The 50,663-nt window shown below is 70.5% G+C and carries 49 protein-coding genes (2 of these 49 only partly in view); 35 read left to right on the forward strand and 14 right to left on the reverse strand.

All coding sequences use genetic code 11. The features are described 5' to 3' along the window. Positions 1–11, forward strand: the final stretch of a protein-coding gene (locus ACYVIP_RS22870; protein WP_460399561.1) for a TerC family protein. 1,159 nt of this gene lie to the left of the window's left edge; 11 of the gene's 1,170 nt are visible here — the last part of the coding sequence; the start codon falls outside the window, past its left edge; its stop codon occupies positions 9–11. Here ACYVIP_RS22870 and ACYVIP_RS22875 read toward each other — a convergent pair. Beyond that, positions 1–649, reverse strand: partial view of an RES family NAD+ phosphorylase gene (locus ACYVIP_RS22875; RefSeq protein ID WP_460399563.1) — the 5' portion only. It extends 5 nt beyond the left edge of the window; 649 of the gene's 654 nt are visible here — the first part of the coding sequence; its start codon is at positions 647–649; its stop codon lies off the left edge, out of view. The two genes, ACYVIP_RS22870 and ACYVIP_RS22875, sit on opposite strands and share 16 nt — an antisense overlap. Before the next feature lie 100 nt (positions 650–749). After that, the gene (locus tag ACYVIP_RS22880) at positions 750–1,334 is read right to left on the reverse strand and encodes a DNA-binding protein (protein WP_460399565.1); all 585 of its coding nucleotides are present in this window, start codon (positions 1,332–1,334) and stop codon (positions 750–752) included. Between the two features lie 122 nt (positions 1,335–1,456). On the opposite strand from ACYVIP_RS22880, the gene ACYVIP_RS22885 reads away from it, so the two are divergent. From ACYVIP_RS22885 to ACYVIP_RS22895, 3 genes are read left to right on the forward strand one after another with little or no spacing between them, the layout of a single operon-like run. Continuing rightward, the gene (locus ACYVIP_RS22885; RefSeq protein WP_460399567.1) at positions 1,457–3,022 is read left to right on the forward strand and encodes a sugar ABC transporter ATP-binding protein; all 1,566 of its coding nucleotides are present in this window, start codon (positions 1,457–1,459) and stop codon (positions 3,020–3,022) included. Between the two features lie 2 nt (positions 3,023–3,024). Beyond that, positions 3,025–4,053, forward strand: coding sequence for an ABC transporter permease (locus ACYVIP_RS22890; protein WP_460399686.1), 1,029 nt, complete (start codon positions 3,025–3,027; stop codon positions 4,051–4,053). A 31-nt stretch (positions 4,054–4,084) separates the two neighbouring features. Next, complete coding sequence (locus ACYVIP_RS22895; RefSeq protein WP_460399569.1) at positions 4,085–5,092, forward strand: substrate-binding domain-containing protein; 1,008 nt, start codon at positions 4,085–4,087, stop codon at positions 5,090–5,092. 209 nt (positions 5,093–5,301) lie between these two features. On the opposite strand, the gene ACYVIP_RS22900 is transcribed toward ACYVIP_RS22895, so the two are convergent. Further along, the gene (locus ACYVIP_RS22900; protein WP_460399572.1) at positions 5,302–5,565 is read right to left on the reverse strand and encodes a type II toxin-antitoxin system Phd/YefM family antitoxin; all 264 of its coding nucleotides are present in this window, start codon (positions 5,563–5,565) and stop codon (positions 5,302–5,304) included. 176 nt (positions 5,566–5,741) lie between these two features. Then, on the reverse strand, positions 5,742–6,737 hold the full coding sequence (locus ACYVIP_RS22905; protein ID WP_460399574.1) for a LacI family DNA-binding transcriptional regulator: 996 nt from the start codon (positions 6,735–6,737) through the stop codon (positions 5,742–5,744). A 113-nt stretch (positions 6,738–6,850) separates the two neighbouring features. On the opposite strand from ACYVIP_RS22905, the gene ACYVIP_RS22910 reads away from it, so the two are divergent. The 3 genes from ACYVIP_RS22910 to ACYVIP_RS22920 are packed head-to-tail and all read left to right on the forward strand — an operon-like array spanning position 6,851 to position 10,121. Further along, positions 6,851–8,263, forward strand: coding sequence for an L-fucose/L-arabinose isomerase family protein (locus ACYVIP_RS22910; protein ID WP_460399576.1), 1,413 nt, complete (start codon positions 6,851–6,853; stop codon positions 8,261–8,263). Next, positions 8,256–9,743 (forward strand): FGGY-family carbohydrate kinase, encoded by a 1,488-nt coding sequence (locus ACYVIP_RS22915; protein WP_460399578.1) that lies wholly within the window; start codon positions 8,256–8,258, stop codon positions 9,741–9,743. Before ACYVIP_RS22910 ends, ACYVIP_RS22915 begins: the two co-directional genes overlap by 8 nt. Before the next feature lie 42 nt (positions 9,744–9,785). Beyond that, positions 9,786–10,121, forward strand: coding sequence for a DUF4342 domain-containing protein (locus tag ACYVIP_RS22920; RefSeq protein WP_460399580.1), 336 nt, complete (start codon positions 9,786–9,788; stop codon positions 10,119–10,121). On the opposite strand, the gene ACYVIP_RS22925 is transcribed toward ACYVIP_RS22920, so the two are convergent. Then, positions 10,118–10,714 (reverse strand): nucleoside/nucleotide kinase family protein, encoded by a 597-nt coding sequence (locus ACYVIP_RS22925; protein ID WP_460399582.1) that lies wholly within the window; start codon positions 10,712–10,714, stop codon positions 10,118–10,120. The two genes, ACYVIP_RS22920 and ACYVIP_RS22925, sit on opposite strands and share 4 nt — an antisense overlap. 88 nt (positions 10,715–10,802) lie before the next feature. Between ACYVIP_RS22925 and ACYVIP_RS22930 the strand changes: the two genes are divergently transcribed. The 3 genes from ACYVIP_RS22930 to ACYVIP_RS22940 all read left to right on the forward strand — a co-directional run bounded on the left by ACYVIP_RS22930 (position 10,803) and on the right by ACYVIP_RS22940 (position 15,155). Further along, positions 10,803–12,845, forward strand: coding sequence for a beta-propeller domain-containing protein (locus tag ACYVIP_RS22930; RefSeq protein WP_460399584.1), 2,043 nt, complete (start codon positions 10,803–10,805; stop codon positions 12,843–12,845). Between the two features lie 82 nt (positions 12,846–12,927). Further along, entirely contained in the window at positions 12,928–14,421 is a 1,494-nt protein-coding gene (locus ACYVIP_RS22935) for an MFS transporter (protein ID WP_460399586.1), read from the forward strand. Positions 14,422–14,612: 191 nt separating this feature from the next. Then, positions 14,613–15,155, forward strand: coding sequence for a hypothetical protein (locus tag ACYVIP_RS22940; protein WP_460399588.1), 543 nt, complete (start codon positions 14,613–14,615; stop codon positions 15,153–15,155). A gap of 58 nt (positions 15,156–15,213) precedes the next feature. On the opposite strand, the gene ACYVIP_RS22945 is transcribed toward ACYVIP_RS22940, so the two are convergent. Continuing rightward, positions 15,214–16,521 (reverse strand): cytochrome P450, encoded by a 1,308-nt coding sequence (locus ACYVIP_RS22945; protein WP_460399590.1) that lies wholly within the window; start codon positions 16,519–16,521, stop codon positions 15,214–15,216. 47 nt (positions 16,522–16,568) lie between these two features. Between ACYVIP_RS22945 and ACYVIP_RS22950 the strand changes: the two genes are divergently transcribed. Beyond that, the gene (locus ACYVIP_RS22950) at positions 16,569–17,333 is read left to right on the forward strand and encodes an alpha/beta fold hydrolase (protein WP_460399592.1); all 765 of its coding nucleotides are present in this window, start codon (positions 16,569–16,571) and stop codon (positions 17,331–17,333) included. A 10-nt stretch (positions 17,334–17,343) separates the two neighbouring features. Here ACYVIP_RS22950 and ACYVIP_RS22955 read toward each other — a convergent pair whose 3' ends face one another. Together ACYVIP_RS22955 and ACYVIP_RS22960 are read right to left on the reverse strand one after the other, a co-directional pair. Next, entirely contained in the window at positions 17,344–17,718 is a 375-nt protein-coding gene (locus ACYVIP_RS22955) for an FKBP-type peptidyl-prolyl cis-trans isomerase (RefSeq protein WP_460399594.1), read from the reverse strand. 74 nt (positions 17,719–17,792) lie between these two features. Further along, complete coding sequence (locus tag ACYVIP_RS22960) at positions 17,793–18,218, reverse strand: hypothetical protein (RefSeq protein WP_460399597.1); 426 nt, start codon at positions 18,216–18,218, stop codon at positions 17,793–17,795. 168 nt (positions 18,219–18,386) lie between these two features. On the opposite strand from ACYVIP_RS22960, the gene ACYVIP_RS22965 reads away from it, so the two are divergent. Next, positions 18,387–19,550, forward strand: a complete 1,164-nt coding sequence (locus tag ACYVIP_RS22965; protein ID WP_460399599.1) for an aminotransferase-like domain-containing protein — start codon at positions 18,387–18,389, stop codon at positions 19,548–19,550. Between the two features lie 35 nt (positions 19,551–19,585). Beyond that, positions 19,586–20,332 carry a Uma2 family endonuclease gene (locus tag ACYVIP_RS22970; RefSeq protein WP_460399601.1) on the forward strand — a complete coding sequence of 249 codons (747 nt, stop codon included), beginning with the start codon at positions 19,586–19,588 and terminating at the stop codon, positions 20,330–20,332. Between the two features lie 255 nt (positions 20,333–20,587). Here ACYVIP_RS22970 and ACYVIP_RS22975 read toward each other — a convergent pair whose 3' ends face one another. Both ACYVIP_RS22975 and ACYVIP_RS22980 read right to left on the reverse strand, forming a co-directional pair. Next, positions 20,588–21,652, reverse strand: coding sequence for a beta family protein (locus ACYVIP_RS22975; protein ID WP_460399603.1), 1,065 nt, complete (start codon positions 21,650–21,652; stop codon positions 20,588–20,590). Between the two features lie 146 nt (positions 21,653–21,798). Continuing rightward, a complete protein-coding gene (locus tag ACYVIP_RS22980; RefSeq protein WP_460399605.1) occupies positions 21,799–22,476 on the reverse strand; it encodes an MBL fold metallo-hydrolase in 678 nt (225 codons plus the stop codon). A 47-nt stretch (positions 22,477–22,523) separates the two neighbouring features. Between ACYVIP_RS22980 and ACYVIP_RS22985 the strand changes: the two genes are divergently transcribed. Then, positions 22,524–23,072, forward strand: coding sequence for a DUF1349 domain-containing protein (locus tag ACYVIP_RS22985; protein ID WP_460399607.1), 549 nt, complete (start codon positions 22,524–22,526; stop codon positions 23,070–23,072). 10 nt (positions 23,073–23,082) lie between these two features. Here ACYVIP_RS22985 and ACYVIP_RS22990 read toward each other — a convergent pair whose 3' ends face one another. Next, on the reverse strand, positions 23,083–23,883 hold the full coding sequence (locus ACYVIP_RS22990; protein WP_460399609.1) for a maleylpyruvate isomerase family mycothiol-dependent enzyme: 801 nt from the start codon (positions 23,881–23,883) through the stop codon (positions 23,083–23,085). 211 nt (positions 23,884–24,094) lie between these two features. Between ACYVIP_RS22990 and uvrA the strand changes: the two genes are divergently transcribed. Further along, complete coding sequence (uvrA, locus tag ACYVIP_RS22995) at positions 24,095–26,950, forward strand: excinuclease ABC subunit UvrA (protein WP_460399611.1); 2,856 nt, start codon at positions 24,095–24,097, stop codon at positions 26,948–26,950. Between the two features lie 3 nt (positions 26,951–26,953). Here uvrA and ACYVIP_RS23000 read toward each other — a convergent pair whose 3' ends face one another. Both ACYVIP_RS23000 and ACYVIP_RS23005 read right to left on the reverse strand, forming a co-directional pair. Beyond that, entirely contained in the window at positions 26,954–27,826 is an 873-nt protein-coding gene (locus tag ACYVIP_RS23000; RefSeq protein ID WP_460399613.1) for an oxidoreductase, read from the reverse strand. A 155-nt stretch (positions 27,827–27,981) separates the two neighbouring features. Beyond that, positions 27,982–28,608 (reverse strand): TetR/AcrR family transcriptional regulator, encoded by a 627-nt coding sequence (locus tag ACYVIP_RS23005; RefSeq protein ID WP_460399615.1) that lies wholly within the window; start codon positions 28,606–28,608, stop codon positions 27,982–27,984. A 72-nt stretch (positions 28,609–28,680) separates the two neighbouring features. Here ACYVIP_RS23005 and ACYVIP_RS23010 point away from each other — a divergent pair, with 72 nt between their 5' ends. From ACYVIP_RS23010 to pheT, 7 genes are all read left to right on the forward strand, one after another. After that, complete coding sequence (locus ACYVIP_RS23010) at positions 28,681–29,136, forward strand: pyridoxamine 5'-phosphate oxidase family protein (RefSeq protein WP_460399617.1); 456 nt, start codon at positions 28,681–28,683, stop codon at positions 29,134–29,136. Between the two features lie 308 nt (positions 29,137–29,444). Continuing rightward, complete coding sequence (gene infC / locus ACYVIP_RS23015) at positions 29,445–30,023, forward strand: translation initiation factor IF-3 (RefSeq protein ID WP_460399619.1); 579 nt, start codon at positions 29,445–29,447, stop codon at positions 30,021–30,023. Between the two features lie 135 nt (positions 30,024–30,158). Beyond that, a complete protein-coding gene (rpmI, locus tag ACYVIP_RS23020; RefSeq protein WP_460399621.1) occupies positions 30,159–30,353 on the forward strand; it encodes a 50S ribosomal protein L35 in 195 nt (64 codons plus the stop codon). Positions 30,354–30,416: 63 nt separating this feature from the next. After that, positions 30,417–30,791, forward strand: a complete 375-nt coding sequence (gene rplT / locus ACYVIP_RS23025) for a 50S ribosomal protein L20 (protein ID WP_460399623.1) — start codon at positions 30,417–30,419, stop codon at positions 30,789–30,791. A gap of 8 nt (positions 30,792–30,799) precedes the next feature. Further along, positions 30,800–31,630, forward strand: a complete 831-nt coding sequence (locus tag ACYVIP_RS23030) for a TrmH family RNA methyltransferase (protein ID WP_460399625.1) — start codon at positions 30,800–30,802, stop codon at positions 31,628–31,630. A gap of 325 nt (positions 31,631–31,955) precedes the next feature. Further along, the gene (pheS, locus tag ACYVIP_RS23035; protein ID WP_460399628.1) at positions 31,956–33,026 is read left to right on the forward strand and encodes a phenylalanine--tRNA ligase subunit alpha; all 1,071 of its coding nucleotides are present in this window, start codon (positions 31,956–31,958) and stop codon (positions 33,024–33,026) included. Between the two features lie 34 nt (positions 33,027–33,060). Continuing rightward, positions 33,061–35,592 carry a phenylalanine--tRNA ligase subunit beta gene (gene pheT / locus ACYVIP_RS23040; protein WP_460399630.1) on the forward strand — a complete coding sequence of 844 codons (2,532 nt, stop codon included), beginning with the start codon at positions 33,061–33,063 and terminating at the stop codon, positions 35,590–35,592. Between the two features lie 117 nt (positions 35,593–35,709). On the opposite strand, the gene ACYVIP_RS23045 is transcribed toward pheT, so the two are convergent. Beyond that, on the reverse strand, positions 35,710–36,405 hold the full coding sequence (locus ACYVIP_RS23045; protein WP_460399632.1) for a DNA alkylation repair protein: 696 nt from the start codon (positions 36,403–36,405) through the stop codon (positions 35,710–35,712). A 227-nt stretch (positions 36,406–36,632) separates the two neighbouring features. Between ACYVIP_RS23045 and ACYVIP_RS23050 the strand changes: the two genes are divergently transcribed. From ACYVIP_RS23050 to tyrS, 13 genes are all read left to right on the forward strand, one after another. Beyond that, positions 36,633–38,180, forward strand: coding sequence for an alpha/beta hydrolase (locus ACYVIP_RS23050; protein WP_460399688.1), 1,548 nt, complete (start codon positions 36,633–36,635; stop codon positions 38,178–38,180). Between the two features lie 89 nt (positions 38,181–38,269). Next, on the forward strand, positions 38,270–39,298 hold the full coding sequence (gene argC, locus ACYVIP_RS23055; RefSeq protein WP_460399634.1) for an N-acetyl-gamma-glutamyl-phosphate reductase: 1,029 nt from the start codon (positions 38,270–38,272) through the stop codon (positions 39,296–39,298). Then, positions 39,295–40,452, forward strand: a complete 1,158-nt coding sequence (gene argJ, locus ACYVIP_RS23060; protein WP_460399636.1) for a bifunctional glutamate N-acetyltransferase/amino-acid acetyltransferase ArgJ — start codon at positions 39,295–39,297, stop codon at positions 40,450–40,452. The genes argC and argJ overlap by 4 nt, the downstream gene beginning before the upstream one ends. Continuing rightward, positions 40,449–41,345: an acetylglutamate kinase gene (argB, locus tag ACYVIP_RS23065; RefSeq protein WP_460399638.1), complete on the forward strand. Its 897-nt coding sequence runs from the start codon at positions 40,449–40,451 to the stop codon at positions 41,343–41,345. The genes argJ and argB overlap by 4 nt, the downstream gene beginning before the upstream one ends. Further along, the gene (locus ACYVIP_RS23070; protein ID WP_460399640.1) at positions 41,342–42,535 is read left to right on the forward strand and encodes an acetylornithine transaminase; all 1,194 of its coding nucleotides are present in this window, start codon (positions 41,342–41,344) and stop codon (positions 42,533–42,535) included. Before argB ends, ACYVIP_RS23070 begins: the two co-directional genes overlap by 4 nt. Then, entirely contained in the window at positions 42,535–43,458 is a 924-nt protein-coding gene (argF, locus tag ACYVIP_RS23075; protein WP_460399642.1) for an ornithine carbamoyltransferase, read from the forward strand. Before ACYVIP_RS23070 ends, argF begins: the two co-directional genes overlap by 1 nt. Beyond that, positions 43,455–43,982 (forward strand): arginine repressor, encoded by a 528-nt coding sequence (locus tag ACYVIP_RS23080; RefSeq protein ID WP_460399644.1) that lies wholly within the window; start codon positions 43,455–43,457, stop codon positions 43,980–43,982. The genes argF and ACYVIP_RS23080 overlap by 4 nt, the downstream gene beginning before the upstream one ends. Continuing rightward, the gene (locus ACYVIP_RS23085; protein ID WP_460399646.1) at positions 43,975–45,177 is read left to right on the forward strand and encodes an argininosuccinate synthase; all 1,203 of its coding nucleotides are present in this window, start codon (positions 43,975–43,977) and stop codon (positions 45,175–45,177) included. Before ACYVIP_RS23080 ends, ACYVIP_RS23085 begins: the two co-directional genes overlap by 8 nt. Beyond that, on the forward strand, positions 45,170–46,579 hold the full coding sequence (gene argH / locus ACYVIP_RS23090; RefSeq protein WP_460399648.1) for an argininosuccinate lyase: 1,410 nt from the start codon (positions 45,170–45,172) through the stop codon (positions 46,577–46,579). The genes ACYVIP_RS23085 and argH overlap by 8 nt, the downstream gene beginning before the upstream one ends. A gap of 36 nt (positions 46,580–46,615) precedes the next feature. Continuing rightward, a complete protein-coding gene (locus ACYVIP_RS23095; RefSeq protein ID WP_460399650.1) occupies positions 46,616–47,191 on the forward strand; it encodes a winged helix-turn-helix domain-containing protein in 576 nt (191 codons plus the stop codon). Then, entirely contained in the window at positions 47,188–48,429 is a 1,242-nt protein-coding gene (locus tag ACYVIP_RS23100) for an MFS transporter (protein ID WP_460399652.1), read from the forward strand. The genes ACYVIP_RS23095 and ACYVIP_RS23100 overlap by 4 nt, the downstream gene beginning before the upstream one ends. A 10-nt stretch (positions 48,430–48,439) precedes the next feature. Further along, complete coding sequence (locus ACYVIP_RS23105; RefSeq protein WP_460399654.1) at positions 48,440–49,078, forward strand: DNA-3-methyladenine glycosylase; 639 nt, start codon at positions 48,440–48,442, stop codon at positions 49,076–49,078. A gap of 41 nt (positions 49,079–49,119) precedes the next feature. Further along, positions 49,120–50,391 (forward strand): tyrosine--tRNA ligase, encoded by a 1,272-nt coding sequence (gene tyrS / locus ACYVIP_RS23110; protein WP_460399656.1) that lies wholly within the window; start codon positions 49,120–49,122, stop codon positions 50,389–50,391. Positions 50,392–50,663: the final 272 nt, after the last annotated feature.

The raw sequence follows: 50,663 nt of genomic DNA on the forward strand, positions 1-50,663 counted from the left end.
GCAGCGTGTAGTTGAGGGAGTCGCACACCCGCGACAGCGGGAGATCCAGGCCCGGGTAGTCCAACGGGAGCAGGATGTCCGGCTGCGCGGGGAGTGCGTCCGCCGCCGGTGGGTTCCACAGGCAGACCGCCGGTTCCCCGGAGTCCATCGACGAGCGGTACCAGAGGCCGTCCAGGTCCGGGAACGCGACGCGGATCGCGCGGGCCCAGGCCTGGGTGACGTCCTTGGCGCCGCTGCTGATCTCCTGCGACGCGCCCGCCCTGGTTGGCCACAGCCCGGTCAGGTCGAGCAGGTTGAGGGTGCGTTTGGGCTGGAACACGACCAGGTGCGGGCGCCGGGTTGTCCTGTCCACAATGGACGTCTGCTGGAACACCTCGGCCACGCTGGTGCGCACCGACAGCCCGAAGTAGAGCACGCCGTGCGCCGCCGTGGCGGCCCGCTCGCCGTTGGGTCCCGGCGGGTGCGGGTCGAACCGGGCGTGGGCCAGTGGCCCGGAGTGGCGGAAGGTGTTCCAGCGCTGTTGGTGCCGGCCGGCCGCGGAGAACACGCGCACCAGGCGGGTACCGGAATGCACCGCGACGATGTCCTCGTGCGGGCGCAACATGGTCTTCAGCGCAGCGGGGGCCGGCGGCTGGGGAAGCCGTGACATTCGTCGACGTGTCTCCTGGTCGCCGGCAGCGAGGACGAACCAAGGGTAACCACTCGCCCGGTGTTCGGTAGCGGCTTCCCCCACATCCGCTGGTTCGGCGCTATTCGGGCGTGCCCAGGGTGGCGGCCAGGAGGGCGACCCTGGCCGGGTCGCCGGAGGTCAGCAGCCAGTCGCGGGGGGTGGTTGGCGCGTCGGACAACTGGAGGTCGGCCTGGGGGGTGGTCATGAAGGCGGCCACGATCAGCGGGGGCTGGTCCTCGGGGATCGCCGCGAGCACCACGTCCAGGCCGGGCAGCACGTCGGTGTTGGTGAACTGCCACACCGGCAGCCGCCAGCCGCCCCGGTCCTTCCAGCCGGCGAGCCGGTTCTCGGCGAGGCGATGGCGGATGCGGCTGGGGTCGACGTTCACCCGTTCGGCCGCGCCGGCCACCGTCAGCGCGGTGTCGCGCAGGACAGCCTGCGCGGCCACGGCGCGGGCCCGGGAGTCGCGTTCGCCCTGGTGGCGCGCGGACAGGTCGAGGCCGACGTCGGCGAGGACCGATCGCTGGGTGTCGTCGAAGTAGTCGGCCGGGTCGGGATCGGCGGGGGACAGCTGCCGGGCGGCGTCCTCGACCAGTTCGAGGAACTCGTCGGCGTCGACCCGCAGTCCCGCGCGCGCCAGCATGTTGCGAAGCGAGACAGACATGCGCCCAGGTTAGCACGTGCGTGCGGGTTCGTGCGCTCGTCCGGACGCTTGACAGTGTGCAGTGTCACCCCTAGCGTCTGGGTAATCGATTTCTCGCGCCCCCGGCTCGGCAAGAGGGATTCATGGGAGACGGTGTCAACGCGCTGGTCGAGATGATCGGCATCAGCAAGTCCTACGGTGGCGTGCGCGCCTGCCGGGAGGTCGATCTCACGATCCGCGCCGGTGAGGTGCACGCGCTGCTCGGGGAGAACGGCGCCGGCAAGTCGACGCTGATGAAGGTGCTCTCCGGCGACGTCACCGACCACACCGGCGAGATCCTGGTGAGCGGGGTGGCGCGGCGGTTCGGCGCGCCGGTCGAGGCCCAGCGGGCCGGGATCGCGATGATCCACCAGGAGCTGGACCTGGTCCCCGGCCTGTCGGTGGCGGAGAACATCTTCCTCGGCCGGGAGCCGAGGACCCGATTACGGACGGTCGACCGGCGGGCGATGAACACGATTACCCGGGGCCTGCTCGAACGCTGCGGGGTGCGCCTGGACCCCCGGCGCCCGGTGGGGGAGCTGCGTACCGGCGAACAACAGCTGGTCGCCATCGCCAAGGCGCTCTCGCTGGACGCCACGGTGCTGATCATGGACGAGCCGACCTCCGCGCTCTCGCCGGTCGAGGTCGAGCAGATGTTCACCGTCATCACCGAGCTGCGCCGGGCAGGCGCGGGCATCGTGTACATCTCCCACCGCATGGACGAGATCGGCCGGATCGCCGACCGGGCGACCGTGCTGCGCAACGGCGCGGTGGTCGAGGAGTTCGCCGCGCGCGAGCTGACCGCGGCGAAGGCCGCCGAGGCCATGGTCGGCCGGCCGGTGCAGACCCTGTTCCGCACCCGCGCGGTCGAGCCGGGCGCGGAGATCCTGGCGGTGCGCGACCTCGCGATCACGCCCCGGCGGGAGCGGCCGGGCAGGCGCGAGCCGGACGGCATCTCGCTGACCGTGCGCCGGGGCGAGATCGTCGGCGTCGGCGGACTGCTCGGCTCCGGGCGGACCGAGCTGCTCGAGACGCTGTTCGGCGCGGGCTCGCGTGGCACCCTGCACGGCGAGATCCGCCTGCGGGGCACGCCGATCCGGCCGCGCGGGCCACGCAGGGCGCTGGCCATGGGGATGGCGTTCGTGCCGGAGGACCGGCGGGTGGCCGGGCTGGCGATCGACCACTCGGTACTCGCCAACACCGTGCTGTCCATTGTGGACAAGATCGCGACCGCCGGGTTCGTGCCAAGGGCACGGGAGACCGGCGCGGTCCGCCGGATCGTCGGGGACCTCAGGGTGAAGCTCGGCTCGATCAACGACCCGGTCGGCACGCTGTCCGGCGGCAACCAGCAGAAGGTGGTGTTCGGCCGGATGTTGTTGACCGACCCGGTGTTGCTGCTGCTGGACGAGCCGACCAGGGGAGTGGACGTCGGCGCGAAGGCGGAGATCTACGCGCTGCTCGGCCAGGCCGCCGAACAGGGCATCGGGGTACTGCTCGCGTCCTCGGAGCCGGCCGAGCTGGTCGGGGTGTGCGACCGGGTGGTGGTGCTGTCCGGCGGTCGCACGGTGCGTGAGCTGGACACGAGCCACGCGGGCGAGGCCGACCTGCTGGCGGCGTCGATGGGTGCGGGCAGCACGGCGATCGCGGTGGACACGGGAGGTGTCGGGTGACGGTGTCCCAGCAGGACGATGCGCGGCCGGAGGACCGGGCGCGCGACCGCCGCCGGGAGCTGGTGGCCGCGCTGTTCCGGTTCCAGAGCCTGTTCGGGCTGGTCGCGGTGTTCGTCGTGGCGGTGGTGTTCTCGCCCCAGCACGACGGGGACCTGCTGTTCCTCAACAGCGACAACCTGTTCAACGTGGTGCGCGCGGTGTCCGAGATCGGCATCATGGCCGTGGGCATGACGTTCGTGATCCTCGTCGGCGGGATCGACCTGTCGGTCGGCGCGGTGCTCGGCCTGGCCGCCGTCGGGTCGGCCGTGCTGATGGTGGACAGCGACTTCGGGGTCGTCGCCACGGTGCTGATCGTGCTGCTCATCGGGCTCGGGTTCGGCTTCCTGCAAGGGATGGCGTCCGCGGTGTTCGGCATCCAGGCGTTCATCGTGACGCTGGCCGGCATGCAGATCGCCCGCGGGCTGGCCAGGATCTGGTCGGGCGGGCAGGGCGTCGCGATCGCCTACGGGGACGCGCCCGGCGAGGCGCCACTGGCGTTCTCGCTGCTGGGCGAGCGCACGTTCAACGGGCTGGTGCCGATTCCCGCGCTGATCTTCGCGGTGGTCGCGGTGGTCGCGATCGTGTTCCTGCGCACCAGCGCGTTCTCCCGGCACGTCTATGCCATCGGTGGCAACGAGAAGGCGGCCCGGCTGTCCGGTGTGCCGGTCACCAGGGTGAAGGTGATCGTCTTCTGCATCTGCGGCTTCCTCGCCGCACTGGCCGGCATCGTGCATGCCGGGCAGCTCAACCAGGGCAGCCCGAACGACGGCTTCGGCTACGAGCTCGACGCGATCGCCGCGGTGGTGATCGGCGGCACCAGCCTCATGGGTGGTCGCGGCTCGGTCACCGGCACGGTCGCGGGTGCGCTGCTGCTCGGTGTGCTCAACAACTTCCTCGGCCTGCACGGTGTGGACCCGAACGTGCAGCTGCTGGTGAAGGGTCTCGTGATCGTCGTCGCCGCGGGTCTGCAACGGCTTCGACCCGCTGGATAACCGCGCCGTACACAGGAAAGAAGGTAGTGAAATGGCCCGACGTCGTGCCGTGGCGACCGTGTGCACCATGGCCGCCGCGCTCGCGCTGTCCGTCGCATGTGGAACGACCAGCGAGAACAGCGGCCAGAACCAGGAAGCCGGCGGGGCGGGTGAGGAGTGCGCAGGCCAGGACGGCGAGTACACGATCGGCATGAGCCAGGCGAACGTGGCCGAGCCCTATCGCGAGCGGATGGATGACGACATCCGCACGGCCGCCGAGTCGGTGCCGCAGTTCACCGTCGAGTTCGCGGACGCCCAGCAGGACAACGCGAAGCAGGTGTCCGATGTGGAGAACTTCCTGACCAAGCAGATCGACCTGCTGATCATCAGCCCGAACGAGGCGACCCCGCTGACCTCGGTGGTGGCCAAGGCCTACAACAAGGGCATTCCGGTGATCGTGCTCGACCGCAAGGTCGACGGGGACGCCTACACGACCTGGATCGGCGCGGACAACGTGGAGATCGGCCGCACCGCCGGTGAGTACGTCGCCACGGAGCTGCTGCCCGACGGCGGCAAGGTCGGCGAGCTGCGCGGCCTGGCCGGCGCGACCCCGGCCAAGGAGCGTGGCGACGGTTTCCGTGCGGGCATCGAGGGTTCCGGCATCGAGATCATCGCCAGCTCCGACGGCGACTGGCTGCGGGAGAAGGGCCAGTCCCAGGCGGACGCGATGCTCAAGGCGAACCCGGACATCGAGGTGCTCTACGCGCACAACGACCCGATGGCCGAGGGCGCGTACCTGGCGGCGAAGGCGGCCGGCAGGGAGAAGTCGATGAAGTTCATCGGCATCGACGGCCTGCCGATCCCCTCCGGTGGCCTCAAGGCGGTGGAGCAGGGGCGGCTGTCCGCGACGCTGATCTACCCGACGGCCGGCAGGGAGGCGGTGGAGACCGCGAGGAAGCTGCTCGTCGACTGCGCCGAGGTGCCAAAGGAGCAGACGCTGGAGACCGAGCTGATCACCATCGACAACGCGGCCACGGTCTACAACGAGGCCAACGGCTGACGAGTTCGCCTGCGTGTCCGATCCCCGCGCGGACTTCAGGCTTCGTCGATCTCGATGAAGCCTTCGAGAAACGTGAAGTCCTTGATGTTTCGGGTGCAGAGGCGAGCATTGTGGGCGTGTGCTGTTGCCGCGATGAGGAGGTCCATCGCACGAGCCCGTGGTTGCCTTCCGGCACTGACCACCGCGGCGGCGAGTGTCGAGGATTGCCCTCACGCTTCGTCCCAGGGGTCGCGAAGTTTCTGGTCGACCAGCTCCCGGTCCGCTTCCCAGTCCCGATCCGGCGCGCCGATGAAGATGTCGGCGATCTCGGCAAAACTCTGCCAACGCCGTGGGCCGGCGATCGGCACCAGACGTGCGCTGGGGCGACCGGCGACGGTGATGGTGATCTCCTGGCCGGCCTCGACCTGGCGTACGAGGTCGGAAGCGTGCTGCCGCAGTTCACGCAGTCCGACGGTTATCGCGTCTGCCGTCATGGACCGATGGTGGCACAGGTGCTACCTGGGGACGGTGGGTGACCAGCGGCCGCTATGGCAGACGTTTGCGCCGTGTCCAGGTCGGCTTGCAATGTCAGGCCGAGCATTGGCCTGAGTTTCCGGAGCCGATGGACCAGACGACCCAAGCCGGACATGGGAATGCCCAGCAGTCCGGATCAGCCCCGGTGTGAGCTGCCGCGTTCGATCAGCCGGGCGGCCAGGGTGGTGGTCGTCGCGGCTCGGGCGTTGTCGCCGATTCTGGCCAGCAGCAGCTGCGCCGCCACGGTGCCGATCTCGTACGCCGGCTGGGCGACCACGGTCAGTGGCGGGTCGACCAGTTCCGCCCACGGGACGTCGTCGAAGGCCACCACGCCGACGTCCCGCCCCGGCCGCAGCCCGCGCTCACCGAGTGCGGCCAGCACCCCGACGGCCATCGCGCTGTTGGCCACCAGCACCGCGTCCGGCGGCTCCGGCTGGGACAGCAGCTCGTTGGCCGCCTTGTGCGCGCCGGCCGCCTTGAACTCCGTGCGGCGCACCAGCCTCGGGGTGCTCTTCGCCCGCGCGGCCCGCAGCGCGTCCCGGTAGCCGGCGAGGCGGTCGTCGGCCGTGCGGACGCCGGTCGGGCCGGTGACACAGCCGATCCGGCGATACCCCTGCGCCAACAGGTGTTCGGTGGCCTGTCTGGCGGCCAGCCTGGTGTCCACCAGCACCGTGTCGACCATCCGCTCGGACAGTGGGCGGTCCACCGCCACCAGCGGCGTGCCCCGGTTGATCAACAGGTCCACGTTGGCCGCGGTCGGTGTCGGGGACATGATCACGCCAGCCACCCGCTCCTGGATCGCCACGTCCAGGTAGCGGCGTTCCTTCTCCGCGTTCTCGTCAGCGTTGCACAGCACCACCGAGTAGCCGACGGCGTGGGCCACGTCCTCCACGCCGCGCGCGATGGCGGTGAAGAACGGGTTCTCCACGTCGCTGATGATCAGTGCCAGGACCGCGGCCTCCTGCCGGCGCAGGTTCCTCGCCGGGCCGTTGGGCTGGTAGCCAAGCTCCTTGGCCGCCGCGACCACCCGTGCGGCCAGCTCGGGGTCCACTGTGGACTTGCCGTTCAGCGCCCTGGACACGGTCGCCGTCGAGACGCCGGCCATGGCCGCCACGTCGCTGATCGTTGCCACCTGTCCTCGCTTTCCACCACCGCACCACAGACCCTACCGGGGCCTATTGACACCGCCCGACAGTTCAGAATAGTTTCTGAGTAAACGATTACTCCAACGCAGGAGGACCAGCCGTGGCCCGCATCGGCGTGATCAACATCTCGGACGGGCGCGACTACGTCCACGGCGGCATCGCCGAGTTCATCCAGGGCAACGAGGACAAGCTCGTCGCGAGCCTGCGAGCCGCCGGCCACGAGGTGGTCCGGGCGAGCGAGGCGGTCTCGTCCAACACCCTCGCCACCTCGCTGGCCAGGCAGCTCCAGGCGGCGAACGTCGACCTCACCGTGCTGCACTACTGCGTGTGGGCCTTCCCGCACTTCACCATGCTCGCCGCCGGGCAGCTGAGCGGCCCGTTGCTGCTGCTGGCCAACATCGACCCGGTGCAGCCGGGCATGGTCGGCATGCTCGCCGCCGGCGGCGCACTTGACCAGATCGGGCGAACGCACACCCGGTTGTGGGGCGATCCCGAAGACTCCGCGTTGATCGCGCGGATCGGCACGCGGGCGTCGGCGGCCGGCGTGGTGGCCAGGCTGCGCGGCCAGACGTTCGGCCGGATCGGCGGTCGCCCGATGGGCATGAACACCGCCGTGGCCAACACCGACCAGTGGCAACGCCAGTTCGGGGTGGACGTCGAGGAGATCGACCAGTGGGAGATCGTCCGCCGCGCCGAGTCGGCCGACGCCAAGGAGAAGGTCGCGGCGCGCAAGTGGCTCGAGCGGCACGCGGTCGTGCACTACGACGGCAAGAAGCTCACCGAGGAGCTCCTCGAGCGCCAGATCGGCTCCTACCTCGCGATGCGCGAGCTGATCGACGAGTGGCACCTCGACTTCACCGGCATCAAGGGCCAGCCCGAGCTCACCCAGTACTTCGCGACGATGGACATCGCCGAGGCGTTCCTCAACGACCCCTACGACTGGAACGGCCCCAAGGAGCCGCACGTCTGCGCCACCGAGGCGGACATGGACGGCGCGCTGACCATGCAGATCCTCAAACACATCACCAACACCCCGGTGCTGTTCGCCGACGTGCGCCACTACCACGGCGACCGCGACATCTGGGACCTGTGCAACTCCGGCCAGCACGCCACCTGGTACGCCGCCCGCAGCGACGACCCGGCGGAGAACCTGGCCAGGGTGCACCTCTACCCGGAGGTGTTCTTCTTCCCCGCGGGCGGCGCGTCCGTGCACCACGTGGCCGCCCCCGGTGAGATGACCCTCGCCCGGCTGACGCGCAACGACGGCCGCTACCGACTGCAACTCATGCTGGGGGAGTTCGAAAACTACGACGCGGCAACGACTGAGACCCTGATGGCGATGTCGACCCCAGAGTGGCCACACGCCTTCGCCCGCCTCGACGCGCCGGCCGAGGTGTTCCTGTCCCGGTTCGGTGCCAACCACATCCACGCCGTCCCCGGCGACCAGCGGGCCGAGCTGCGCGCGGTGTGCGAACAGCTCGACATCACGCTCGACGAGTTCACCCGTGGTTGAGTGCTACCTCGGGATCGACATCGGCACGGCCAGCGCCAAGGGCGTGCTGGTCACCGGTGACGGCATGGTGCTGGCCAGAGCCGGCCGCGAGCACGAGACGTCGACCCCGCATCCCGGCTGGGTCGAGCACGACGCGGACACCGTCTGGTGGGCCGACTTCCTGGCCATCGCCCGAGAGCTGGCCCCGCTCGCGGACGGCCGGCTGGCCGGGCTCGCGGTCAGCGGGATCGGCCCCTGTCTGCTGCCGGCCGACGGCGCCGGCCGCCCACTGCGCCCGGCGATCCTCTACGGCGTGGACACCCGCGCGGGCGCGGAGATCGCCGAGCTGACCGAGGAACTGGGCGCCGAGGAGATCCTGCGCCGCGGCGGCACGCCGCTGTCCAGCCAGGCGGTCGGCCCGAAGATCCGCTGGCTGGCGCGCCACGAGCCGGCCGTGTGGGCCAGGACCGAGCTGCTGTTCATGGCCAGCTCCTACCTGGTGCACCGGCTCACCGGCCGGTACGTGCTCGACCACCACTCGGCGAGCCAGTGCGACCCGATGTACGACCAGCATCGTCTCGACTGGGCAACGGACTGGGCCGCGGCCGTGGCGCCCGGCCTGGCACTGCCGGACCTGGCCTGGCCGACCGAGGTCGTCGGCACGGTCACCGCCGAGGCGGCGGCCGAGACCGGGCTGCCCGCGGGACTCCCGGTCACCGCCGGCACGGTCGACGCGTGGGCCGAGGCCACCAGCGTCGGCGTGCGCGAGCCGGGCGACGTGATGGTCATGTACGGCACCACCATGTTCCTGATCCAGGTGCTCCAGACCCCCAACCCGCACCCGGCACTGTGGACCACCAGCGGCGTGTTCCCCGGCACCCGGTCGCTGGCCGCCGGGATGGCGACCTCCGGCGCGATCACCGACTGGCTGCGCCGCCTCGTCGGCGCCGACTTCACCACGCTGGTGGCCGAGGCGGCGCGGGTGCCGCCGGGCAGCCGGGGCCTGCTGTTGTTGCCCTACTTCGCCGGCGAGCGGACGCCGATCTTCGACCCGTCCGCGCGCGGGGTCATCGCCGGGCTGACGCTGTCGCACGGGCGCGGCGAGCTGTACCGGGCGGCGCTGGAGGGGATCGCCTACGGGGTGGCGCACAACCTGGAGGTGATGCGTGAGGCGGGTGGGCGTGCGCGGCGGCTGGTCGCGGTCGGCGGCGGGACCCAGGGCGGGCTGTGGACCCAGATCGTCTCCGACGTGACCGGCGAGGAGCAGCAGGTGCCGACCGAGACCGTCGGCGCATGCTTCGGCGACGCGTTGCTGGCGGCGGTGGCCACCGGGGCGTCGGTCGACGTCGAGGCGTGGAACCCGACCGCGCGGACGGTTCGGCCGACCGCGGCCGGGCGCTACGCCGAGTTCTACCGGCGGTACCGGGAGCTGTACCCGGCGACCATGGGGGTGGCGCACTTCCTCGCGGCCGAACAGCACGCGGCCGATCGGCTCGCCTGAACGGGGTGTGCCGGGGGAGGTTCAGGGGCTACCGTCGTCACCGTGACGAGCGAAGCTGAGGGGAACGGCGCGCGGGCACTGACGGACACGATCGAGCAACTCATCCGTGAGGGCAACGTCCGCCGCATCGTCGTGCGTAACGACAAGGGCCAGACCGTGCTCAACCTACCGGTCGTGGTCGGGCTGGTCGCCGTACTGATCGCGCCGATGATCGCCATGGCGGGCGCGGCGATCGGTCTGGTCGGCGGCTGGTCGATCGATGTCGAACGGGATGTCGAACGGGATGTCGAACCAGATGCCGACCGAGATGTCGGGGAAGAACCGGACGGGACCGACGCCTCACCGTCCACACAGGACGGTGAGGCGGGCGAACCCTAGCCGATGGCGATGGGTGGGTTCTTCGGTTCCCGGTTGTCGACCACCAAACCGGCGCGCGCACGCGGATCGCACTCGTGCCGGTACAGCCGCTGCCCCTCGAGCATCCCTCCACTCAGGTCAGCGTCGCCGATCGCGTCCAGCCACACCGTGTAGTCCCAGAACCGCACCAACTCGTCCCGGTGCAGGAAAATACCGTCGACGACGAGCACCGTTCCCGGCTCGGCCAGCGCCGGTGGACGGCTGACCTCGCGTTCCCGACGCACGTCGTAGACCTGCTGCACGTAGTTGCCCGACCCATCCGGCCCGAACGGGTCGAGGAGGAGTCGGATGAACCTGCCGTAGTCGAAGGAATCCCGGTAGAAACCCTCCGGCGAGTCGCGCCCACGACGTCGCCTGGTCCGTGCCGGATTGTGGAAACCATCGACCGACGCCCGCACCACGGGGGTGCCGCGCCCGCTGAGCTCCCTGGCGAGCTCGTCCGCGTAGTGAATCATTCCCGCGCCGACCACCCCGTCGACCGCCACCCGGTGGAACCGTGCGGCCGGTAGATCGAGGATGGCATCGGCCACTTCCTCGGTCATGAGTTGACGCATCTACGCAGTCAACTCCTCGACCAGCCAATTTCCAAGCGTTCTCGCTCATCCGGGCAACCGAATCGTTCCACCGGTCCGTCCTGGGGCCATGAGGACGGACTTACCGAGATGGCCGCGGATCGCGGTCGCCGCCGCGGCGGTAGTGGGACTGGGTGTTGGCGTCGCCGGTACGGCGGTGGTCGTCGGACTGGCCGGAGAGGACGGACTGGCCCAGCTCGATCCATCCGAGGTCAGCCCGATCACGCTGGTCTCCTACGACACCTGTGACTCCGCGCTGGCCGAGCTCAAGGCGGCCGCGTTGCCGCACGTCGGACCGTACGGGCTGGCCGGGGAGGGCCCCGGCAGCCTGGTCGACCGCGATGGGGCGGCCGACGAGGGCGCGGCGAGCGCGCCGGACGCGCGGGCCCAGTCCGAGGGTGGCGCGGCGGCGCCCAAGGCCGCCGAGGAGCAGCGCGCGGCCGACGCCCCGGCTGACGACCCGGCCGACGCCGACCAGCGCGAGCACTCCGGTACCAACGTCCACGAGTCCGGTGTGGACGAGCCGGACCTGGTGAAGACCGACGGCCGCCGGGTGGTCACGGTCGCCAACGGCGTGCTCACCGCCGTGGACGTGGCCACCCGCGAGCGGACCGCGCGGGTCCAGGTGCCGGGCGGGGCGGTCAGCCAACTGCTGCTCGACGGTGACCGCGCGCTGGTGATGACCTCCGCCGAGAGCTCGACGATGATCGCCGACGGGCCGACAGCCAGTGAGAAACCCGTCGCGCCGGTCGAGCAGGGCTCGCGGCTCCTGCTGGTCGACCTGTCCGGGGTGGGCGAGATTCTCGGCACACTGGAGGTCGACGGCGCCTACCTCGACGCGCGTCAGGTCGACTCGGTCGCCAGGGTCGTTGTGCGCTCGACGCCGCGGCTGAAGTTCGGCTATCCCATGCGGGACAACGACATCGAGTCGGCGGCGGCGCGCAACCGGGCGGTCGTGGAGAACTCCACCATCGCCGACTGGCTGCCCAAGTACACCCTGGACAACGGGGGCACGCGCAGCGAGGGCCAGCTCGTCGAGTGCGCCGCGGTGAGCCATCCCCACCGCTACACCGGTTCCGCGTTGCTGACCGTGCTCACCGTCGATCTGCGGAAGGAGCTGACCACCGGCGACCCGATCAGCATCGCCGCGGACGGGGACACCGTGTACGGCACCGGTACGAGCCTCTATGTCGCCGACGACCACGTCCAGCACGGGACCACCAACGGGTTCCTCGCCGAGGACCGGCCGACGCCGGTGAACCAGCGGACCGAGGTGTACCAGTTCGACATCTCCGGGCAGGGCTCGCCGGTGCACGTCGCCTCCGGCGGGGTCGAGGGCACGTTGCTCAACCAGTACTCACTGTCCGAACACGACGGTCACCTGCGGATCGCGACGACCGTCGGCCAGTCGTCGACTTCGGACTCCCGGAGCATGGTGACCGTGTTGACCCGCCGGGACAACGAACTCGCGCTCACCGGCCGGGTCGACGGTCTCGGCAAGGGGGAGCGGATCTACTCCGTGCGGTACCAGGGCGACCTCGCGTATGTGGTGACGTTCCGGGAAACCGACCCGCTGTACACAGTGGACCTGTCGGATCCGGCCGCGCCCCGGGTCACCGGCGAGCTGAAGATCACCGGGTACTCGGCCTATCTGCACCCGGTCGGCGAGGACCGGTTGCTCGGCATCGGCCAGGAGGCCACCACCAACGGGGTCGCCACGGGCGTGCAGGTGTCCCTGTTCGACACCTCGACGCCCGCCGCCACCCGAGTCGGCCAGTTCCACCTCCCGCAGAGCTACTCGGAGGTGGAGAACGACCCGCACGCGTTCCTGTACTGGCCGGAGAAGAACATCGTGGTGCTGCCGGTGGTCGGCATGGCCACCGGCGCGGACCCCACCGCCGTCCCGGAGTCGGGCATGCTCGTGCTCCGCCTGTCCGGCGACCGCCTCGACCAGGTCGGCGTCGTCCGCCACGCCGACGACCGGTTCAACGGCATGCCGCCACCCCCACGCCGCGCCCTGGTCATCGGCGAGGAACTGTGGACGGTCAGCGACTTCGACATCGTCGTCTCCACTCTCGACACCCTCACCACCAAAACCAGAATCGCCATCTAACGGCGAGTCCAACCCGCCGGACACTCGCGGGGTGAGCTGGTGTCGGTTGGTAGGGGTTGGCGGATGTGGGTAGACATCAGGGGTGGCTACCCGATCCGCCGACCAGAGCGGCACGACATCCGAGGACTATCCGCCTGGCGCGGATCCGCGTCGCTGGCGGGCACTGGTCGTGACCCTCGCCGGCGGGTTCATGATCCTGCTGGACGTCAGCGTGGTGACGGTCGCGGTGCCCGCGATCCAGGAGAGCCTCGGGACCTCGGCCAGCGGGGTGCAGTGGGTGGTCTCCGGCTACCCGCTGACCCTCGGCCTCGCGCTGGTGGCCGGCGGCCGGCTCGGCGACGCGTTCGGCAGGCGGAGGATGTACCTGGTCGGGCTGTCCGGGTTCGTGCTGACCAGCGTGCTCGCCGGCCTCGCGCCGACGTTGGTGCTGCTGGTGGTCGCGCGCCTGCTCCAGGGTCTGGTTGCCGGCCTGGTCACGCCGCAGAACGGCGGCCTGATCCAGGACCTGTTCCGCGGCCCGGAGCGCGGTCGGGCGTTCGGTCTGCTCGGCGCCACGATCGGGGTGTCGACGGCCATCGGACCGGTCATCGGCGGGCTGATCCTCGACCTGTTCGGTGACCCGGAAGGGTGGCGCTGGGTGTTCCTGGTGAACCTGCCCATCGGGGTGCTGACACTGGTGCTGGCGTTCTTCCTCGTGCCGCCGACCCCAGCGCGGTCGACCAGGCCCGACATCGACGGCACCGGCATGGTGCTGCTCGGGCTGACCGTGCTCGCGCTGATGTTCCCCGTGGTCCAGTCCGACGCCGGCGGGCTGGCGCGGTTCTGGTGGCTGTTCCTGGTCGCGATCCCGATCGGGTACATGTTCCTGCGTTGGGAACGGCGCCGCGTGGCTACCGAGCGCACGCCGCTGCTGGACATGCGGCTGTTCGCCGCGCGCGGCTACCCGGCGGGCGTGACGATCGCGACCGTCTACTTCTGCGGGTTCTCCGGGATCTTCCTGGTGTTCGCGGTGTTCTTCCAAACCGGACTCGGCTTCTCCCCACTGGAGTCCGGCCTCGCGATGACGCCCTTCGCGCTCGGCTCCGCGGTGTCGGCCTGGCTCGCCGGCCGGTTGGTAGCCCGGTGGCGGCAGCGCGTCACGATCTCCGGGCTGGCCATGAGCGCGCTCGGCCTGGTGGTGACCGCGGCGGTCACCCTGGTGGTGGACGAGGACCACCTGCTGGTCGCGCTGCTGGTGCCGCTGCTGGTGGCCGGGCTCGGCGGCGGTGCGGTGATCTCGCCGAACACGACGATCACGCTGACCTGCGTGCCGCCCGACATGTCCGGCGTGGCCAGCGGCGTGCTGCAGACCGGGCAGCGAATGGGCACCGCGGTCGGCACGGCCATGCTGGCCGCGTTGTTCTACGCCACGATCGGCGCCACCGGCGGCGAATATCCCGCCGGCCTCGCGGTCGCGTTGTTCGGCGCGGTCGTGTTGATCCTGGTCGCGCTCGTGCTCGCGATCGTGGAGAACCGTGGTAATGGTGGGAATAAATCGTTGGAAAATTTCCCCGCACAGACTATGACATCTGGTTAGTCGCGGCTACAGTTCGATCGCGGAGGCGTTCTCGCAGGTCACGGGTGGCGGTTTCGAGTTGAAATCGCGGCCGCCGGGGCTTTCGGACCGCTTTCCTGTTGCTCAATTCCTACGAACGGTCGGCGAGTCGGCTCGTCGGCGGCGCTCGCTCGTCGGGGTGCGGTCCGCCATCCGTGGGACGGAGATATCGAATGCGAAGAATGCTAGTCAGGGCGCTCGTCCTCGCGGCGTCGGCGGCGACCGCGCTGGTGGTCAGCACCACGTCCGCGCAGGCGTCGGTGCCCGTCGGCGAACAGGACCCGGTCTTCGACCGGCCGACGGGTCAGGTCGAGGCGCTGGTGACCAAGCTGAGCCACGCCGACGCGACCGCGCGGCTGCGCTCTTCGAACATCACCTGGTCCTCCAGCGGCAACTGCAGCGATCGCAACAACCCGACCTGCACGTCGTTCACCCAGGTCAACCTGGCGACGATCCAGGGAGCGCAGACGTTGAAGTCGGCGAGCGGCTGCGGGCTGAACGTCACCGGCGGCACCGAGACCGGCCACGCCAGCGGCACCTACAGCCACTGGAACGGCTACAAGCTCGACTTCGGCATCACCTCCTGCCTGAGCAACTACATCAGGGGCACCTTCACCGCCATCGGCGGCAACAAGTGGCAGTCCGGTTCGGGAAACGTCTACTTCCTGGAAAGCAACCACTGGGACGTCACGTACTACAACTGCGGCGGCTGCTGAATGCCTCGCGGTGCCCCCGGCCGCTCGGTTGCCGGGGGCACCGCGATCACCAACCTGATCACCACCTGATCGGCAGGTGTTTGACGCCGTTCTGGAAGTTCGACCGCAGCCGCACCGGCTCACCGGCCGGCGCCACCTCACCGAGCACGTCGAACAGCGCGGTGAACAGCGCGCGCATCTGGACCTTGGCCAGATGCGCGCCGATGCAGTAGTGCGGGCCGTGGCCGAAACTGAGGTGGTCGTTGGCGGATCTGGTGATGTCGAACCGATCGGGGTCGGCGAACACCCGCTCGTCCCGGTTGGCCGAGGAGAACCAGACGACCACCTTGTCCCCGGCGCCGATCCGCACCCCGCCCAGTTCGGTGTCCACTGTGGCCGTTCGGCGGAACCGCATGACCGGCGTCCACCAGCGGAGCATCTCGTCGACCGCCGGGCCGAGCAGACCGCGGTCCGCGCGCAGCCGCCGGTACTGGTCCACATTGGACATCAGGGCGAGCAGACCACCGGGTAGCGCGTTGCGCAGGGTCTCGTTGCCCGCGACGACGAACAGCCAGAACAGGTTCTCGAACTCGCCGATACTGACCTTGCCGCCGACGTCGTCGACCTCGCGCATGAGGTTGGACATGATGTCCTCGCCCGGGTTCGCGCGCTTGTACTCGCCCAGATCGTGGGCGTAGGCGTAGAGGTCGGGCATGCCGGCGCGGGTGCGCTGGTTGGGCAGCAACCCGTTGGCGTCCGGCCGTGGCCGCAGGGACAGCGCCCTGCTGGCCAGTGCGGTCGAGTCGGCCGGCTGTGCGCGCGCCGACGTCGCGTACTCGGCGTCCTGGTGGCCGATGACCCGGTTGGCCCAGTCGTACATCAGCCAGCGGTCCTCGGCCGGCACACCGAAGATCTCGGCGAGCGTGCGCAGGGGCAGGTCGGCGGCGATGTCGGCGGCGAAGTCGCACTCCTTCCGGTCGGCCACCCCGGTGACCAGTTCGCGTGCCCAGGCGGTGATCCGGTCCTCCAGCGCGGCGATCGCCCGGGGGGTGAAGGCTCTGGTGAGCAGCTTGCGCAGGCGGGAGTGCGCCGGCGGGTCCTGGTTGAGCATCATCTGCCGGACGTAGGTGAGCGTCCGCTCGTCCGGCGGGTCCAGGATCTGGGTGGCGCGCAGGTGGGAGGAGTAGACGGCGGGGGTGCGCATGACCTCCTTGACCTCCGCGTGCCGCAGCACGGCCCAGAATCCGGTGCCGTTCGGCCAGGAGTCCACCGGCGTCTCGTCCACCCAGACGACCGCGCTCTTGGCGCGCAGCCGCGCCAGGGTCTCGTGGGGCACGCCGGTGCGGTAGGTGTCGGGGTCGACGATCACGTTGGGGTCAACGGACATGCCAGCCATTCTGTACCGTCCGGAGCCGGTGCGGCACGATCATGATCGTGGCTGTCTTCCTCACCCGGCACGGATCCGGGTCTCCAACGCTGCTGTTGCTGCACGGTCTCGGGGCGACCGGGGAGGTGTGGGACGGGCTCGTGCGCGGCCTCGGCGACCGCTGGCCAGGAGAGGTGCTGGTGGCGGACCTGCCGGGGCACGGGCGGTCCGCGCCGCTCGAGCGCTACACCTTCGGCGGGATGGCCGCCGAGATCGCCGGGGCGCTGGCGCCGGGGCGGTCGGTGGCCGTGCTCGGGCACTCGCTCGGCGGCGTGCTCGGGCTGACGCTGGCCAGCGGGTGGTTCGGGGTGCCGGTGCCGGCGGTGTGCGGGCTCGGGGTGAAGGTGCGCTGGTCGCCAGACGAGCTGGCGAAGGCGGCGTCGGTGGCCGCACGCCCGGCGACGGCGTTCGGTACCCGCGAGGACGCCGTCGACCGGGCGATGAAGGTCGCCGGGCTCTACGGGCTGGTGTCCTCGACCGACGCCGGGGTCATCGAGGTCGACGGCGAGTGGCGGCTGACCCTCGACGGGGCGGTGTTCGGCGTGGGCGAGCCGGACGTGGCCGGACTGCTCGCGGCGAGCCGGGGCATGGCGGTGCTGGCGGCGGGGGAGTTGGATCCGATGTCACCGGTCGACCACCTGGCGCCGCTGGCGGATCCGGTGATCCTGCCCGGCCTCGGCCACAACGCCCACGTCGAGCGCCCGGAGGCGTTGTGGCCAGTGCTCGACCGGTTGCGGTCAGCGACCGACCTTAATAACCACTCGAGTGAGTGAGGTCGGTCCGCTACCGAACGCCGAGCAGGTCGACCACGAACACCAGGGTCTCGCCCGGCTTGATGGCGCCGCCGGCGCCGCGGTCGCCGTAGCCGAGGTGTGGGGGGATGACCAGCCTGCGCCGGCCACCGATCTTCATCCCGACCACGCCGCGGTCCCAGCCGGCGATGACCCGGCCGCCGCCGAGGGGGAAGTTGAACGGGGCACCACGGTTCCAGGAGGCGTCGAACTCCTCGCCGGAGGAGTGCGCGACGCCGACGTAGTGCACGCTTACCTCTTGGCCGGGCCGCGCCTCGTCGCCGTCGCCCATGGTGATGTCCTCGACGACCAGGTCTGCCGGTGGGGGACCGTCGATCGGGTCAACCTGGGGCTTTTCCAGAGCCATGATCCTCCTTCATCAGGGTTCGTACCGACCCATCCAACCAGGGCGGTCCCGTGCCAGCCCGCCGGGAGCGGTCGTCAGCTGAGCCTGCGGTAGGTGAGCCGGAAGTCGAAGTCCCAGGTCTCGCCGTCCGTGCTGCGTTCCCACACGCCGTCGATCACGTCGCGGACGGCGTTGAACGTCCCGGTGAACCGGTGGGCGAAGTCGGTGCCCTCGCGCCACAGGCGCCACACGTCGTCCTCGACGGACATCTGGTAGATCCGCCGGGTGCCGCGGTCGTCGGCGTAGCAGACGCTGAACAGGCCGGTCTGGTCGTCGCCGCCGATGATCAGCATGCCGTTCATGAAGCCGGGGTGGTCCACGACCAGGCGCTGCTCCAGATACACCCCGTCCAGCCACTCGAACGTCGTCGCGCCGCGGACGTCGTGGCCGAGGGCGTGGTGGTCGAGGATCACCTCCCACCGGCCGACCAGGATGTTGAGCCGGCGCATCGGGTCGGGCATCGGGTCTCCTCTCCTGGTCACCCTGGATGATATTCGGCGGTACCCCTTCTGGCCTGCGAGTATGCTGGCGGCGGCTCCTCGATCAGTGCAGCCTCGTGCGGCATCGCCCCGCGGCACCACCGCCGGCGCGCGTGCCCGTCGCCCACGTTCGCCAGGTGAGGAGCCGAAATGCACCCGACTGTGTCGCGCCATGCCCAGAGTTCCCCGGTCCGCGATCTGCTCGCGTTGACCACCCATCCGGAGATGATCTCGTTCGCCGGCGGGCTGCCGGCCCCCGAGCTGTTCGACGTGCGGGGTTGGCGCGCGGCCTTCGCCACCGCGCTGGCCGATCCGGTCGCCCGGCGCAACCTGCAGTACGCGCCGACCGAGGGCAACCAGGAGTTACGCGCGCTGCTCGCCGGTCGGCAGACCAGCCGCGGCCTGCCGACCAGCGAGGACGACCTGCTGATCACCACCGGTTCCCAGCAGGCGCTGACACTGGTCGCGGCGGCGGTGCTCCCGCCGGGGGCAGTGGTCGCGGTCGAGGAGCCGACCTACCTGGCCGCGCTGCAGTGCTTCCGGATGGCCGGCGCCCGAGTGGTCCCGGTCGCCGGCGACGAGGACGGCATCGTGCCCGCGGCGTTGGCCGAGGTGATCGAGCGCGAACGCCCCACACTGCTGTATCTGGTGCCCACGTTCGCGAACCCCACCGGCCGCACCCTCACCGCGCAGCGGCGGGTGGCGGTCGCCGAACTGGCTGCCGAGCACGACCTGTGGGTGGTGGAGGACGACCCGTACGGCGAGCTGCGCTACCGGGGTGTGCCGCTGCCGGCGCTGGCCGAGGGCGCGGCCGACCGGGTGATCCACCTGGGCAGCCTGTCCAAGATCTGCGCGCCCGGCCTGCGGCTTGGCTGGCTGCGCGCGCCCGAGGAGCTGCGGTCGACGTTGGTGATCACCAAACAGGCCGCCGACCTGCACACCAGCACCATCGACCAGGCCGCCGCCGCGAGCTACCTGGCGGCGACGGATCTCGACGCCCACGTGGCCACCCTGTGCGCGGCGTACCGGGCCCGCCGCGACACGATGATCGCCCGGTTGCCCGAGGTGCTGCCGCCAGGATCGCGCTGGACCGATCCGGACGGCGGCATGTTCATCTGGGTTCGCCTCCCGGACGGCACGAACACCGAGACGATGCTGCCGGCGGCACTACGCGAACAGGTGGCGTTCGTCCCCGGCGCCCCGTTCTACGCCACCAACCCCGACCCGGCGACCCTACGACTGTCCTTCACCACGAACTCCCCACCCCAGATCACCACCGGCCTACGGCGCCTGTCGGTGGCGCTGACCGCGTAGTCCTCAATGGGTCATGCCGATTCGGCAGGAACGACGTGGCCGCGCTGGTCATGCTGGGCGAAGTGTGCTTTGGCGGTAGAATCGGCATCGTCCGACCTGCACGTCAGGTGAGAGGAGCGCTGCACATGAGTGTCGCGGCAGTTGCGCATTTCATGCTGCCAGACTCGCCCTACGCCATGTGGGTACGTGACGAGTTGGCCGGCTACCTGCACCTGCCGAAAGACGGCACGCGTGCTGAGGTCATCGGAGGAGAGATAGTTGTGTCGCCTGGCCCCTCCGTCGACCACAACGGCATGGTCAGGGACATCGAGCGCGGACTGTTCGCCGCGGAGTTGACCGACCCCACCTTCGCCTGGCGCTCGGTGCAGACCACAGATCTGAACATGTTCGAGATAGGTGACGGCTATATCCCGGACCTGATTGTCCTGGATGCCGAGGTTCTCGCAGAGGCGCGCGCGACAAAAGCAAAGCACTTGCTGCCATATCAGGTCGATCTCGTTGTCGAGGTCACTTCGAGATCGAACGCGGTCGGCGATCGACGGCCAGACAAAAAGCGCAAGGTCGGTACCAAGTGGAGCGGATACGCGCACGCGGGTATTCCTGGTTATCTACTTGTTGATCGTGATCCGAAAGTATCCAACATTACATATTACGCGAATCCGGACACGCGCGCTGGAACTTATGTCGCGCAGGAGACCTGGGGATTCGGTGATACCGTTCGCCTGCCGCACCCCTTCGGCTTCGAGTTTTCTACGGAACAATGGGACCATTGGGATGACTAGGTCGGTCCCGACCGATGTGGTGGAAGCGGGGGAGGTCTACCACGTCACCCGCAACGGCGTTGCGGTCGCTGAGCTGCGCCCGCTGCCTCGCCAGCGACGAATGAGCGGGCAGGAACTGGTGGAACGGCGCCGAAAGCGTTCTCAGGTCGACCATGCGCGGATGCGACAGGAGGCGGACGACCTGTTCGGCGAAGGTCGCGTTGGCGATGACGATCCATGGGCAGAGATGCGAGGGAGCGTGCTCACGCGGCCGGCTCAGAGGTTCGCAGGAGTTCTGCGTGACACGTGTTCGAGGTGATGAGACGTCGCCATGGACACCCATCGAGACACGGATCCAGCAGTATTCCCGCCGCTCGGCCGGCAGAGCGCCAGCTCGCGATCACCCCACGAAAAGTCAGGGCCGGCGAAGTCATCCCGCTCGACGAGTTCCTCGGCGAGGTCAGCGAACCTCTCCGCAGGGACGTCGCCCTTCTCGATCCTTCTGCGCAATACCACCGTTCTCCGCGGCACGGTGTAGCAAAGGTATGGGTAAGGGGGCCGTGGGTTACCTCCTGACCTGGGAATGGGGTGTGTCACGCCGTAGTCGCCGTAGCCGATCATGCCAACGCGTCGGCACACCTCACGCCACAGGAATACCTCGGGACGATCCCGCGTCGTCGTCGCGTAGGTGGTTCGAGCGGCCGGAATCGACCCGGCCAGAAGCGTGACAGAGTCGGGACCGAGCACGTCATGCACAACTGCCGCGGCTTCTGCAACGGCGCCCACCAGTGGTTCGCGCACTTCCTCGACGAATCCGACGTCCAGCACCACGTGCACATGTCCGACCCGCGTGCCGGTCAACCGCATGATGGCTTGGATTCTGTTGGCGAGTTCGCTGGCCGGCAGCGCCCGGCGGAACCGGATCACCAGGTCGCGTTCCCCGTGTTCGACGAGCAACCGAACACGACGCAGTACGTCGTCAGGTGCGCCGCCGGCGATCACGGGTACGAGGCCGGGGAGAGCATCAGCCATGAGCCCGAGTTCTTTCAGCAACGCGGACTCGATCATGTCGTCCAGATACTCGAACACTCCGCCGGGTTGTCCGGCGAGTGGGCTCGCGGCGGTGAGCCAGGTGGTGTCCAGCCACAGCGTCCGCCGCGAGTTCGCGACGTTTACCGCTGCGCGAACGAGAGCGGGGAGAAGCTTCCCGCCGGGTTTCACCGAATCAAGCAATTCGATCATCAACCGCACATGCGCATCGCTCGTGGAGCGGAGATGGCGGAGGCTGTCGAGTTCGCCGAGCTTGCATTTGAGCGTTACCAGTGGACGAGCGGGGTGCATCCGCCTTCCTCCCGATGGACGGCGCGTAGCTCGAAACTCCCAGTGTGGGGCATGTTCGAGCCACGCGGCTGTCCGCCGGACAGGTGGCGACTACTGGCGTGAGCGTGATAGCCGGATCACGGACAGTATCCGAACTCGGCTCCGGTCTACCAGCCGCGTTCGCGCCATTCGGCGATGTGGGGGCGCTGTTCACCAAGGGTCGAGTCGTCGCCGTGGCCCGGGTAGAACCAGGTCTCGTCCGGCAGCACGTCGAACAGGCGGGACGACACGTCGTTGACCAGCGAGGTGAAGTTCTCCGGTGAGGTCGTCTTGCCGACTCCGCCGGGGAACAGTGAGTCGCCGGTGAACAGGTGGGGGACGCCGGTTGGGTCGCGGTACAGCAGGGCGATCGAACCCGGCGTGTGCCCGCGCAGGTGGATGACCTCCAGCGCGCAGTTGCCGACCGGGATGGTGTCGCCCTGGGTGACGTAGCGGTCCGGCGGTACCGGGAGTGGCTCCGCGTCCTCCTGGTGGGCGATCGTGTTCGCGCCGTACGCGCCGGCCACCGCGCCGAGGCCCTGCCAGTGGTCCGGGTGCTGGTGGGTGGTCACGATCGTGCGCAGGGTCGGGCGGTTGTCGTCGTGACCGATCAGGTCCGACAGGCGTTCGGGATCGTTCGCGGCGTCGATCAGCAGCGCTTCCTGGGTGGCCTTGCACACCAGCAGGTACGCGTTGTTGTCCATCGGGCCGACGGAGATCTTCGTGATGGTCAGTGCGTCCAGGTCCCGGCGCGCGGCGGCGCCACCCGGCTCGACATGACCGCTGTAGTCCTCGACAACATCCACAGCGCGACCCTAGCGCGCCGCACCGACCGACTGACAGCATGGCGCCCATGACCACGGGCTGGAGTTGGCTCAACGAACCGGCCACCTGGGCGCTCGCCGGCGACACCCTCACCGTCACGGCCGACGCGGGCAGCGATTTCTGGCGCACCACCCACTACGGCTTCGTCCGGCACAGCGGCCATGTGTTCGGTGGCGAGCTCGTCAGTGACTTCCTGCTCACCGCCACCTTCGCCGGCGACTACCGCGACCAGTACGACCAGGCCGGCGTCATGCTCCACGTCGACGAGACCAACTGGATCAAGAGCGGGATCGAGCTCGTCGACGGGCACCAGCAGGTCTCGGCCGTGGTCACCAGGGAGTTCTCTGACTGGTCGGTGGCGCCGGTGGACGCGCCACAGCGGGTCACGATCGAAATCGCTCGAGTGGGTGACACGGCCACGATCAGGTACGGACTGGACGGTGCCGACCCGACGACCATGCTGCGGCTGGCCTACCTGCCGCCGGACGTCCCGGTGCTGGCCGGGGTGATGGCCGCCGCACCGGACGGCCAAGGCTTCACCACGACCTTCACCGACATCGCCCTGACCCAGCTCTGACCAGGGCGCTTTATCCCCACGCGGGCAGCTGGGGCACCTCGCCGGTCAGCCCGGTGCCGTCCCGCCTGCCGGTCAGCCAGCCGATCACGGCCGCGGGCTCGCCGGACACCTCGTAGCTGGTCTCGCGGTCGCCGACCAGGTCCCAGGTCCGCTCCTCACCGTCAGGGAAAAGCACCCGAAGGTGTACTGATGGCCCTTCTGGACGGTTCAGGTGACGGGAGGCCGCCGAGTCCAGGGCCAGCTCCAGGTTGTCGGCCGGGATGTCCTCGAAGTCGAACCCGACGTTCAGGTCCACCGTGTGCACCCACAGCTCGAACAGGCGCATCACCGGGATCCGCGCCGCCGGGAACGGCGCGGGCAGCCGCGCGACCACGGTGGCCGACCACTGTGAGTCCGACAACCGCTCACTCGCCGCCGCGAACCGGTCGTTGGCCGCCAGCACGTCCTCGACCAGCACCTGCGCCAACCGGCCGGCGCCCTCCTCGATGTCGGCGTCCCGGTCGGCGTTGCTGGCGTACATCGGATGCTCGACCCCGGTCCGCGCCCACGTGAGCAGGTTCACCAAACCGTCCGCGTTGCGCGCGAGATGCGTCACCACGTGCGCGCGGGTCCAGCCGGGCAACCTGCTCGGCTCCCGCATCCGTTTGTCGTCCAACCCGGCGACATACCCGACCAGTCTCTCGGTCTGCGCCCGCACGTCCGCCAGACAGCGCCGCGCCTGGACCGCCGCCGCACGTTCCTTCGCCCGTCGCTGCTCAGGAACGGTGTCGTGCGCAACGGAGGCCTCGTTTGAGATGCTGGAACCAGTCATACCGCCATCCCCGCGAGTGGTAGTTCGGAATTCGCACCAGAACTGGTCACACCAGCCTAGGTGAGTGACGGCTACCCGGGGTAGCCCACGTGACGCCGACAACCGGCGCAAAAACTGTCGGTGCCCCGACCTAGCATGGTCTCGGCCACGTGGAGGCAGTGTCTGACCTGCATCCGGCCGATCACCAGACAGCATCTTCGAAGGGACTGCAGTGGCTGACCGCCTCGTCGTCCGCGGCGCGCGTGAGCACAATCTGCGCGGCGTGGACATCGACCTGCCCCGCAACAGCCTGATCGTGTTCACCGGGCTGTCCGGCTCCGGCAAGTCGAGCCTCGCCTTCGACACGATCTTCGCCGAGGGCCAACGCCGTTACGTCGAGTCGCTGTCGGCGTACGCCAGGCAGTTCCTCGGCCAGATGGACAAGCCGGACGTCGACTTCATCGAAGGTCTGTCGCCCGCGGTGTCCATCGACCAGAAGTCCACCAGCCGCAACCCCCGGTCCACCGTCGGCACCATCACCGAGGTCTACGACTACCTGCGCCTGCTGTTCGCCCGCGCCGGCAAACCACACTGCCCGCAGTGCGGCGAGCCGATCAGCAAACAGACCCCGCAGCAGATCGTCGACCAGGTGCTGGCGATGACCGACGGCATCCGGTTCCAGGTGCTCGCGCCGGTCGTGCGCGGCCGCAAGGGCGAGTACGTCGACCTGTTCTCCCAGCTCCAGTCCCAGGGCTACTCCCGGGCGCGGATCGACGGCGCGGTCTACTCGCTGACCGAGCCGCCGAAATTGAAGAAACAGGAGAAGCACGAGATCGCGGTGGTCATCGACCGGCTCGCGGTCAAGACCTCGGCCAAGCGGCGGCTCACCGACTCGGTCGAGACCGCGCTGCGCCTGGCCGACGGCCTGGTGGAACTGGAGTTCGTCGACCTGCCGGAGAACGACCCGCACCGCATCCGCGGCTTCTCCGAGAACCTGGCCTGCCCCAACGGCCACCCGCTGGCCATCGAGGACCTCGAACCGCGGTCCTTCTCGTTCAACTCGCCCTACGGCGCCTGCCAGGTGTGCACCGGCATCGGCGTGCGCCAGGAGGTCGACCCGGAACTGGTCGTCCCGGACGACGAGCTGAGCCTGGCCGACGGCGCGATCGCGCCCTGGGCGGGCGGGCAGACCGCCGAGTACTTCGCCCGGCTGCTGTCCGCGCTGGCCGAGACGGTCGGCTTCCGCATGGACATCGCCTGGCGCCGGTTGCCGGCCAGGGCGCAGAAGGCGGTGCTGCACGGCGCCAACGAGCAGGTCCACGTCCGGTACCGCAACCGCTACGGCCGCGAGCGCTCGTACTACGCCAACTACGAGGGCGTCATCCCGTTCCTGGAACGCCGCCAGGAGCAGACCGAGTCCGAGTACATGCGGGAGAAGTACGAGGGCTACATGCGGGAGGTGCCCTGCCCGGCCTGCCAGGGCACCCGGCTCAAGCCCGAGATCCTCGCGGTCACCCTCGAACACGGCAAGTACGGCGCCCGGTCCATCGCCGAGGTCTCGGCGCTGTCGATCTCGGAGTGCTCGGACTTCCTCGACGGCCTCACCCTCGGCAAGCGCGAGACCATGATCGCCGGCGCGGTGCTCAAGGAGATCCAGGCCCGGCTGCGGTTCCTGCTCGACGTCGGCCTCGACTACCTGTCCCTCGATCGGGCCTCCGGCACCCTCTCCGGCGGCGAGGCGCAGCGGATCCGGCTGGCGACCCAGATCGGGTCCGGGCTGGTCGGCGTGCTGTACGTGCTCGACGAGCCGTCCATCGGGCTGCACCAGCGGGACAACCACCGGCTGATCGAGACGCTCACCCGGCTGCGCGACCTCGGCAACACGCTGATCGTCGTCGAGCACGACGAGGACACCATCCGGACGTCCGACTGGGTGGTCGACATCGGGCCGGGCGCCGGCGAGCACGGCGGCCACATCGTCCACAGTGGCTCGTTCCAGAAGCTGTTGAAGAACAAGCAGTCCCTCACCGGCGCGTACCTGTCGCGGCGGATGGAGATCCCGACCCCGGCCATCCGCCGGCCGGTCGACCGCAAGCGCCAGCTCACCGTGGTCGGCGCCCGGGAGCACAACCTGCGCGGCATCGACGTCTCGTTCCCGCTCGGCTGCCTGGTGTCGGTCACCGGGGTGTCCGGCTCCGGCAAGTCGACGCTGGTCAACGACATCCTGGCGACGGTGCTGGCGAACAAGCTCAACGGCGCCCGGCAGGTGCCCGGCCGGCACACCAGGATCCGGGGGCTCGACCAGGTCGACAAGCTGGTGCGGGTCGACCAGTCGCCGATCGGCCGGACCCCTCGGTCCAACCCGGCCACCTACACCGGCGTGTTCGACCATGTGCGGAAGCTGTTCGCGGCGACCACCGAGGCGAAGGTGCGTGGCTACCAGCCCGGCCGGTTCTCGTTCAACGTCAAGGGTGGGCGCTGCGAGGCGTGCGCGGGCGACGGCACCATCAAGATCGAGATGAACTTCCTGCCGGACGTCTATGTCCCGTGCGAGGTCTGCAAGGGCGCCCGGTACAACCGGGAGACCCTGGAGGTGCACTACAAGGGCAAGACGATCTCCGAGGTGCTCGACATGCCGATCGAGGAGGCGGAGCAGTTCTTCGAGCCGATCCGCGCGATCCACCGGCACCTGCGGACGCTGGTCGACGTCGGGCTGGGCTACGTGCGGCTCGGCCAGCCGGCGCCGACGCTGTCCGGCGGCGAGGCGCAGCGGGTGAAGCTGGCCTCGGAGCTGCAGAAGCGGTCGACCGGCCAGACGGTCTACGTGCTCGACGAGCCGACCACCGGCCTGCACTTCGAGGACATCCGCAAGCTGATCGGCGTGATCAACGGCCTGGTGGACAAGGGAAACACGGTCATCGTGATCGAGCACAACCTCGACGTGATCAAGACCTCCGACTGGATCGTCGACATGGGGCCGGAGGGCGGCAACGGCGGCGGGCTGGTCATCGCCGAGGGGACGCCGGAGGAGGTTGCCGACGCCGAGGAGAGCTACACCGGACAGTTCCTGCGCAAGGTGCTCGCGTGAGCCTCAGCGCAGCGGCCGCACGCCGGTGAGCGTCGCCGAGCGGTCCCAGAGTTCGGTGGCCACGCGGGGGTTCCTGGCCGCGCGGGTGCTGCCGACGACCTTCGGGTGGCCACGACGTTCGGCGAGCCCGTCGGGGCCGATGTAGCTGCCGCCCGGCAGGCCGGCGACCGTGGCCGCGTAGAGGGTGGGCAGCGCGCCCATCGACGACGACTGGGCGACGATCCGGGAGAGGAGAGTCAGCCCGGCGCTCTGCCACGACTCCGTGTGCGTCTGCAGGTTCGTGCTGGCGAGGCCGGGGTGGGCGGCGTAGGCCAGCACCGGTGAGCCGGCGGCGGTCAACCGGCGGGTCAGCTCGTAGGTGAACAGCAGGTTGGCCAGCTTCGACTGACTGTATGCCGGCCACCGCAGGTACCGGCGGCGTTCCCAGTTGAGATCGTCCAGGCGGATCCGGCCGGTCCGGTGCATCAAGCTCGACAGCGTCACCACCCGGTCGCGGACGCGATCGAGCAGCAGGCCGGTGAGCGCGAAGTGGCCCAGGTGGTTGGTGCCGAACTGCAGCTCGAAGCCGTCGGCCGTGCGCCGGTGGGGGACCGCCATCACGCCCGCGTTGTTGATCAGCACGTCGACCGGCCCGGTGAGGTCCTCGGCGAAGGCCCGGACCGACGCCAGGTCGGCCAGGTCCAGCCGGCGGACCTCGACGTCGCCGGGCGGCGCGACGGCCTCGCCCTTCGCCACGTCCCGGCACGCGAGCACGACGTGCGCGCCGCGCGCCGCGAACGCCCGGGCGGTGGCCAGGCCGAGGCCGCTGTTGGCGCCGGTCACCACGACCGTGCGGCCGGTCTGGTCGGGGATGTCGGCGGCGGTCCACGGGGCCATGCCGAGACTGTACGACGGCATGATCGACCAGGCGGGCCAGGAACGGCCAGTACCCAGCAGTACGACTGCCAGCCGCGATGCCCTGAATGAGGCATTGGGGACGGTCAACGTCCCGAATGGGGCATTCAGGGCAGTTGGCCCGGCGGGGGAGGGCGTCAGGGCCGGATCTGTCCCCTGGAGTGCCAGCGGTCCCGCGCCGCCGGTGCGCGGGTGTGCTGATGCCAGGCGGTGAGCACCGCGAGCAGGTCGGTCCGGAGCCGGTCGGTGAGCCTGCCGACCGGGCGCAACGCCCAGTCCTGCTGGGTGCCCTGGGCCATCGCGTCGATGACGCGGGCGGCGTCGGCCGGCGGCGGGGCGCCGGGCAGCGAGGCCGAGGCGAACAACTCGGCGAGCACCTGTTGGACCCGCTCGCGGATCTCGCGCAGGCCGGCGCGCAGCTCGGGATCGGCCAGGTCGACGCCGAGCTGGGCGAGATGGTGCGTGGTCGTGGCCGGGTCGTCGAGCCCTTCGGCGGTGACCAGGACCGCGGCCGTCACCGCGTCGACCGGATCGTCGACGGCGGCCGCGGCGGTGCGCATCCGGTGCTCGACGCCGGCGATCGTCGAGGTCATCATCGCGCGCAGCAGGCCGTGCTTGGAGCCGAAGCGGCCGGACACCGTGCCGACCGCCACGCCCGCCTCGGCCGCGACCTGCGCCAGGGTGAACCCCGGCCCGTGCCGGCCGATCACCTGGCCGCAGGCGGCGACCAGCTCGTCGTCGGAGATCTTTCTCGGCCGGCCCATCCCGTTATTGAACCACGATTCAGAAACTGGCGTAGTATTCGAACCACGGTTCGGAAACGAGTGGGAGGGTGCATGGCCACCTGGAAGGACGTCGAACAGGATGCCCCGGAGTTCGCCAACCGGGTGCACGCGGTGTTCGCCGCCGGTACGAACAAGACGATCGCGACGCTGCGCGCCGACGGATCGCCGAGGATCAGCGGCACCGAGCTGGAGTTCGCCGCCGGCGAGGTGACCCTCGGGATGATGGCCGACGGCCGCAAGCTGCTCGACGTTCGTCGCGACCCCCGCGTCGCCATCCACAGCCCGACGATCGAGCCCCCGAAGGACGGCGTCTGGCCGGGTGACGCGAAGATCGCCGGTAGGCTGGCGGCCATCGACCCGCCGCCGGACAGCCCGCACGAGGGCGCCGGCTTCTTCGCGGTCGACATCGCCGAGGTGGCCCTGGTCTATCTCGGCGACACGGGTGACCACCTGGTCATCGAGTCCTGGCACGCTGGTCGGGGCCACCGGCGCCGCACCCGTGCCTAGCCTGGACGCTGGGCGGGGGTGCCGTCCGGTCTGCGATCGGTTCTGGTAATCTGTCATGCGCGACCAGCCTCGCCCCAGCGCGAGGCCGCGAAGTGGAGCCCCGCTCCCACCCGAGTCACTTCGGTGTCCGGGTCCGGTCGCCGCCGGTGGCGTCGGCGGGTTTCGATGCCAGTGGCGGTGTCTCGACATTGTCGAGTGCGATCGGTCGGATGCGGGCCCCGTGCACCACAGGTGTGCGGGGTTCGTGCTGTGTGGGGATTCGGGACGCGAGCGTCGTCACGACTAGAGGATGAGCCGGGCACGGCTCTGTGAAATCGGCCCGAGGAGGCCCCATCAGCTCCGAGACACGTATCAATGACCGCATCCGAGTCCCGGAAGTCCGACTTGTCGGACCGAACGGCGAGCAGGTCGGAATCGTGCGCATCGAAGACGCACTCCGGCTGGCTCAGGAGGCGGATCTCGACCTCGTGGAGGTTGCCCCGCAGGCACGCCCGCCGGTTGCCAAGCTCATGGACTTCGGCAAGTTCAAGTACGAGAGCGCGCAGAAGGCGCGGGAGTCTCGTCGGAACCAGCAGCTCACGGTGATCAAGGAGCAGAAGCTCCGCCCGAAGATCGACACGCACGACTACGAGACCAAGAGGGGCCATGTCATCCGGTTCCTCGAGCACGGGAACAAGGTCAAGGTGACGATCATGTTCCGTGGCCGGGAGCAGTCCCGTCCCGAGCTCGGTTTCCGGTTGCTGCAGCGGCTGGCGGACGACGTCGCGGACCTCGGGTTCGTCGAGGCGGCACCGAAGCAGGACGGCCGAAACATGATCATGGTGCTGGCGCCGCACAAGACGCAGAAGACGCGGCCGAAGACTGGCGCGGGCGCCGACACGGTCTGAACCACCGCGAAGACGCGGTCGGCACAGTAAACGGAGCGGGTACCAGACACTCCGGCAACGAAGTGCGCATGGGAGCGCGAGCGTAGGCGCCTAGCCGTATGTGCGAAGCGACCAACTCGAGAAGGAAACTGACGAATGCCCAAGAACAAGACCCACTCCGGTGCGTCCAAGCGGATCCGGGTCACCGGCAAGGGGAAGCTCCGTCGCCAGCAGGCCGGTCTGCGGCACAAGCTGGAGAAGAAGCCGAGCACGCTCACCCGGCGGCTGTCCGGCACCGCCGAGGTCGCCCCGGCCGACGTGCGGCGCGTGAAGAAGCTGCTCGGCCGTTGAGCCGCACCCCCGTTCCCTGACCACCCGGGCCTCACCGCCCCAGAGATCGACAGGATTTGAACCGTGGCACGCGTCAAGCGGGCAGTCAACGCCCACAAGAAGCGCCGCACGACCCTTGAGCTGGCCAGCGGCTACCGCGGCCAGCGCTCGCGGCTGTACCGCAAGGCGAAGGAGCAGATGCTCCACTCGCTCAACTACGCCTACCGGGACCGCCGTGCCCGTAAGGGTGACTTCCGCCAGCTGTGGATCACCCGAATCAACGCCGCGGCCCGCCTGAACGGCATGACCTACAACCGGTTCATCCAGGGCCTCAAGGCCGCCGGGGTGGAGGTCGACCGCAAGATCCTCGCCGAGCTCGCCGTCAACGACGCGGCCGCGTTCGCCGCACTGGTCGCGGTGGCCCGGGAGAACGCCGACCCGCAGGGCAAGGCTTCCTGAACACGCGCGTGACCCGACCCGGGGACGGTCCGTTCACCGAACGGACCCCCCGGGTCGCCGCTGCCAGGGCACTCACCCGCCGCGCCGGGCGTGAGAAGTCGGGCCGGTTCCTCGTCGAGGGCGCCCAGGCGGTGCGGGAGGCGCTGCGCTGGGCGGCCGATGGCCGAGGCCGGGTGCACGAGCTGTTCGCCGCCGACTCGGCAGGCGGGCTCTCCGCCGAGCTGACCGCCCTGGCGGCCGACGCCGGGGTACGGGTGTCGCCGGTGACCGAGCGCGCGGCCGCCGGGCTGTCGGAGACGGTGACCCCGCAGGGCGTCGTGGCCGTCTGCGACCTGCTGGACGTGCCCGTCGCCACCGCGCTGGCCGGCACGCCCCGGCTGGTGGCCGTGCTGGCCGGGGTCGCCGACCCCGGCAACGCCGGCACCGTGATCCGGGTGGCCGACGCGGCGGGCGCCGACGCGGTGCTCCTGGCCGGCGACACCGTCGACCCGCACAACGGCAAATGCGTCCGCGCGTCCACCGGCAGCCTGTTCCACCTGCCGATCGCACGGTCGCGGTCGGTCGCCGAGGTACTGGCCGCCTGCCGCGCGGCGGGGCTGGCGCTGGTGGCCGCCGACGGCCACGCCGCGGCCGACCTCGACTCGGCCGAGTTGACCGGCCGGACGGCCTGGGTGTTCGGCAGCGAGGCCCACGGCCTGCCGGCCGAGGTACTGGCGACTGTCGACAGTTCGTTGCGGGTGCCGATCTACGGCGCGGCGGAGAGCCTGAACCTGGCCACGGCCGCGGCGGTCTGTCTGTATGCCACCGCGTGGCGCCAGCGCCCGCGTTCCGGCGACTGACGACATGATTTCCCGGCATGTTCTTTCGCGAATTTCGGCTTGCTGCGATGCCGATCCGGCGGCCCGGCGGTACATTTACCCGGCATCGAGAAAGCAGGTGGCGGAGACGTTCCTGTCGGGGTCCGCCGCCGTGCGCCGCCCGCAGCTTCGTGCCACTCGCTCATCCGGGTGGCGATCGTTCGGCTTCACTGCTCGGAGGCGGCGTTCGACGGCGCTGCCTGCGGGCCTCGTCATCCGATCACCTAGGATCTCGGGTGCTCGGAGTGTGTCCTCGTGGCTCCGCGCAACCCGCCTGGCCACCGTCTACGGGAGCTGTTCACCGAACATGTCCGCAGCCAACGACTCCTACGATCCCAAGCAGGTCGCGGCGCTCGCGCCGGAGACCCTGCAGGCCGCTGTGGAGCAGGCGCGCAAGGAGTTCCTCGCGGTGGGTGATCTGGACGAGCTGGCCGCGGCCAAGCCCGCTCACCTCGGGGACAAGGCGCCACTCATGGTCGCCAGGCGCGAGATCGGCGCCCTGCCCCCCAAGGCCCGGTCCGAGGCCGGCAAGCGGGTCAACGAGGCACAGAAATCCGTCCGCGACGCCTTCGACCAACGCCGAGGCGAACTGGTCGCCGAGCGTGACGAGCGGGTCCTCCGGGAGGAGGGTGTCGACGTCACACTGCCGTGGAACCGGGTGCCGCGCGGCGCCCGGCACCCGATCAGCACGCTGTCCGAGCGGATCGCCGACGTGTTCGTCGGCATGGGCTACGAGGTGGCCGAAGGGCCGGAGCTCGAGACCGAGTGGTTCAACTTCGACGCGCTGAACTTCAAGAAGGACCATCCGGCGCGGACCATGCAGGACACCTTCTACGTCGCGCCCGCCGACTCCGAGCTGGTGCTGCGCACGCACACCTCGCCGGTGCAGATCCGCGCGCTGCTGGAGCGGGACCTGCCGGTCTACGTGGTCTGCCCGGGCCGGACGTTCCGCACCGACGAGCTGGACTCGACCCACACGCCGGTCTTCCACCAGGTCGAGGGCCTCGCCGTGGACAAGGGCCTGACGATGGCCCACCTCAAGGGCACGCTCGACGCGTTCGCCCGCGCGATGTTCGGTGACAAGGCGAAGATCCGGCTGCGGCCGTCGTACTTCCCGTTCACCGAGCCCTCCGCCGAGCCCGATGTCTGGTTCGAGGAGAAGAAGGGCGGCCCTGGCTGGGTCGAGTGGGGCGGCTGCGGCATGGTCAACCCCAACGTGCTCCGGGCGTGCGGGATCGATCCCGAGGTCTACTCCGGGTTCGCCTTCGGCATGGGCATCGAGCGGACCCTGCAGTTCCGCAACGGAATTCCGGACATGCGGGACATGGTCGAGGGCGATGTGCGGTTCACCATGCCGTTCGGCACCGACGCCCGCTAACTCAGCTTTCCCGTTGTAACCGAAAGGAACACCCGTGCGGGTTCCCGTCAGCTGGCTCACGGAGCACCTGGAGACGGACGAGAAGTACACCGCCGAGCAGCTCGCCGACGCGTTCATCCGCGTCGGGCTCGAGGTCGAGGAGGTCACCCCCCTCGGCCCGGTGACCGGTCCGGTCATCGTCGGCCGGGTGGCCGAGATCGAGGAGCTGACCGGGCATCGCAAGCCGATCCGGTACTGCCGCGTCGAGGTCTACGAGGCCGACGAGTACGCCGACATGGTCGCCGACGGCGCCGATGGCGCGGACGAGCCCCGGGAGCGCGGCATCGTCTGCGGCGCGACGAACTTCGTCGAGGGCGACCTCGTGGTGGTCGCGCTGCCCGGTGCGGTGCTGCCGGGTGGGTTCGCGATCTCCGCGCGCAAGACCTACGGCCGGATCAGCGACGGCATGATCTGCTCGGCCCGCGAGCTCGGCCTCGGCGACGAGCACGCCGGCATCCTCGTGCTGCCCAGCGGCGACATCGCCGCCGGTGACGACGCGATCGAGCTGCTCGGCCTTGACGACTCGGTGATCGAGCTGGCGATCACGCCCGACCGCGGCTACGCGTTCTCGATCCGGGGTCTGGCCAGGGAGCTGGCCTGCGCGTTGGACGTGCCCGGCCGCGACGCCGCCGCGATCGACGTGCCGGAGGCCGAGGGACACGCCTACCCCGTGCGGATCGAGGACCGGGACGGCTGCGAGCGCTTCGTGGCGCGCCGGGTCACCGGGGTCGACCCGACCGCGCCGACCCCGTGGTGGGTGCGGCGGCGGTTGATGCTCGCCGGCATCCGGTCGATCTCGCTGACCGTCGATGTCACGAACTACGTGATGCTCGAGACCGGCCAGCCGATGCACGCCTTCGACACCCCGTCGCTCACCGGCGAGATCATCGTCCGCCGGGCGACCGACGGGGAGAAGCTGACCACGCTGGACGGGGTGGAGCGCACGCTCGACCCCGACGACATCGTGGTGGCCGACGAGTCCGGCGCGGTGTCGCTGGCCGGGGTCATGGGTGGCGCGTCGACCGAGGTGCGGTCCGACAGCACGGACATCCTGCTCGAGGCGGCGGTCTGGGACCCGCCGTCGATCGCGCGGGCGGTGCGCCGGCACAAGCTGCCGAGCGAGGCGGCCAAGCGGTTCGAGCGTTCGGTCGACCCGCAGCTGCCGCCGCACGCGCTGGAGCGGGCCGCCAGGTTGTTGCGCGACCACGCCGACGGCAGCATTCAGCCCGGCCGGACCGACCGGGGCGCCGCGCGCCCGCTGGCCCCGGTGACGATGCCGATCAGCCTGCCCGACCGGGTGGCCGGCGTGGAGTACGACCGGGGCGCGACCGTGCGCAGGCTGACCCAGATCGGCTGTTTCCCGGTCGATGTCGGGTCGACCGACGACGGCAAGCCCAGCGTCACCGTGGTGCCGCCGAGTTGGCGCCCGGATCTGGTGGAGCCCGCGGACCTGGTCGAGGAGGTGTTGCGGCTCGAGGGCTACGACACGATCCCGACCGAGCTGCCCAAGGCGCCCGCCGGCGCCGGGCTGACCGTGGCGCAGCGCCGCCGGCGGACGGTGGCGCGCGCGCTGGCCGAGGCGGGCTACGTCGAGGTGCTGCCGTTCCCGTTCGTGTCGCCAACGGTGTGGGACGCGTTCGGCCTGTCGGCCGACGACTCGCGCCGCCGGACGATCACGGTGCTCAACCCGCTGGAGGCCGACCGGGGCGAACTGGCCACGACGCTGCTGCCGGCGATGCTGGACGTGTTGGTACGCAACGTCTCGCGGGGTACGCGCGACGTCGCGCTGTTCCACATCGGCCAGGTCGTGCTGCCCAAGGCGCAGCAGGTCCCGGTGCCGTCGGTCGGGGTGGCCGACCGCCCGAGCGAGTCCGACCTCGCCAGCCTGCAGGCGGCGTTGCCCCAGCAGCCGACGCACGTCGCCGTCGTGCTGGCCGGCAACCGCCAGCGCGCCGGCTGGTGGGGCCCCGGCGAGCAGGCCAGCTGGGCCGACGCGGTCCGGGCGGCCGAGGTCGTCGCCGAGGCGGCCGGCGTGGAGCTGACTGTGCGCGCGGACGCGCTGGCCCCGTGGCACCCTGGCCGGTGCGCGCAGCTGTTGGCCGGTGACCTGCCGGTCGGCTACGCGGGCGAGCTGCACCCCAAGGTCGTCGACGCGCTCGGGCTGCCGCCGAGGACCTGCGCGATGGAGCTCAAGCTCGACGGCCTGCCGCTGGTGGACCGCCGGCCCGCGCCGTCGCCGTCGCCGTACCCGCCGGTGCTGCTGGACGTGGCGCTGGTCGTGGACGACGAGGTGCCGGTCGCGGAGGTCGCGAGCGCGCTGCGTGGCGGCGGCGGGGACCTGCTGGAGGACCTGAGCCTGTTCGACGTGTTCACCGGTGAGCAGGTGGGTGCCGGCAAGCGGTCGCTCGCCTACGCGCTCCGGTTCCGCGCCCAGGACCGCACGCTGACCGTCGAGGAGGCCACCGCGGCCAGGGACGCGGCGGTCTCCGCGGCCAGCGAACGCCACGGCGCCACCCTGCGCGCCTGACGCACCCGCGCCGGACAACGCCAACACCAACGCCAACACCTACGTCGACGCCTCAGCGTGCCGCGCGTATTCAGTTGTGGGGTCACACCTCCTGTCGTGTCGATCCGCGGTTACGGGTTACAGGTGCTTGGTGGCCTCCCTGCGGGACAACGGGGACAGCCCCGGGTGCGTGTCGACGAAGGCGCGCACCCACACGGGCTCGGTCCTGGCGAACTGACGGAGCGCCCAGCCGATCCCCTTACGGATGAAGAAGTCGCGGTCGTCGAGGTTGGCCTCGATCGACGCGGCGAGCAGGTCGGTGTCGGTGTCCTCCTTGGCGGCGAGCTGGCAGATGATCGACGTGCGGCGTTTCCACAGGTCGGGATCGGTGGCCCACCGCCGCAGGACGGGCGTCATGGCGCGGCGGTCGGCCTGGAGTAACGGGCCGATCCGCCGGCTGGCCAGTTCGTCGACGTAGTCCCACCACGCGCCGGTGACGATCAGCTCCTCGTACAGCGCCACCAGCTCGGGCGTCTGCCAGGCCGCGTAGCGCCGCGCGCCGGTGAGGTCGACGGCCAGGTACCGCTCCTCCCGGAACTCGGCCGCGCGCCACAACGACAACACCGCCGCCCGCCAGGACTGCTCGTCGTCGAGCGGGTAGGCGGCGAACAGCCGGCGGCCGAGCTCGCGCCGCGCGGGCGCCGGCACCCCGCGGAAGGGCAGTTCGGACTTCATGTAGCGCTGCATCTGCGGCGCCCGCGCGCGGTCGGCGAGCTCGGCCAGCCCGGTGCGGACGGCGGTGACCAGGGCGTTGATCTCGGTGGTTCGGGTCATTCCGGCAACATACGTGCGGGCACCGACAGAAATGCGGCGTGGTGCTGACGGCCCGCCACCGCGATCCGGTAAAACGGGATCGGGAGTGTTTCACAACGCGAGCCCTGAGAGCAGGAATGCCGGTCCGCCACCCGTGCGGATCACTGGGCGCAGAGAGGGAGCGGGACGAAGTGAACAGATTTGTTGCCGTGGTCGCGGCGGCGTGTGCGGTGTCGAGTGTGCTGGTCATGGCCCCGTCATCCGGTGCGGCGGCCCCCGCGAAACCGGCGAGCGATTTCCCGGAATTCATCCCCGAAGCCATCCAATGGGGTGAATGCGAGCAGGAGCGTCTCGCCGCGGCGAATGCGGAATGTGGGTTTGTGTCGGTCCCGCTCGACTATCGCAACCCAAACGGGGATAAAATTCGGCTGGCCGTGTCACGGAAAGTACACAAGAGTTCGGACGCTGAGGCGCAGGGGCCGATGCTGGTGAACCCTGGTGGCCCCGGCGGCTCCGGCCTCATCTTCGCGACCTTCGGCGACTTCGTGCCCGACGGCGCTGGCGACGCCTACGACTGGATCGGCTTCGACCCGCGCGGCGTCGGCGCCAGCGAGCCGTCGCTGAGCTGTGTGCCCGACATCGACGGCTACAACCGCCCGTTCTACGTTCCGCTCACCCCGTCACTGGAACGGACCTGGCTGAAGCGGTCCAGCGACTACGCGGACGCCTGCGAGACGAACGGCGGCGCGCTGCTCGACCACATGACCACGGTCGAGGCCGCGCTCGACCTGGAGAGCATCCGCCGCGCGCTGGGCAGCGAGCAGATCAACTACTACGGCTTCTCCTACGGCACCTACCTCGGTCAGGTCTACGCCACGATGTTCCCCGACCGGCTCCGCCGGGTGATCTTCGACGGCAACGTCAACCCGACCCGTGTCTGGTACAAGTCCAACCTCGACCAGGACCTGGCCTTCGACCGCAGCATCAAGGTCTACTTCGACTGGATCGCCGAGCACGACGACCTCTACCACCTCGGCACCACCGGCCACGCGGTCGAGCGCCTGTACTACGCCGAACTCGCGAAGCTGACCCGGCAACCGGCTGGCGGGATCATCGGCCCCGACGAGTGGGCGGACATCGTCCTGCAGGCCGGCTACTACGTCTACGGCTGGGAGGACGTGGCCGAGGCGTTCGCCGGCTGGGTACACGACCGCGCCTGGGAACCGCTGCGCGACCTGTACGGCAGCCCACCGTTCCACGACAACGGGCACGCGGTCTACCTGGCCGTCGTGTGCACCGACGCGCCGTGGACGACCAGCTACCCCCGCTACCGGATCGACAACTGGGTGACCCACTTCCTGGCACCGTTCGCCACCTGGGGCAACGCCTGGTTCAACGGACCGTGTCTGACCTGGCCCGGCAAGTCAAGCCAACCGGTGAACGTCGACGGCCGGGGAGTGGACAGCGCGCTGCTGATCAACGAGACGCTGGACGCCGCCACGCCCTACCAGGGCGCGCTCGAGGTGCGTAAGCGGTTCCCGAACGCCGTGCTCGTCGAGGGCGTCGGCGGCACCACCCACTCCGGCTCGCTCTCGGGCGTGGAGTGCACCGACAGCATCATCGTCGAGTACCTGAGGAGCGGCGCCCTGCCGGCCAGGCAGCCGGGCAACGCCTCGGACGTGCGGTGCGACCCGGTGCCCCAGCCGGTCCCGCAACCGGCTCTGGCCGACCAGCGGGCACTGGCGACGAGCCCGACCGACGCACGGGCGGAGTTCGCCGCGACGATCCCGCGCTGAGTTCCAGGGGCCGGACGTCTCAGGGCGTCCGGCCCCTTCGCGCCACACCCTGTTTGAGTAACCTTGCACCGTCGTGCATAATCATGCGAGTGACGGTACGGATCGCGGTCGGTGGTGCGAGTGGGTACGCGGGCGGAGAGCTCCTGCGGCTGCTCCTGGGCCACCCCGACGTCGAGATCGGCGCCCTGACCGCGGGCGGCAACGCCGGGTCGACGCTTCAGGCACACCACCCGCACCTCGTGCCGCTGGCGGACCGCATGCTCGCGGAGACCACCGCCGACACCCTCGCCGGCCACGACGTCGTCTTCCTCGCCCTGCCCCACGGCCACTCGGCCACGATCGCCGCCGACCTCGGCCAGGACACGCTGGTGATCGACTGCGGCGCCGACCACCGGCTGACCGACCCGGCCGACTGGACCCGCTGGTACGGCGGCGAGCACGCCGGGACCTGGCCCTACGGCCTGCCGGAGCTGCCCGGCGCGCGCGCCGCCCTGGCCGGCGCCACCCGGATCGCCGTCCCCGGGTGCTACCCGACCGGCGCCACCCTCGCGCTCACGCCCGCGCTCGCCGCCGGCCTGGTCGACCCGGACGTCGTCGTCGTGTCGGTCAGCGGCACCTCGGGCGCCGGCAAGTCGCTCAAGCCGCACCTGCTCGGGTCGGAGGTCATGGGATCGGCCAGCGCCTACGGCGTCGGCGGCGCCCACCGGCACACGCCCGAGATCGCCCAGAACCTCGCCGGGGTCGCCGGCGGACCGGTGCGCGTGTCGTTCACCCCGGTACTCGCGCCGATGCCGCGCGGCATCCTGACCACCGCGTCCGCGCCGACCAGGCCGGGCGTGGACGCCGACGCCATCACCGCCGCCTACCGCAAGGCCTACGCCGACGAGCCGTTCGTGCACCTGCTCACCGGCGACGGCTGGCCGGCGACCGCGGCCACGCTCGGCTCGAACGCGGTGCACCTGCGGGCGACCGTGGACCCCGACGCCGGCCGGCTCGTGGCCGTCGCCGCGTTGGACAACCTCACCAAGGGCACGGCCGGCGCCGCCGTCCAGTCGATGAACATCGCACTCGGCCTGCCGGAGACCACCGGCCTGTCAACCGTGGGGGTCGCACCATGAGTGTCGTGACGCCGAAGGGCTTCCGTGCCGCGGGGGTGGTCGCCGGGATCAAGCAGAGCGGTGCCCCCGACCTGACCCTCGTGGTCAACGACGGGCCACTCGACCTCGCCGCCGGCGTGTTCACCAGGAACAAGGTCAAGGCCGCCCCCGTGCTCTGGTCCCAACAGGTCATCGCGACCGGACAGGCCAAGACGGTCGTGCTCAACTCCGGCGGCGCCAACGCCTGCACCGGCCCGGAGGGCTTCCAGGACACTCACGCCACCGCCGAGCACACCGCCACCCTGCTGGGCATCGGCGCCATCGACGTCGCGATCTGCTCGACCGGCCTGATCGGCGAGCGCCTCCCGATGGACCGCGTCCGTGCCGGGATCGCCGCCGCCGCCGAGAAACTGGCCGACACCGCCGAGGCCGGCACCGCCGCGGCCACCGCCGTGATGACCACCGACACCGTCCCCAAACAGGCCGTCGCCGGCGGGCCCGGCTGGACGATCGGCGGCTTCGCCAAGGGTGCTGGCATGTGCGCCCCCAACATGGCGACCATGCTCGCCGTGCTCACCACCGACGCCGTGCTCGACGGCGCCGACCTCGACCCGGCGCTGCGGACCGCCGTCGAGGCCACCTTCAACCGGCTCGACGTCGACGGCGGCACCTCGACCAACGACACCGTGCTGCTGCTGTGCTCCGGCGCCTCGGGCGTGCGGCCGAGCGACGAGGAGTTCGCGGCCGCGCTGCACGCGGTGTGCGCCGACCTCGTCGGCCAACTCCAGGCCGACGCCGAGGGCGTGACCAAGCACGTCGCGATCACCGTGCGCGGCGCCGAGACCGACGCCGACGCGGTGGCCGCGGCCCGCGCGATCGCCACCGACAACCTGTGCAAGACCGCGTTCTTCGGCGCCGACCCGAACTGGGGCCGGATCGCGATGGCCGTCGGCAACGCGCCGGTCGAGTTCGACCAGGCCGACCTGGACATCACCATCAACGGCGTGCTCGTCTGCCAGGCGGGCGCCGGCGCCACCGACCGCACTCAGGCCGACCTGAGCGGGCGGGACATCGCCGTCGAGGTCCACCTGCACGCGGGTGATGGCGCGGCCACCGTGCTGACCACCGACCTGTCCCACGGCTACGTCGAAGAGAACAGCGCGTACTCGACATGACGACCCCGGCCCAGCGGCTCGCCCAGGAGAAGGCGGCCGTGCTCATCGAGGCACTGCCGTGGCTGCAACAGTTCCACGGCGCCACGATCGTGGTGAAGTACGGCGGCAACGCCATGGTCGACGACACGCTCAAGGCCGCGTTCGCGCAGGACATGGTGTTCCTCCGGCTCGCCGGGCTGCACCCGGTCGTCGTGCATGGCGGCGGTCCGCAGATCACCGCGATGCTCGACCGGCTCGGCATCCCCGGCGAGTTCAGGGGCGGCCTGCGGGTCACCACGCCGGAGACCATGGACGTGGTCCGGATGGTGCTCACCGGTCAGGTCAGCCGCGAGCTGGTGGCGTTGATCAACGCCCACGGCCCGTACGCGGTGGCCATCTCCGGTGAGGACGCCAACCTGCTCACCGCGCGCCGCCGGACCACCACCTCGACCGGCGAGCGGGTCGACCTCGGCCTGGTCGGCGACGTGGTCGCGGTCAACCCGGACGCCGTGCTCGACATCGTCCGCGCGGGCAGGATTCCCGTGGTGTCCACAGTGGCCGCCGACCTGGATGGCTTGGCGCACAACGTGAACGCGGACACCGCGGCCGCGGCCATCGCGGTGGCGCTGGACGCGGAGAAGCTCGTCATGCTCACCGACGTCGAAGGCCTCTACGCGGACTGGCCCAACCGGGACACGCTGCTGCACGTCGTGCACACCGACGAGCTGCGGCGCATGTTGCCCGGCCTGGCCAGCGGGATGATCCCCAAGATGGAGGCCTGCCTGGCGGCCGTGGAGGGCGGCGTGCCGCGTGCGCACGTGATCGACGGCCGGCTCGCGCACTCGGTGCTGCTCGAGGTGTTCACCGGCAGTGGCGTCGGCACGATGGTGTTGCCCAAGGAGGGAACTACATGATCGAGTCCAATGTGGACGGTCAGGCTCGGTGGCGGACCTCGTTGATGGACAACTACGGCACCCCGCGGCTGACGCTCGTCCGCGGCGATGGCGCCTACGTGTGGGACGCCGACGGCAACCGCTACCTCGACCTCGTCGGCGGCATCGCGGTCAACGCGCTCGGCCACGCCCACCCCGCGATCGTCGCCGCGGTCACCGCGCAGATCGCCACCCTCGGCCACACCTCGAACCTCTACGTCAACCCGGTCACCGTCGAGCTGGCCGAGACCCTGCTGGACGTCGCCGGCCTCACCGGCCAGGCCAAGGTGCTGTTCTGCAACTCCGGCGCCGAGGCCGTCGAGGCCGCGGTGAAGCTGACCCGGCTCACCGGCCGACGCGGGATCGTCGCCTGCGACGGCGCGTTCCACGGCCGCACGATGGGCGCGCTCACGGTCACCGGCCAGCCGGCCAAGCGCACCCCGTTCGAACCGCTGCTGCCCGACGTCACCCACGTCCCGTTCGGCGACGTCGACGCCCTGCGCGCGGCCGTCGGCCAGGACACCGCGGCGGTGTTCGTCGAGCCGGTGCTCGGCGAGGGCGGCGTCCGCCCGGCCCCGGCGGGCTACCTCCAGGCCGCCAGGGAGCTCACCCAACGGGCGGGCGCGCTGCTCGTGGTCGACGAGGTGCAGACCGGCATCGGCCGGCTTGGCAGCTGGTTCGCCTTCCAACAGGCCGGCATCACCCCGGACGTGCTCACCCTCGCCAAGGGCCTCGGCGGCGGCCTGCCGATCGGCGCCTGTATCGGCGTCGGCCAGGCCGCGGACCTGCTCCAACCCGGCCAGCACGGCACGACCTTCGGCGGCAACCCGGTCGCCGGCGCCGCCGGCCTCGCCGTCCTGCGCACCATCGCCGCCGACAACCTGTGCGCACAGGCCGAGGCGCTCGGCAAGGAGCTCGCCGCCGGCGTCGAGGCACTCGGCCACCCACTGGTGACCGAGGTGCGCGGCGCCGGCCTGCTGCTGGGCATCGGGCTCACCAAACCGGTGTCGGCGGCCGTGGCGAGCGCGGCCGAGCAGGCGGGCTACCTGGTCAACAACGTCGCCCCGGACACCATCCGGCTGGCCCCGCCGCTGATCGTGGACGCCGCGCAGCTGCACGGTTTCCTCGACGCGCTGCCGGGCGCACTCGACGCGGCGAGCAAGGAGTCCTGATGGTCCGCCACTTCCTCCGCGACGACGACCTGACGCCGGCCGAGCAGGCGACGGTGCTCGACCTCGCCGACCGGTTCAAGGCCGACCGGCTCGGCTCCCGCGCGCTCGCCGGCAGGTCGGTCGCGACGATCTTCGAGAAGAACTCCACCAGGACCAGGCTCTCGTTCGAGGTCGGCATCGCCCAGCTCGGCGGCCAGCCGATCGTGATCGACGGCCGCACCATGCAGCTGGGCCGCGAGGAGACCATCGAGGACACCTCGCGGGTGCTGTCGCGCTACGTCGACGTCGTGGTGTGGCGCACCTACGCCCAGGCCAGGATGACCGCGATGGCCTCGGCCGCGTCGGTCCCGGTGGTCAACGCGCTGACCGACGAGTTCCACCCCTGCCAGGTACTGGCCGACCTGCAGACCATCCGCGAACGGCACGGCAGGCTCGCCGGCATCACGCTGGCCTACCTCGGCGACGGCGCGAACAACATGGCCCACTCGCTGCTGCTCGGCGGCGCGACGGCCGGGATGAACATCCGGGTCGCCGGCCCGGCGGGGTTCGTCCCGCACGACGACGTGCTGCTCGACGCCAAGCGCCGCGCGCAGGAGACCGGCGGCGGAGTCACCCTGCTGGTCGACCCGCACGCCGCGGTGGCCGGCGCCGACGTGCTGGTCACCGACGCCTGGACCTCGATGGGCCAGGAGAACGACGGCAAGGACCGGGTGTCGCCGTTTCGCCCGTACCAGGTCAACGCCGACCTGCTGGACAGAGCCGCCCCCGGCGCGATCGTGCTGCACTGCCTGCCGGCCCACCGCGGCTTGGAGATCACCGACGAGGTGCTCGACGGCCCGGCGAGCGCGGTGTGGGACGAGGCGGAGAACCGGCTGCACGTCCAGAAGGCGTTACTGGCCTGGTTGGTGGGGGAGCGGGGATGACCGCCGCCACCAACCCCACCCGCGTCGCCCGCCAGGCCCGGATCGTCCAGCTGGTCAGCTCGATGGCCATCCGCAGCCAGACCGAACTGGCCAAGCTCCTCGTCGGCGAGGGCATCGAGGTCACCCAGGCCACGCTGTCCCGCGACCTCGACGAGCTCGGCGCGGTCAAGCTGCGCGGCGTGGACGGCGGGGCCGCGGTCTACGTCATCCCCGAGGACGGCAGCCCGGTCCGCGGCGTCCAGGGCGGCACCTCGCGTCTTGGCCGGCTGCTCGCCGAGTTACTCATCGCCGCGGACTGTTCGGCGAACCTGACAGTCCTGCGAACCCCGCCCGGTGCCGCGCAGTTCCTGGCCAGCGCGATCGACCGGGCAGCCCTGCACGAGGTGGTCGGCACCATCGCCGGTGACGACACCGTGATGGTCATCGCCAGGGAACCGTTGTCCGGCAAGGACCTCGCCGAGCGCTTCACCGCGCTCGCCGCTCGTACCGACTTTGCAGATGAAGGAGAAAAGCACCATGACTGAACGGATCGTCCTCGCCTACTCGGGCGGTCTGGACACCTCCGTGGCGATCGGCTGGATCGCCGAGGAGACCGGCGCCGAGGTGGTCGCCGTGGCGGTCGACGTCGGCCAGGGTGGCGAGGACCTGGACACCATCCGCAAGCGGGCACTGGACTGCGGCGCGGTGGAGGCCGTGGTCACCGACGCCCGCGAGGAGTTCGCCGACCAGTACTGCCTGCCCGCGCTCCAGGCCAACGCGCTCTACATGGACCGCTACCCGCTGGTGTCCGCGATCTCCCGGCCGGTGATCGTCAAGCACCTGGTCGAGGCGGCCAAATACCACGGCGCCACGACGGTTTCCCACGGTTGCACCGGCAAGGGCAACGACCAGGTCCGCTTCGAGGTCGGCATCGGCGCGCTGGCCCCCGACCTGCGGGTGATCGCCCCGGTCCGGGACTTCGCCTGGACCAGGGAGAAGGCCATCGCGTGGGCGCACGACCGCAGCCTGCCGATCGACCAGACCAAGTCCTCGCCCTACTCGGTTGACCAGAACGTGTGGGGCCGGGCGGTGGAGACCGGCTTCCTCGAGGACATATGGAACGCGCCGATCGAGGACGTCTACTCCTACACCGACAACCCGGCCCAGCCCCGCGACGCCGACGAGGTGATCGTCACCTTCGACAAGGGCGTCCCGGTCGCGATCGACGGTGAGACGGTGAGCGTGCTGCAGGCCATCCAGCAGCTCAACCGGCGGGCCGGTGCGCACGGCATCGGCCGGCTGGACATGGTCGAGGACCGGCTGATCGGCATCAAGAGCCGCGAGGTCTACGAGGCTCCCGGCGCCATCGCGCTGATCACCGCCCACCAGGAGCTGGAGTCGGTCACCCTGGAACGCGACCTGGCCCGGTTCAAGCGCCAGGCCGAGCAGCGCTGGGCGGAGCTGGTCTACGACGGCCTGTGGTTCTCCCCGCTCAAGGACGCGCTGGACACGTTCGTGGCCAAGACCCAGGAGCACGTCACCGGCGAGATCCGGATGACCCTGCACGGCGGTCGCGCGGTGCCCACCGGCCGGCGCAGCGAGCACTCGCTGTACGACTTCAACCTGGCCACCTACGACGAGGGCGACACCTTCGACCAGTCGCTGGCCAAGGGTTTCGTGCAGCTGTGGGGCCTGCCGTCCAAGATCGCCGCCAAGCGCGACCAGCACCACCATGCCTGAGCCGGTACAGCTGTGGGGGGCCCGCTTCGCCTCGGGTCCCGCCGAGGCGATGGCGGCGCTGTCCGCGTCGACCCATTTCGACTGGCGGCTGGCGCCCTATGACGTCGCGGGCTCCAAGGCCCACGCCAGGGTGTTGCACCAGGCCAAGCTGCTGACCGACGACGAGCTGGCCGGCATGCTGGCCGCGTTGGACACGTTGCTCGCCGACGTCGAGTCGGGGGCGTTCACCCCGACGGTCGCCGACGAGGACGTGCACACGGCGTTGGAACGGGGCCTGCTCGAGCGAGCCGGCGCCGACCTGGGCGGCAAGCTCCGCGCTGGCCGGTCGCGCAACGACCAGGTGGCCACCCTGTTCCGGATGTGGCTGCGGGACGCGGCGCGCCGGGTCGCCGGTGGCGTGGTCGGCGTCATCGAGGCGCTGCTGGTCCAGGTGGACGGGCACCCGGGCGCGGTGATGCCGGGGCGTACCCACCTCCAGCACGCCCAGCCGGTGCTGCTCGGCCATCACCTGCTCGCGCACGTCCAGTCGCTGCTGCGCGACGTCGACCGGCTGCGGGACTGGGACCGGCGGGCGGCGGTGTCGGCCTACGGGTCCGGTGCGCTCGCCGGCTCGTCGCTGGGCCTGGACCCGGAGGCGGTGGCCGCCGAGCTGGGCTTCGCGGCCGCGGCGGAGAACTCCATCGACGGCGTCGCCGCCCGCGACTTCGCCGCCGAGCTGGCGTTCTGCCTGGCGATGGTCGGGGTGAACCTGTCCAGGATCGCCGAGGAGGTGATCATCTGGACCACCGCGGAGTTCGGCTACGCCGTGCTCGACGACGCCTGGTCGACCGGCAGCTCGATCATGCCGCAGAAGAAGAACCCGGATGTCGCCGAGCTGACCAGGGGAAAGTCCGGCCGGTTGATCGGCAACCTGACCGGTCTGCTGGCCGTGCTCAAGGCCCAGCCGCTGGCATACAACCGCGATCTGCAGGAGGACAAGGAGCCGCTGTTCGACTCGGTCGAGCAGCTGGAGCTGCTGCTGCCGGCGATCGCGGGGATGGTCGCCACGTTGCGGTTCGACGAGGCGCGGATGGCGGCGATGGCCCCGGCCGGGTTCACGCTGGCCACCGATGTCGCCGAGTGGCTGGTGCGCCAGGGCGTGCCGTTCCGGGTGGCGCACGAGGCGGCGGGGGAGTGCGTGCGGGTCGCCGAGTCCCGGGGTGTCGGGCTCGAGGACCTGACCGACGCGGAGCTGACCGGGGTGCACCCGGCGCTCTCGCCGGAGATCCGCGACGTGCTGACCGTGGAGGGCTCGATCGCCTCTCGGGACGCGTTCGGCGGCACGGCGCCCGCCCGGGTCCAGGAGCAGCGCTCCCGGGTGGGGGAGGTGCTCGCCGACCTGCGGAACTGGTATGCACAATAGTTGTGCATAACTTGTGTGCACAGTTATTGTGCACGCATGACGGAGCAACACATCCAGTTGGACGGCCGCGCCATGCGGGTGCTCGCGCACCCGTTGCGGGCGCGGCTGCTCTCCGAGCTTCGGGTGCGCGGCGCTGCCACGGCCACCACGCTGGCCGAGCGGCTCACCACCAACACCGGCGCGACCAGCTACCACCTGCGCAAGCTGGCTGAGGTCGGCCTGGTCGAGGAGACCGACGACGGCCGAGGCAAGCAACGGTTCTGGGCAGCCGCGCAGCGGTCCCACGGCTGGCGGGACGCCGACGTCGTGGACGACCCGGACGCGCTGGCCGCGGCCGCGTGGCTGCGCCAGCAGTACTGGGCGTACATGGGCGAGCGGGTCGCCCGCTGGGAGGACGCCCGGTCGGCCTGGCCGATGGCGTGGCGGGACGCGGCTGGCATGTCCGACCAACTCCTCACGCTGTCCGCCGACCAGCTCAGGGCGTTGACCACCGAGGTGGAGGCGGTCGTCCAGCGCCACCAGGAGGCGGCCGCCTCGGCGCCGGCGGCGGACGCCCGCCAGCTCACGTTCCTGTACTACGCGGTGCCCACCGACCCGTCCGACGTGCCGTGACCGCGCGCCAGGTCCGCGGGCGGTACCTGGTGTTGCTGGCGCTGCGCTGGTTACCGGTCGGGCTGTGGGTGCCGCTCACGGTGCTGCTCCCGCTGGACCGGGGGCTCTCCCTGGCCGAGGCCGGCCTGGCCGCGTCCCTGCAGGGACTCGTCGTGCTGGCACTGGAGCTGCCGACCGGCGGACTGTCCGACTCGTGGGGTCGCCGGCCGGTGCTGCTGATCGCGGCCGCGGTCGCGGTCTGCGCGATCTCACTGCTGCTGGTGGCCGACACGTTCGCCATGTTCGCGGCCGTCTACCTGCTGCAGGGCGTGTACCGGGCGCTGGACTCCGGCCCGCTGGAGGCGTGGTACGTCGACGCGGCCCTGGCGCAGGACCCGGACACGCGGATCGAACGCGGACTCGGCGCCGGCGGCACGGTGACCGGGCTGGCCATCGCCACCGGCGCGCTGCTCACCGGCGGGATCGTCGCCTGGGTGTCGGTGCCGGGGATCCCGACCATGGTGGCGCCGATGGTCCTGGCGCTGGTCATGCAGCTCACCGGGCTGGTGGCGATCGCGCTGCTGGTCAGGGAGCCGGCACCGCCCGATGGCCGGCGCCGGTTCCTGGCCTCGGTCCGGGAGGTGCCCTCGGTGATCGTCGCGGGCGTGCGGATCGTGCGTGGCTCCCGGATTCTGGGCTGCCTGCTGCTGGTCGAGCTGTTCTGGGGCTTCGGCATGGTCACCTTCGAGAACCTGCTGCCGGTGCGGATGTCCGAGCTGCTCGGCGGTCAGGAACAGGCCGCGGCGATCATGGGACCGGCGGGTGCGGCCGGCTGGCTCGCCGCCGCGGCGGGCGCCGCGCTGGTACCGCTGCTCACCACCCGGATGGGGGTCGCGCTGACCGCCGGTGCGCTACGGATCGTGCAGGGCGTCACCGTCGTCGGCATGGGCCTGCTCGCCGGTCCGGCGGGCGCGCTGACCGGGTACCTGGCCGCCTACCTCGCGCACGGCGCGAGCGGCCCGGCGCACATGGCACTGTTGCACCGGGAGGTGTCATCCGCGCACCGGTCCACCGTGATGTCGATGAACTCGATGATGATGCACCCAGGCGCGGCGATCGGGCTGATCACGCTGACCGCGCTGGCCACCGGCACGTCGACCGGCACCGCGATGGTCGTCGGCGCCGTCGTGCTGGCGCTGGCCGCGCCGCTGTACCTGCCGGCGATGCGGTCGGAAAAGCGGCGGCCGGTCGCCGTATAGGGTCACCGGTGTGTCCCCTGCGTCCCGGCAACTCGATCGTGCCGAGCTCGCCATCGACCCGGTCGACGCGGCCAAGCTGCTGCTGGGGTGCGAGCTGGAGTCCAGCACCCCGTCGGGAACCGTGCGGGTCAGGCTGGTCGAGGTGGAGGCCTACCGAGGCGGGGACGATCCGGCATCGCACTGCTATCGGGGCCGGACACCACGCAATGAGGTGATGTTCGGCCCGGCCGGTCACCTCTACGTGTACTTCGTCTACGGCATGCATTTCTGCGCGAACGTGGTGTCGCTGACCGACGGGGTGCCCGGCGCGGTGCTGGTGCGCGGCGGTGAGGTGGTGGCCGGCATCGAACTGGCCCGTTCCCGGCGCCCAGCTGCCCGCTCGGACGCCGAACTGGCCAAGGGGCCCGCCAGGTTGACCGGCGTGCTCGGGCTGGAGCGTGGCCACAACGGCGTCGATCTGACCGACCCCGACTCGCCCGTGCGGCTGCTCGCCGGCGACCGGCTGCCCGCGACGGCGATCAGGACCGGGCCCCGGGTCGGGGTGGCGGTGGCGATGGACGTGCCGTGGCGGTTCTGGGTGGACGGCTCGCCCTCGGTGTCGACCTACCGCCGGGGTGGCAAGGCCGCGCGGCGGTCCGCACCGCGCTAACCTGCGCGACCGCGACCGGGTCGATACGAGAGTATTGGCCCGTGGAGCACATTCTCGACGAACTTTCCTGGCGTGGGCTGATCGCGCAGTCGACCGACCTGGACGCGCTGCGGCGCGACCTCGACGACGGCCCGCTGACCCTGTACGCCGGCTTCGACCCGACCGCGCCGAGCCTGCACGCCGGCAACCTGGTGCCGCTGCTCATGCTGACCAGGTTCCAGCGCGCCGGTCACCGGCCGATCGTGCTCGCCGGCGGCGCCACCGGCATGGTCGGCGACCCTCGTGACCAGGGCGAACGATCGCTCAACTCGCTGGACGTGGTGGCCGAGTGGGCCGAGCGGATCCGTGGCCAGCTCGAACGGTTCGTCGAGTTCGACGACCCGTCGACCGGCGCGGTCGTGGTGAACAACCTCGACTGGACCGGGCAACAGTCGGTGCTGGAGTTCCTGCGCGATGTCGGCAAGCACTTCTCGGTCAACGTGATGCTCGCCAGGGACACCGTCAAACGCCGGCTCGACGGGGACGGCATGTCCTACACCGAGTTCAGCTATCTGTTGCTCCAGTCCCAGGACTACCTGCGGCTGCGCCGCGAGTACGGCTGCGCGCTCCAGGTCGGCGGGTCCGACCAGTGGGGCAACATCATCGGCGGCGTGGAGCTGGTCCGGCGGGTTGACGGCGCGACGGTGCACGCGTTGACCGCCCCGCTGGTCACCGACGCCGACGGGCGCAAGTTCGGCAAGTCGACCGGCGGCGGGAACATCTGGCTGGATCCGGCGCTGACCTCGCCGTATGCCTGGTACCAGAACTTCGTGAACGTCGGTGACGCGGACGTGGTCCGCTACCTGCGGCTGTTCACGTTCCTGCCGCGCGAGGAGATCGACGCGCTGGCGGTGGAGACCGAGCAACGGCCCCAGCAACGCGCGGCGCAACGGCGGCTGGCCGAGGAGTTCACCCGGCTCGTGCACGGGGACCACGAGACCAGCCAGGTCATCGCGGCCAGCCAGGCGCTGTTCGGCCGGGGAGAGCTGCGTGCGCTGGCGGAGTCGACGCTCACCGCCGCCATGGCCGAGGCGCCGACCGGCACGGCGCGGCTGGCCGACGAGCCGACGATCCTGGACCTGCTGGTCTCCTCCGGGCTGACGCCCAGCAGGGGAGCGGCCCGGCGCGCGGTGAACGAGGGCGGGGCCTACGTCAACAACGTCCGGATCGCCGATGAGGACTGGCGGCCGGCCGCTTCGGACCTGTTGCACGGCCGGTGGCTCGTGCTGCGTCGTGGCAAGCGTTCGACCGCTGGCGTCGAAATAGCGCCCTGACCAGCGCAAACAACCCTTAAGGGGGGGTGGGTGAAAGCCCCTTTTCAGCCCCGTGTAACTTTCTCTTTGCCAGCGAGGAACGGGCCCAGAAACACCGGGAACGAGACGCTGACAGGGGGTCACGAACCAAGCTCTCACGCAAGTGATAGAGTGGGTGACCTGCGGTTCGGAGCGATCCGAACCAACCGAGGACCAAGCCCCCGGAGCATAGCTCTTGCAGTGTGATGGGTGCGCGTGTGTTGTTTGAGAACTCAACAGTGTACCGATAAATG

Source organism: Actinophytocola sediminis (assembly GCF_054779715.1).

Coding starts and splice junctions, on each gene's coding strand:
- ACYVIP_RS22880 (WP_460399565.1), bottom strand. CDS start 1,334: ATGTCTGTCTCGCTTCGCAACATGCTGGCGCGCGCGGGACTGCGGGTC.
- ACYVIP_RS22885 (WP_460399567.1), top strand. CDS start 1,457: ATGGGAGACGGTGTCAACGCGCTGGTCGAGATGATCGGCATCAGCAAG.
- ACYVIP_RS22895 (WP_460399569.1), top strand. CDS start 4,085: ATGGCCCGACGTCGTGCCGTGGCGACCGTGTGCACCATGGCCGCCGCG.
- ACYVIP_RS22900 (WP_460399572.1), bottom strand. CDS start 5,565: ATGACGGCAGACGCGATAACCGTCGGACTGCGTGAACTGCGGCAGCAC.
- ACYVIP_RS22925 (WP_460399582.1), bottom strand. CDS start 10,714: ATGCGTCAACTCATGACCGAGGAAGTGGCCGATGCCATCCTCGATCTA.
- ACYVIP_RS22930 (WP_460399584.1), top strand. CDS start 10,803: ATGAGGACGGACTTACCGAGATGGCCGCGGATCGCGGTCGCCGCCGCG.
- ACYVIP_RS22940 (WP_460399588.1), top strand. CDS start 14,613: ATGCGAAGAATGCTAGTCAGGGCGCTCGTCCTCGCGGCGTCGGCGGCG.
- ACYVIP_RS22945 (WP_460399590.1), bottom strand. CDS start 16,521: ATGTCCGTTGACCCCAACGTGATCGTCGACCCCGACACCTACCGCACC.
- ACYVIP_RS22955 (WP_460399594.1), bottom strand. CDS start 17,718: ATGGCTCTGGAAAAGCCCCAGGTTGACCCGATCGACGGTCCCCCACCG.
- ACYVIP_RS22960 (WP_460399597.1), bottom strand. CDS start 18,218: ATGCCCGACCCGATGCGCCGGCTCAACATCCTGGTCGGCCGGTGGGAG.
- ACYVIP_RS22965 (WP_460399599.1), top strand. CDS start 18,387: ATGCACCCGACTGTGTCGCGCCATGCCCAGAGTTCCCCGGTCCGCGAT.
- ACYVIP_RS22975 (WP_460399603.1), bottom strand. CDS start 21,652: ATGCACCCCGCTCGTCCACTGGTAACGCTCAAATGCAAGCTCGGCGAA.
- ACYVIP_RS22985 (WP_460399607.1), top strand. CDS start 22,524: ATGACCACGGGCTGGAGTTGGCTCAACGAACCGGCCACCTGGGCGCTC.
- ACYVIP_RS22990 (WP_460399609.1), bottom strand. CDS start 23,883: ATGACTGGTTCCAGCATCTCAAACGAGGCCTCCGTTGCGCACGACACC.
- ACYVIP_RS23000 (WP_460399613.1), bottom strand. CDS start 27,826: ATGGCCCCGTGGACCGCCGCCGACATCCCCGACCAGACCGGCCGCACG.
- ACYVIP_RS23005 (WP_460399615.1), bottom strand. CDS start 28,608: ATGGGCCGGCCGAGAAAGATCTCCGACGACGAGCTGGTCGCCGCCTGC.
- ACYVIP_RS23010 (WP_460399617.1), top strand. CDS start 28,681: ATGGCCACCTGGAAGGACGTCGAACAGGATGCCCCGGAGTTCGCCAAC.
- rpmI (WP_460399621.1), top strand. CDS start 30,159: ATGCCCAAGAACAAGACCCACTCCGGTGCGTCCAAGCGGATCCGGGTC.
- pheS (WP_460399628.1), top strand. CDS start 31,956: ATGTCCGCAGCCAACGACTCCTACGATCCCAAGCAGGTCGCGGCGCTC.
- ACYVIP_RS23045 (WP_460399632.1), bottom strand. CDS start 36,405: ATGACCCGAACCACCGAGATCAACGCCCTGGTCACCGCCGTCCGCACC.
- ACYVIP_RS23050 (WP_460399688.1), top strand. CDS start 36,633: ATGGCCCCGTCATCCGGTGCGGCGGCCCCCGCGAAACCGGCGAGCGAT.
- argJ (WP_460399636.1), top strand. CDS start 39,295: ATGAGTGTCGTGACGCCGAAGGGCTTCCGTGCCGCGGGGGTGGTCGCC.
- argB (WP_460399638.1), top strand. CDS start 40,449: ATGACGACCCCGGCCCAGCGGCTCGCCCAGGAGAAGGCGGCCGTGCTC.
- ACYVIP_RS23070 (WP_460399640.1), top strand. CDS start 41,342: ATGATCGAGTCCAATGTGGACGGTCAGGCTCGGTGGCGGACCTCGTTG.
- argF (WP_460399642.1), top strand. CDS start 42,535: ATGGTCCGCCACTTCCTCCGCGACGACGACCTGACGCCGGCCGAGCAG.
- ACYVIP_RS23080 (WP_460399644.1), top strand. CDS start 43,455: ATGACCGCCGCCACCAACCCCACCCGCGTCGCCCGCCAGGCCCGGATC.
- ACYVIP_RS23085 (WP_460399646.1), top strand. CDS start 43,975: ATGACTGAACGGATCGTCCTCGCCTACTCGGGCGGTCTGGACACCTCC.
- argH (WP_460399648.1), top strand. CDS start 45,170: ATGCCTGAGCCGGTACAGCTGTGGGGGGCCCGCTTCGCCTCGGGTCCC.
- ACYVIP_RS23095 (WP_460399650.1), top strand. CDS start 46,616: ATGACGGAGCAACACATCCAGTTGGACGGCCGCGCCATGCGGGTGCTC.